Origin of the sequence: Yersinia thracica, from assembly GCF_902170565.1 — a bacterium.
GTDB lineage: Bacteria > Pseudomonadota > Gammaproteobacteria > Enterobacterales > Enterobacteriaceae > Yersinia > Yersinia thracica.
In genome coordinates, this window is sequence record NZ_CABHXX010000059.1 from 1 (window position 1) to 42,339 (window position 42,339).

Sequence of the window (42,339 nt, forward strand, 5' to 3'; positions counted from 1 at the left end):
CAGAAGTGAAACGCCGTAGCGCCGATGGTAGTGTGGGGTCTCCCCATGCGAGAGTAGGACACTGCCAGGCATCAAATTTAGCGTGCTGATATGGCTCAGTTGGTAGAGCGCACCCTTGGTAAGGGTGAGGTCCCCAGTTCGACTCTGGGTATCAGCACCAATTACATGGGTTAAAGTTCGGTAGTTGTAGAAAAGAATTTACCTGGCGGCAATAGCGCGGTGGTCCCACCTGACCCCATGCCGAACTCAGAAGTGAAACGCCGTAGCGCCGATGGTAGTGTGGGGTCTCCCCATGCGAGAGTAGGACACTGCCAGGTATCAAATCAAGTAAAGACCCCATGCCAAAAGCGTGGGGTTTTTGCTTTTCTGCTATCCAGTTAATATCTATATTTCTATCTTTTGACTGAGAGTCAGTAGCTTATACTCGGCAGTGTTTTATCATCTTAATATCAGTTACTTTCCTATAATTCATTAAAAATCATATTGATAGTTATTGCCGATCCTTTCGTTGATACAGAGGTTTTTTGCGTTTCTGTCATATATAAAATGAGTATTGGTTGTTTGCTACACTCTATATGTTGAAATTTCAGCAATGAAACATTTTCAGGTTGTCGCAGATTGCTCGACTTTTTATCAATAAACCGCTATCTTCAGGCATCTGGAAGTCTAAACGTATAAACGGATATTGAGGATATAGGCATGCCAATTCGGGTTCCTGATGAATTACCCGCAGTGAGTTTCTTACGCAATGAGAATGTTTTTGTCATGACCTCATCGCGCGCAAAAACTCAGGAAATTCGTCCCCTGAAGGTATTGGTGTTGAATCTAATGCCTAAAAAAATTGAGACGGAAAATCAATTCCTGCGTTTGCTCTCTAACTCGCCATTGCAGGTCGATATTCAATTGCTGCGTATTGATAGCCGTGAGTCAAAAAACACGCCAGCCGAGCATCTAAACAACTTCTATTGCGACTTTGAAGACATTCAAGAGCAAAATTTTGATGGGTTGATTGTGACCGGGGCTCCATTGGGGTTGGTCGATTTCTGTGATGTTGCTTATTGGCCGCAAATTGAGCGTATTATTGCGTGGGCAAAAGATCATGTGACCTCGACTTTATTTGTGTGTTGGGCGGTACAGGCGGCGTTAAATATCTTATATGGTATCCCTAAAATGACTCGTGAGACCAAGCTCTCAGGCATTTACCAACATCAAACAGATAAACCCCAGGCGCTACTTACACGCGGCTTTGACGAGACATTCCTGGCCCCTCATTCCCGTTATGCAGATTTCCCCGTTGAGGTGCTCCAGCAATACACTGATTTAGATATTCTGGTCTCATCAGAAGAAGCGGGTGCCTATCTATTTGCCAGCAAAGATAAGCGGGTTGCTTTCGTAACCGGCCATCCTGAGTATGATGTCGATACCTTGGCAGGTGAATATCAACGTGATCTGGCCGCGGGCCTTAATCCTCAAGTTCCCTTCAATTATTTCCCCAATGACGATGCTTCATTATCCCCAAAAGCATCTTGGCGTAGCCACGGGCACCTGTTGTTTGCTAACTGGTTGAACTACTACGTTTACCAAATCACACCATTTGATTTGCGTCATATGAATCCTACTCTCGACTAATTTTTCCCTTCTCTAAATGTAAATAAAGGCGGCTGAATCGAGGCCGCCTTTGTATTTATTGTTTTAATAAACGCCATTAACCCCATCTAAACTGGTCTGATCTCTTTGTGAAACAATAGGTTACCGTGTAATAAATGCAGGAATGGAATCTAGTTCCTATCTATATAGAATTTATCATAATGTTAACTGCATGATAATTAAAGATTAAAAAAATATTTTAAATAAAAATGGAAATCGTTTTTGATTTTCACAATTAATTGATTATTCTTAGTCCTGTCGGGATGAAAAGTAACCATAAAATCTAGCCTTCAATTTCCGGTTGGAATGCATCATCCGATACAAATCCAAGAATGACGCTGTATTAGCGTTGATGTGAAAGTTGTGAGATTGGGAAGGGGAAGGGAAATGACACAACAGTTAGTCGGCACGGAGTTAGTTTTCACACAGCATTTTAATGCGGCGGAACGTCAGGTTTTGCCGGATGAAGCTATCGAATTCTTAACAGAATTGGTGGTGAAATTCGCTCAGCCACGTAATGAACTCCTTGCAGTACGGGCATCCTGGCAGAAAGGTATTGATCAAGGCAAGTTACCAGACTTCATTTCGGAAACTAATTCCATTCGTGATAATGACTGGAAAATTCAAGGAATTCCTACCGACCTACGTGATCGTCGCGTTGAGATTACCGGGCCAGTTGAGCGCAAAATGGTGATTAATGCCCTCAATGCCAATGTGAAAGTTTTTATGGCCGATTTTGAAGATTCACTGGCACCAAGCTGGGACAAAGTGATTGATGGCCAAATTAACTTACACGATGCGGTCAAGGGGACGATTTCCTATGCAAATGAATCCGGTAAAATTTATCAGCTCAAACCCAACCCAGCGGTATTGATTGCGCGAGTTCGCGGCCTGCATTTGCCAGAAAAACATGTGAAATATCAGGGTGAAGATATTCCTGGCGGCCTGTTCGATTTCGCGTTGTATTTCTACCATAACTATAAGCAACTCCTTGCCAATGGCAGCGGACCTTACTTTTATTTACCGAAAATGCAGTCCTATCAAGAAGCTGCGTGGTGGAGTGATGTTTTCACCTTTACCGAGCAGCGTTTCGACTTACCGCAAGGCACCATTAAAGCCACGGTATTAATTGAGACATTACCTGCCGTGTTTCAGATGGATGAGATCCTCTACCACCTGCGCCATCACATTGTTGGCCTCAATTGTGGCCGCTGGGACTATATCTTCAGCTATATCAAAACACTGAAAAACCACGGCGACCGTGTGTTGCCAGATCGCCAATCAGTCACCATGACTCAGCCTTTCCTCAGCGCGTATTCCCGTTTACTGATCAAAACCTGTCATAAGCGCGGAGCTTTAGCGATGGGCGGCATGGCAGCATTTATTCCGAATAAAGACCCAGTAAAGAATGCGTTAGTGTTGAATAAAGTGCGTGCTGACAAAGAGTTAGAAGCCAGCAATGGTCATGACGGTACTTGGGTAGCGCACCCAGGTTTGGCTGATACCGTGATGGAAGTTTTCAACAAAGTATTAGGGTCACGGCCAAATCAATTAGAGGTTAATCGCGAGCAGGATAAACCGATCACCGCCGCTGAGTTGCTGGAGCCTTGTAGTGGTGAACGCACGGAAGAAGGGATGCGCGCCAATATCCGGGTGGCGGTGCAATACATTGAAGCATGGATATCGGGCAATGGTTGTGTGCCGATTTATGGCCTAATGGAAGATGCCGCAACGGCTGAGATTTCCCGTACTTCTATCTGGCAATGGATACATCACCAGAAAAGCCTGAGTAATGGTCAGACGGTGACGAAAGAGCTGTTCCGAAACATGTTGAGTGAAGAAATGCAGGTAGTGAAGCTTGAACTTGGCGCAGAGCGCTTTGATGGCGGGCGGTTTGAAGAAGCTGCGCGTCTGATGGAGCGAATTACAACACAAGACGAGCTGATCGACTTCCTGACCCTGCCTGGCTACGCGCTGTTGGCATAACCCTACAAAATTGAATAATAAGGAATATCGCTATGACTACCTCTCGTGCTCAACAAATTCAGCAATTGGAACAGGAATGGAAATCACCGCGCTGGCAGGGCATTATTCGCCCATATAGTGCCGAAGAGGTGATTAAATTACGCGGTTCAGTTAATCCCGAGTGCACATTGGCGCAGCACGGTGCGAAAAGATTGTGGGAATTGTTGCACGGTAAATCGCGTAAAGATTATATCAACTGTTTGGGCGCGTTGACCGGGGGTCAGGCGTTGCAGCAAGCGAAAGCCGGGGTCGAGGCTATTTATCTGTCGGGCTGGCAAGTTGCGGCTGATGCTAACACGGCATCAAGCATGTATCCGGACCAATCACTGTACCCGGTGGACTCAGTGCCGGCGGTAGTTAAACGTATCAATAACAGCTTCCGCCGCGCAGATCAGATTCAGTGGTCGAATAATATTGAGCCGGGCAGCAAAGGTTATACCGACTATTTCCTGCCGATTGTGGCTGATGCTGAGGCCGGTTTTGGCGGTGTGTTGAATGCGTTTGAACTGATGAAAGCCATGATTGAGGCGGGTGCCGCTGGCGTGCATTTCGAAGACCAACTGGCGGCGGTGAAGAAATGTGGTCATATGGGGGGGAAAGTTTTAGTGCCGACACAAGAAGCAATTCAAAAGTTGGTCGCCGCCCGTCTGGCCGCTGACGTGCTGGGAGTGCCAACTCTGCTTATTGCCCGTACTGATGCCGATGCCGCTGATTTGCTGACCTCTGATTGTGACCCGCATGATAGCGAGTTCATTAGCGGCGATCGCACCGCTGAGGGCTTCTTCCGCACCCATGCCGGTATTGAACAAGCCATCAGCCGCGGTCTGGCCTATGCCCCTTATGCCGATTTGGTATGGTGTGAAACTTCAACACCCGATTTGGCGCTGGCTAAACGTTTCGCTGATGCGATTCATGCACAATTCCCCGGTAAATTATTAGCTTACAACTGTTCGCCGTCATTTAACTGGAAAAAGAATCTGACTGACCAGCAGATTGCCAGCTTCCAAAATGACCTGTCTGCCATGGGTTACAAATACCAATTTATTACCCTCGCGGGCATCCACAGTATGTGGTTCAACATGTTCGACCTGGCCCATGCTTATGCGCAGGGCGAGGGCATGAAGCATTATGTTGAGAAAGTTCAGCAGCCAGAATTCGCAGCTGTCGAGCGCGGCTATACGTTTGCATCTCATCAGCAAGAAGTGGGCACCGGCTACTTTGATAAAGTCACCAATATCATTCAGGGCGGCGAATCTTCCGTGACGGCATTAACCGGCTCGACGGAAGAACAGCAATTTTAATTCGCTGTTTGAATAAAAGTGTTTTTTATCATGAGCCTGCATATGCAGGCTCTGTTCCGTAGGGCTGGGGGGTTATCATGGCGGTAAAACTGGAACACTTAATCGCTCAGACAATTTTGCAGGGGTTCGATGCGCAATATGGCCGCTTTCTGGAGGTCACCGCTGGCGCTCAGCATCGTTTTGAACAAGCAGAGTGGCATGCCGTACAGCAGGCGATGAAGAAGCGTATTCACCTCTATGACCACCATGTCGGTCTGGTGGTCGAGCAATTAAAACATATTACTGACCAGCGCTGCTTTGATGTGGATTTTCTGACTCGAGTCAAAGAGATTTACACTGAGTTGCTGCCGGATTATCCGCGCTTCGAAATCGCCGAAAGTTTTTTTAATTCAGTCTATTGCCGGTTGTTTAAACACCGAGATTTAACACCAGATAAATTGTTTGTGTTCAGCTCACAACCGGAGCAGCGCTTTCGTGAAATTCCCCGCCCATTAGCGCGTGATTTTGCCCCTCAGGGCAATCTAAGCGGCATGTTGCAGATGATGCTCAATGATTTGCCACTGCGCTTGCCTTGGGAAGATCTGCCGCGCGATATTGGCTATATTGTGGCGGCGCTGCGGAAAAACTTTACCGATGAGCAACTCGCGTGTGCCCGCTTTCAAATTGCCAATGAACTGTTTTATCGCAATAAAGCCGCCTGGTTGGTGGGGAAACTGCGGTTAGCGGATGAAATCTACCCATTCCTGTTGCCTATCCATCACAATGAATCCGGCGCGCTATTTATTGATACCTGCCTAACCAGCAAGGCCGAGGCCAGTATCGTGTTCGGCTTCGCCCGCTCTTATTTTATGGTGTATGCGCCATTGCCCGCGGCGATGGTGGAATGGTTGCGGGAAATATTACCGGGTAAATCGACCGCCGAATTGTATATGGCGATTGGCTGTCAAAAGCATGGTAAAACAGAAAGTTACCGTGAATATCTCACCTTTGTTCATCAATCTGACGAGCAATTTATTATCGCCCCAGGGGTCAAAGGCATGGTGATGTTGGTGTTTACCTTGCCGTCATTTGATCGGGTGTTTAAGGTCATTAAAGATGAGTTTGCGCCGCAAAAAGAAGTCAGTCAGGCGCGAGTTTTAGAATGCTATCAATTGGTTAAAGAGCATGACCGGGTAGGGCGCATGGCGGATACCCAAGAGTACGAGAATTTCGTGATTGATAAGCACCGCATCAGCGCTGAATTATTGGCAGAATTACAGCGAGAAGTACCTGAAAAATTAGAAAATTTAGGAGATCAAATCATTATTAAGCATCTGTATATGGAGCGGCGTATGACGCCATTGAATCTCTATATGGAGCAGGCAAATGATCAGCAATTGAAAGATGCCATAGAAGAATACGGCAATGCTATCAAGCAACTGGCGGCGGCGAATATTTTTCCCGGCGACATGCTGTTTAAGAACTTCGGCGTAACCCGGCATGGGCGCGTAGTGTTCTACGATTATGATGAGATTTGCTATATGACGGAGGTGAATTTCCGCGATATTCCGCCACCGCGCTATCCGGAAGATGAGATGGCCAGCGAGCCGTGGTATAGCGTGTCACCCAATGATGTCTTCCCAGAAGAATTTCGCCATTTCTTGTGCAGTGACCGGAAAGTGCGGCACTTTTTTGAGGAAACGCACAGCGATTTGTTCCACGCCAGCTATTGGCGAGGGTTGCAGCAGCGTATTAAAGACGGGCATGTGGAGGATGTTTTTGCCTATCGACGCAAACAACGATTCTCCCAGCGGGTGATATCTTAACGGCGACTGCGCGTTGTCATTTTAGGATTGGGCAGTGCTCAAAATCCTCACGTACTTCGTGTACGCTCCGGTTTTTCCGCGCTGGTCGTAGCGGCTTATGCCGCCGGAGTGCCCCTGGGCGCGGTAAACCCTTCGATCATTATGCTTAATCTACGGTGTCTTTACGATCTGCTTGTTCTCACCGAACGACAAAGTTTTAACTAATTAACCTCGATTCCCGCCGCCGTAGGATTGGGTTATCTCTTTAGCAGCATGAATGACCAGCGCGCCAAGTTCTGTGACGCGATCGTCGGTAATGCGCGATACTGGGCCGGAGATGGAAATTGCGGCAAAGGCTTCGTGGTGTTCGTCGAACAGGCAGGCGGCGATACAGCGCAGGCCAAGTGCATGTTCTTCATCGTCAAATGAATAACCCTGCTTGCGGATCAGGGCCAGATTCTCTTTCAGACTGGCTGGGCTGGTGCGGGTGTGTTGAGTATAGGCATGCAGCCCTTTTTTATGTAAAAGCTGCACCAGTTGCTCATCTGGTAGTGTGGAGAGAAAAGCTTTACCCGCCCCAGAAGCATGCATCGGCAGCTTACCGCCAATCGGCGCTGACATACGCATCAGTGCAGTACATTGCACTTGGTCGATAATAATGGCTTGATAGTCACTGTGATCCAGTACCGCCAAATTCACGGTTTCACCGGATTCATCCATTAAACGGCGCAGCATCGGGTGAACCATCGCCAGCAAATTGCGGCTTTGCAAAAAGCTGCTGCCAACAATAAAGGCATGTGCGCCCATGGTCCAAAGGCCCAAATCACCCACTTGACGGACAAAACCTTGCTGTTGCATGGTGGTTAACAGGCGATGAGTGGTTGAGTTGGGTAAACCTGCCTGTTGGGCTAAATCTGTTAGCGCGACACTTCCTTGCGATTCGGAAATATATTCCAGTAATTTAAGTCCTCGAGTCAATGATTGAACCTGACCTGTCGCCGCAGGGGTAGTTTGCGCGGCTGCCTTGGGTTTCTTTCCCCGCTTGATCGGAATCGGTAGCGCCATAAATCAGTCTCTCATCTATTATTATGGAATTCATTTTCGTTTTTCAATTATGCATGCAAACAGTAAAAAATGCTCATCCGATGAGTGTGGTTTTCTACCTGAAAAAGTCTCAACTGTGGCTGGACTCATTACATTGATAACTTGTGCTAGGATGACAGATGAATTTTTCAGCATGTCTGATACAAATAAACAACCAAAATACGTCAGATAATGGCAAGGCAACAGGGTAAAGAGGCGACAGTGGTGGATACAGTTACGAATAATAAGGTTAAGGAATTACACCAGCAATTAGCACAGCGGATTTTAGTGCTGGATGGTGGTATGGGGACCATGATCCAGAGTTATCGGCTGGAAGAGGAGGATTACCGGGGCGCGCGTTTTGCTGATTGGCCCAGTGATCTGAAAGGAAACAATGACTTATTGGTGCTTTCCAAGCCCGAAGTCATAATTGCTATTCACAATGCCTATCTTGAAGCCGGCGCTGATATTCTCGAAACTAATACCTTTAACTCCACCACCATCGCCATGGCGGATTATCAGATGGAGTCACTGTCAGCTGAAATTAACTATGAAGCTGCGCGTCTGGCCCGAATCTGCGCGGATGAATGGACTGCCCGCACACCCGAAAAACCACGTTATGTCGCCGGGGTGCTAGGGCCGACCAACCGCACCGCCTCTATCTCGCCTAAAGTGAATGACCCTGCATTCCGTAATGTCAGTTTTGATCAGTTGGTTGCAGCTTATCGCGAGTCAACCCGCGCCCTGATTGAGGGCGGTGCTGACCTGATTATGATTGAAACGGTCTTCGATACCCTGAATGCCAAAGCGGCCACTTTTGCGGTTGAATCTGAATTTGAAGCTATGGGTGTGCTGTTGCCGGTGATGATTTCCGGCACCATTACCGATGCTTCGGGCCGTACTTTATCCGGTCAAACCACTGAAGCTTTTTATAATTCTCTGCGCCACGTGAAGCCGCTTTCTTTTGGCCTAAACTGTGCTTTGGGGCCAGATGAGTTACGTCAATATGTCGCGGAGTTATCGCGTATCTCTGAATATTATGTCAGTGCGCACCCGAATGCGGGTTTGCCAAATGCCTTTGGTGAATATGATCTGGAAGCCAAAGAGATGGCCGAGCAGATTGGCGAGTGGGCGCGGGCAGGATTTTTGAATATTGTCGGCGGATGCTGTGGGACGACACCGCGACATATCGCCGCGATGGTCAAAGCTGTCGCTGGCGTTGCACCGCGGCAGTTGCCGGATATCCCGGTCGCGTGCCGTTTAGCGGGGCTGGAACCGCTGACGATTGATGCTAACTCGCTGTTTGTTAACGTCGGCGAGCGGACTAACGTTACTGGCTCGGCCCGCTTCAAGCGGTTGATAAAAGAAGAAAAATATGATGAAGCACTGGATGTCGCCCGTCAGCAGGTTGACAGTGGCGCACAAATCATCGACATCAACATGGATGAGGGCATGCTGGATGCCGAAGCCGCTATGGTGCGCTTCCTTAATCTGATTGCGGGTGAACCTGATATTGCTCGGGTGCCGATTATGATTGACTCCTCAAAGTGGGATGTCATCGAAAAAGGTCTGAAATGTATTCAGGGCAAAGGGATTGTTAACTCTATTTCAATGAAAGAGGGTGTTGAAGCCTTTATCCATCACGCCAAATTAGTGCGCCGCTATGGTGCAGCGATGGTGGTGATGGCGTTCGATGAAACCGGGCAGGCAGATACCCGTGCACGTAAAATCGAAATTTGTCGCCGAGCTTATAAAATTCTGACTGAAACTGTCGGTTTCCCGCCGGAAGATATTATTTTCGACCCAAATATTTTTGCGGTCGCTACCGGGATTGAAGAACATAACAACTATGCGGTCGACTTTATTGAAGCTTGTGCCGATATCAAAGCCGAACTGCCGCACGCCATGATTTCAGGCGGTGTTTCCAACGTTTCTTTCTCTTTCCGCGGCAATGATCCGGTGCGTGAAGCTATTCACGCGGTATTCCTTTATTACGCCATTCGTAATGGCATGGATATGGGTATCGTCAATGCCGGGCAGTTAGCTCTCTATGACGACCTGTCGGATGAGCTGCGTGATGCGGTTGAGGATGTCATTCTCAATCGTCGCAGCGACAGCACTGAGCGCTTGTTGGATTTGGCGGAAAAATACCGCAGCAGTAAAAGTGGTGAAGTCGCCATTCAGCAAGCCGAGTGGCGCGGTTGGGCGGTGGGGAAACGGCTGGAATATTCACTGGTTAAAGGGATTACTGAATTTATCGAGTTGGATACGGAAGAAGCCCGCCAGCAGGCTGACCGGCCAATTGAGGTTATTGAAGGGCCGCTGATGGCGGGGATGAATGTGGTGGGCGACTTGTTCGGCGAGGGGAAAATGTTCTTGCCGCAGGTGGTTAAATCCGCGCGAGTGATGAAACAAGCGGTCGCCTATCTCGAGCCTTATATTGAAGCCAGCAAACAGAAAGGCACCACCAACGGCAAGATCCTGTTGGCGACGGTCAAAGGCGATGTGCATGACATCGGCAAAAACATTGTTGGCGTGGTATTGCAGTGTAATAACTATGAAATCATTGACTTAGGCGTGATGGTGCCGACTGAAAAAATTCTGCGTACCGCGCGGGAAGAAAAGGTCGATATTATTGGTTTGTCTGGTCTGATTACGCCGTCATTGGATGAGATGGTTAACGTCGCCAAAGAGATGGAGCGCCAGGGCTTTACTTTGCCGTTACTGATTGGGGGCGCGACCACCTCTAAAGCGCATACCGCGGTTAAAATCGAGCAAAATTACAGCGGCTCCACCACCTATGTTTCTAACGCCTCCCGCAGTGTCGGGGTGGTTTCAGCGCTGCTATCTGATACGCAACGCGATGATTTTGTAGCAAAAACCCGCAAAGAATATGAAACTGTGCGTATTCAGCATGCGCGTAAGAAACCGCGGACACCACCGGTCAGCTTGCAGACCGCACGCGCGAATCAAACTGTCATTAATTGGGCGAATTATACTCCGCCAGTGGCACACAAATTGGGGGTTCAGGCGGTGGAAGCCAGCGTTGAAACCCTGCGCAATTATATCGACTGGACGCCATTCTTTATGACCTGGGCGCTGGCGGGTAAGTATCCGCGCATTCTGGAAGATGAAGTGGTTGGGGAAGAAGCTAAGCGCTTGTTCGCGGATGCCAATGAGATGTTGGATAAGTTGTCAGCCGAAGATTTGCTGCATCCCAAAGGGGTCGTCGGCCTGTTCCCCGCCAACAGTGTTGGCGATGATATCGAAATTTACGCTGATGAGCGGCGTGATGAGGTGCTGGTGGTCAGCCACCATTTACGTCAACAAACCGAGAAAACCGACTTCCCGAACTATTGTCTGGCGGATTACATTGCACCTAAATCCAGTGGTAAAGCGGATTATTACGGCGCTTTTGCGGTCACCGGTGGGCTGGAAGAGGATGCGCTGGCCGAGGCTTATGATGCTCAGCATGATGATTACAACAAAATCATGATTAAGGCGCTGTCTGACCGGCTGGCCGAGGCTTTTGCAGAATATCTGCATGAGCGGGTGCGTAAGGTGTATTGGGGCTTTGCACCCAATGAAAATCTGAGTAATGAAGAGTTAGTGCGGGAAAATTATCAAGGAATTCGTCCGGCACCGGGATATCCGGCCTGCCCGGAACATACAGAAAAAGGCCAAATCTGGCAGCTATTGGATGTAGAAACTCACACCGGGATGAAACTGACCGAATCTTACGCCATGTGGCCGGGAGCATCAGTGTCAGGTTGGTATTTCAGTCATCCGGACAGCAAATATTTTGCTGTTGCGCAGATTCAGCGGGATCAGGTTGAAGATTACGCTGCCCGTAAGGGAATGCCAGTTGCTGAAGTTGAGCGCTGGTTAGCGCCTAATTTGGGCTACGATGCCGACTGATACCTAACTTAATGATTCGGAAAAATAAAAAGGAGGTTGCCATTGTGGCAATCTCCTTTTTTATTAAACTGATAAATTATCGTGACTGATTTACCTGAGTGATTACGCGAGAGTTAGTCTCGTGTAATTCCAGCTACGGCATCTTTCTGTTCTGCTCCACCATGAGCGCCAATAAGGGGTGTTTTCCCCTTTTTGATATCTTTGAGTCCGGCACCAATGCTACCGACTACAGATGAAGCCGCATGTACTCTGGCTCCGCCTTCGATATGTTTGCCCTTGATATCTTGCATTTCAATGCCATTAGTTTGTAGAGCGACATCTTGGGCTTGGTTGGATAGCTTGCCGCCAATTAGCTCTGTTTTGCCGCTAACATTCAGATTTACGCTGTTTTTACCACTGATGGCAGACTGCTGTTCGACAGCTTTATTGTTGACGACGTTAACATCAATCTCCGCACTGCCCTTGATGTGGTTAGGTTTCTCATCCAGGACTTTACTTTTGGTTTTGTTACCAACCAACTTAGCGCCTTTTTGCCACCATTTATCTTTTTTTTCTTCTTCATTCTTTGATTCGGTCAATGTCAGTTTATTGCCCTCTTTGGTGTAACTCAGAGTGGAAACATTGTCCTCTTTCTTGGCGGTAAATCGGTCTGAGATTTTGTCATATTGGTTTTTGATTTTGTCGAACAGTTTGGTGGAGTGTGTGTCTAGCTCTTCCTTGATTTTATTGGAACCAACCGGGCTGTAATTTGCTATTTGACTGTTCAGACTATCTCGAGTTCCTTTACTGACACCTGCGGTCAGGCTAGTGCTCACCTCGTGTAATTCATCTTCCCGGCTTTCAACTTTCAGGTTGCCACCAATAGTGCCATTAATATTATCGGCTTGGATGATTGCACCCGCCAGAGTGGTGTCTTTCGCACTGGTGAGAATGACATCGGTGCTATTTAGCTGGGTATTTTGCTGTGTTACCGAGTTTAGGTTGTTTACCTCAACATCCAGTTTGGCCTCGAACCCATTACTTTTCTCGCTGCTTTGTTGAGCAACCACCCCTTTATCATCTTTTTTAAAGCTACTACTTTGGTTGGCCTTAGCCTCGATCCCAAAGTTCCAGTTATTTTTATGCTCTTTGTCTTGCACAGATTCCAGTTCGATACCGCCATTTTTTGCATCCAAAATGGTTTTTTCGCTGGAGATGTTGGCATTTTGCATATGGATGGCTTGCTTATCATCGCTGCCTGCTTTCACCGTCAATGTCCCATTGCTGTTAATCACACTGCCCTGATGCAGAGTAGCAGATTCGTCGGTGTGCGCCACTTTAACGCCAGCTCCGGCTTTGATCCCTTTGCTGTTTTTATCAGTGCCTTTGCTGTTACTGATACCGGCATTGGCGCTGGCAGACCAGGTCATATCCTGTGTTTTCCCTTGAGATTCTGCGGCTTGCATATCGACTTTGCCGCCAGCTGCCAGCAGAATATCACCCGTAGCTTTTTCTTTGCTGCCGAACGATGTGCCGGTCAGTGTCAGATCTTTTCCTGCATTCAGCTCAATCCCCTGTTGGCCCTGAAGATTGCTGACTTGAGCAATCGACGTGTTGCTTTCGCCTTTACTGTGCCCGCCACCTAAGCCAGCGCCAAACTCTTTACTTTTAGCATTGGTGCCGAGATTCAGTTTGGCATTAGCATCAAGGTTATTATGGTTTTCGCTGGTCAGATTGGTTGCTTGATCAAAACGAATATCTCCGCCCGCATTGACCGAAATTTTGCCATCCCCTGCATTCATATTGGTGCCTTGATAAATAGCATCTTCTTTAACATTGATATTGATGCCATTTGCTGCGTTCATGCTACCAACTTGCGCGATTTCACCTTTAACTTGCTGAGTATGATTTTTCCCCTCGCCTTTGCCATCAACGGTAATGTCTTTGCCGGTAGTGGTATAAATGCGGATATCTCCCCCGCCAGAGACTTCTTTAGTGTGCTGTTCAACATTATTCACCGCGGCTTCAGAGGTGTGGCTGGTGGCATTCAGAGTGATGCTACCTTTATCTGCCTCATATTTTGTTCCCTGATCTTTGACTTCACCGCTGGCATTAATATTGATATTGCCGCCTTTTATTGATGTTTCGGTAGCTTGGCTGCTATTGAGGCTGGTTTCTTTGGTACCTCCTGTAGCATGGAGGTCGAGCCCGATGTTAGGCGCGCCTATCTCGTGTGCGGCATCAAGCATGCCAACCAGGTCAAGATCATGGGTTTTATCGAGCACGTCTTCAATCGGGCGGGTGACCTCGCTATAGTCAATATTGGCCCCATAACCGACATCAACTGTCGTGGTATTGGTGAGGGTTTTTTCGCTGTTTTCAGCGGCGAGATTATTCACATTGTTGGCGTCAACGTTATATGAACCCTCGACCTGATGGCTGCTTCCTTGGTTAGTGACATCTTTGGTAGCATTGATATTCAGATCACCGACGACCTGTGAACCAGAGACCACAGCGGTTGATTTATCTATGGTAACTTGCGTGTCTTCATAACTGACATTGGCCCCGCTGCCGGCTTTATCCATCCCGCCGTCGTAATGAACATCAACCCCGACAGTCTCTTTTTCTTTATTGCTGGTGAGGGTATCTTGTGCCGCCACAAATGAGACATTTTCACCTTTAATATCGGCATCACCTTGGGTGGCAGTCAGGTTTGAGCCGGTAAATGTGACGTCTTTCTCAGCATCCAGTTTAATTGTGCCACCTTCAAGGGTCGCGCCATGGTGCTTAATGCTCTCTGTTTTTTCACTTTCACGGGTATGTTCCAGTTTCAGCCCAGCCTGATATTGATCATTACCGTCATCACTGGTAAAACCACCAATAGTTAATTTGGTTTTTTGTTCATCAATTTTTTGTTGTTCGACGGCAGCTTGAACATTAATATCCCCCAGTGTTTCAATGCCCAATTCACCGGCGCTTTTTACCAAACTGCCAATGACATCGACATTATCTTTGCTGATGATTTTAAGATTAGCGTCTGAAACTAATTCACTGCCGGTAATTTTTTCATCACTATTATTGGCTTTGTGTGAGCTGCCGGTAATATTAAAGGCGACCCCGGTGCGCTCATCAATTTTAGTGATAGTAATACTGACGGCATTGTCGATTTTAATACCGCCCTCGGCCGATTGAACATAACCATCTTTAGCGGCTTTGACTTTACTGCCGGTAATGGAAACACCTTTATTACCAACAACCAGAATATTGCCATCAGCAGTTATTTCTGAGCTGTGGCTGGTTTCCGCATTCTTCTTGTTATTATTATGGTCGATGCCCCCCAGACCTAAGTTTTGTTCATTCCTGCCCTTAGTCGTTTTCTGATTTTTGGTCTTTTGTACATCAATCTTAACTTCATTGGCATTGATTAATAAATCACCGCCAGCAGAAGCCTGAACTCCGTTGGCGCTAATGTCCCCTTCTGCGGCCAAGCCCATATTTCCACCCGCTTGTAATGTGGTTTTATTCAGTGCTTGCGTGGTCGTATTGTTATCCCAAGTTACATCTTTATTTGAATTAACATAATGGTGTCCCTTTTCTTGTGTTGATTCTTGATCAACTACAGCCACAAGGTTTAAGTCTTTTTTCGCTTTGATGGAAAGGTTATTACCTGCTTTAATAGAAGTACCGGATAGCTTTATATCCCCTTTAGTTGACTGAAGTGAGACATTATTTTCCGCAATGATGGTGGTTCCAACGGTTGTTTGTTGTTCATTTTTATTATCTTTGGATTTACTCCACTCACTGAGCCACCATCCGCCGCCTTCTGAATAACCATCGGTCTGTGTATTCGTGAGTGTTTCTGTATCCAGTTTAATATCACCGCCTTGCATCACCACATTCTTACCATCAACAATGGCAGCATCGAGATGGCTTTTCTGCTTGGCAATAATAGAAATGTTTGAGCCTTTGATTTTGGTGCGCTTGAGCGTTTGTGTCGTCGAACCATCAGAAGTGGATTCAACAATATCGCCTGAGGTGAAAATATCACCCGCGTTGATGGTGATATTTTCACCACGTAAATCGGCGGGACTAGGGTTGTAATCCAGTTCTGGGTCAGAATCAATATCAAGGTTCAATTTTCCAGATGTTGAAATATCCACTGATTTATGGGTAGTAAAACTACCTGACATATTTATTCCATTGCCCTCTGCGGTATTAACAATACGAATTCTGCTTGCTACCATGCTGCCAAACATTTTACTGTCGTAGGCAGTTCCTGAGTAGTCGGCTGATTTTAGTATTGTACCGTCGGCACTCACTTTATTTTGACCTAATATGATGTTGATATCCTGCGTGGAAACTATATTTCCCAAAATATTGATGCGTGGCGTAATTAAATCTAACGTCCCACCAGATGCAGTATAACCCTCGCCTATTTCTAATAGGTTGGTATTATTTCGGGTATCAAAACCTTGCAGATTGCCTTGTTCCACTAACGGATTACCAACCACCAATGAGTTCCGATTAGTATTAATAAAACCGCAACTGTTACAGGTAATACCATTGGGGTTAGCCAAAATATAATCAGCTGTCATCCCAAACACTTCTTGTTTTCCCAATAATAAGGATGGGTTACGGCTAATCACTTCATTCAAAATAATGCTGGCGGCTTGACCATTTAAATTTTGGTTAGCGCTCAATTGCCCCGCCAGTTGTGATTGACCCGCACTGAGGGAGTTATTAAACACTGCACCTGCTTTGTTAACGTTGAATTCATCAAACTGGTTATGTGATAAACCGGATGCCGAGGGCTTTACGATATCGACCACCGAAACACCATTGACTGAATTAACCTCTGGGCGGTGAGCAGAATCGCCCGCACCGACGATACCTGCGGCATAACAGGTGGCTACTGATACTGAAATAATAGCGACTGCCGCCGCCAGCTTTCCTGCCGGGGAGAGCTTGAACTTATTTTGTTTCATTTTTACTTCTCCATTTTCTCATATTGCTTGGTGTTGATAAAAATTGGTTTTCACTGGCAGCGGTTAATTAAAAGGAATAAGAAAAGCGCGCTAGAATTTGAACCGGATCTTTATTTTCTGATTTACCGGACAGTAAATGACCACGACTGGCTTCAATATCCAGTTTGATATCGCGGTAGCTAACATTGATGCCAGCACTCAAGCCCATCGCGCTGTTCCAGCCTTGCAATGGTTGCTGAATACGGCCCACATCAGCCCCTAATCGTGGTGTTATAGTGGTGTTGCCGAGAGAGAAATTGCGAGATAGGGTATTTTGTAAATACCAGCCGTTATCTGCAGATAAGCTATTACGGCTAAAGCCGCGAACAGCATTGCTGTCGGTGATACTCAACCATTCAACGCCGGGTAAACGGTCGCGGGTATATTGGCCATAGAACTGATTGCTAAACAGATAAAAGTCATCGAACAATTTGAAATATTGGTTGGAGGTGAGGGTGGCTTTGGCTTTAGTAAATTGGCTATCTTGATAACTCGCTGTCAGGTTCTGATCGGCACCCAACCACGATAATCCCTGTTCAATACTGAGATTTGCATTGAATATGCCTGTGGGCAGGATATGCAAATGGTTAATACCTAATTCAAATACCGTCAGAGTTGGGCTACTGACTGTTATTTTCTGGTCATCGAAGTAGTTTTTGGCTTGTTTATAGGTCAGTTGGGCACTTAAGCCATCAATCTGGTCATTGTCGCGATAGAAAACATAATCAGTGCGTAAACCATGCTGTTGGGTTTTACCTTGGAGTTCGATGGTATTAAATTGTAATTTCACCGGATAAAGATATTCGGAGTAACTAGCAAAACCACTAAAGGTTAAAGCACCGTAAGGTACTGAATAAAAGAGTGAATAGGCACGGCTGTGGTTTTTCTGAGCGTTGTCGGTGGTGCTGGAAATATTTAAGCTGATGGAGTCTGATAATCCAAACGGATTATCGAAAGAAAATGCATTTCGGCTCAGCCATTTCCCCGTGTTTTCATTACCATAATTATCGAGTGAGCTTATCAGATGCCAGGGTTTTGACCGGGTATTACTCAGTTTTAGAATTGACCCGCCAGATTGGCTTCCCGGTAATATGTCGACAGTAATTTTGTTGGAGGGGAGGCGGTTGGCTTGGTCTAAATTTTGGTCGAGCTGTTTAATATTTAATGGGTGTCCCAATATATTGGGAAAAATAGTTTCGCCCTTTAATTCTGGATCATCACTTTCAATACTCTCAATAAAGCCCTCAGTGATATCCAGCCCCAGTTCACCCTCTTTGTCGGGGGGAATAAACTGGACCCGTGCCATAATATAGCCGTTGCTAAGATAAAGTTGAGTGAGCTCTCGGGCCAGCAGATTGACATGCTCGCTATTAATACATTGTTCGGGTATTACGCTTAATGACTCTAAATCTGCCGAGGTCAATAAGGTAATTCCCTGAATATAAACTCCACTGATAGGGAGGCATTGTGCGTTATCGTCTAATTCAGGGGCGTTATTTTGGGGAGCCTCTATCTCTGCTTCAGGCTGCTTAGCATAAGGCTGACGGCGTTCTTCTATTAATTGATTAACTTCATTGCTGTTATTTTGTAAGTTTTGGCGTGATTCATTGATCGGAGAGGGAATATCCATCCCCGGAGTTGTATTAGCGTAGGTGCCTGTGCTCAATAAAAAAAATAATGCGGTGCGTTTTTTGATCATGATATCTGCAGGGGAGATCACTGACGGAATAGGTTCAGTTCCTCCATCCTTGAGTCAAATTTACGGGCAGCACTATTACCGTCCCTGGTAAGTAAAAACGGCAGGGTGATTTGGGAATTAAGCTATATTCAGGGAAAAGAGAAATATAATGTTTTTTTGATATTTGATGGCAGATAAATAATGAATTTTATAATTATTTAATCTCTATTCAGGTCAATACAGGATGTTATTGGTTAAATTTAAATGGGAAATAGTGTGGCAAGATAAAATGGAAGGAATACATGCCCGTTGTTAGCGGGCATGGTGAATAGGCTAAATTACTCTTTGTCTTTATTTACCGGCTTGCCTGACCAATAACCCGCCAGCAGTGAACCCGATAGGTTATGCCAAACAGAGAACAATGCGCCAGGCAGTGCGGCCAGTGGTGAGAAGTAAATTTTACCCAGAGTGGCGGCCAGCCCTGAGTTTTGCATGCCGACTTCAATCGCCAATGTGCGGCAGGTTGACTCATCAAAGCCAAACAGTTTCCCGCCCCAATAGCCACTTAACAGACCAATTCCGTTATGCAGAATAACCGCAATAATGACCACGAAACCGACCGAGGCAATGTGGCTTTGGCTACCAGCAACCACGCCGCTGATGATGGCGACGATACAGACCATCGACATCGCCGGTAGGTAAGGTTCGATGCGTTTCACGGTTTTGGTAAAGGTGTGATGGACAATTAAGCCCGCAGTAATCGGGATAACCACAATTTGCAGGATACTTTTCAGCATCCCAATCACATCGACACTGATGGTGGCATCAACATATAAACGCGTCAGCAGTGGGGTGGCGAACACCCCCACCAGGGTCGAAACCGCAGAGATAGTCACAGAGAGCGCAACGTCACCTTTCGCTAAATAAATCATGACATTAGATGCTGTTCCGCTGGCAACACTGCCCACCAGAACCATACCGGCAGATAAATCCGGTGGCATACGGAACAGCATGGCCAGAATCCAGGCGGTGAGCGGCATAATCAGATAATGCAGGAAAGTTGCCGCCGCAACCGGTGCTGGGCGTGATAACACCCGCTTGAAGTCATCCAACCGCAGAGTGACCCCCATAGCAAACATAATCAGCATCAGCAGTGGGCCAACATAAGGGCCAATGCCAATAAATGTTGTGGGGCGGAAATAGGCCGCGATTGAGAGCAGTAATGCCCAGAGAGGGAACAGCCGGGTGATTTTTACTAACATGAGGCGAGAGTCCTTAATCGTCAGTGTTAGAGATAAGAAAACCGGACGAAAGCGCCCGGTCAAACTGCTGGCAAAGTCAAATGAAAGGGGAAATGTGCCGTCGGAGTGCCCCGAGGTGCGCCTTTCACTGACTCAATGGTTATTCAAACAGATTATGATGCAGCGTTTGTACCACTTTTTCTGCATCATTACCCGGCACCAGGAAGCACAGGTTGTGGCTGCTAGCTCCGTAGCAAATCATGCGGATATTGAATGGGTCTAGCACGCCGAATACTTCTTTGCCCACACCGCAAGCTTGCGACAAGTTATTACCGATAATTGCCACCAATGCCAGGTTTTCTTCCACTTCAACCCGGCACAAAGAAGAGAGTTCGGTCAGTAGCGAGCTAGTCAGCAAGCTGTCACCGATTGATGTCGAACCTGTGGTATCCAGTGTTAGCGCCACACTGACTTCAGAGGTGGTTATCAAATCAACTGAGATATTGTGACGCGCCAAAATGTTAAAAACTTCCGCCAGAAAACCGCGTGCGTGCAGCATATTCAGGCTATGCAGGGTCAGCAGGGTTTGTTTGCGGCGTAGTGCCAAGGCCCTGAATAATGGAGGATTATAAGTTTCATTGCACACCAGCGTGCCGCCAGCCTCAGGATCTTTGCTTGACCCGACAAACACCGGAATATCACTGCGCACCGCCGGTAATAAGGTGGCGGGATGCAGCACTTTGGCACCGAAAGTCGCCATTTCAGCCGCTTCTTCAAAGGCGATTTTATCAATGCGTTTTGCGCCCGGAACCACCCGTGGGTCGGTGGTATAAATCCCCGGAACATCCGTCCAGATATCAATCCGACTAACATTCAGCGCTTCACCCAGCAGTGCGGCGGTGTAATCACTGCCACCCCGGCCAAGCGTCGTGGTGCGGCCTTTACTTTCACTGCCGATAAAACCTTGCGTTACGATAATGGCGTGCTCGATACGCGGTGCTAACTGGGTCTGAGCCAGTTCAGACAATGCTTGGGTGTCCGGCTCGGCTCGGCCAAAACGGTCGTTGGTGCGCATGATTTTGCGTACATCAAACCATTCCACCTCGACCTGACGTTGGCGTAACAGTTCGACAAATAGCAGGGTCGACATCAATTCGCCGTGGCTGACCAGTTCATCGGTCAGTGCCGCCGAAGTTGCCAGACTAGCTGCTTCTGACAGCATGGCAATGTTCTCCAACATGCGGTCAATTTCTTCACGGATAACGGCGGGGTCAGAAAGTTTAGCGAGAATACTGTATTGAATACGGCGGATTTCGTCTACATGAAGGGCACGTGTTTCCTGTTCGCAACCATCGGCCAATGCAACCAACAAATTGGTAATCCCGGCTGAAGCCGACAAAATCACCAAACGAACATCCGGGTTCGATAAAACTACGTCAGCGCTGCGGCTCATGGCATCAAAATCAGCCACGCTAGTCCCGCCAAATTTGGCGACGACAATGGAGGTCGGTTTGCTGCGAGTCTGTTGGGGGTCAGTCTGTTGTTGTGAAGCCTGTCGTTGTGAAGCGGAAATCATCTAAAAAACCTCGTGTCAGATGCCATCTCGGGTAGTCGGCTGTATTTTTCTCTGTACAAGGAAATAACGGGTTATCCACTTTCTGTCAATGAAATGGCTATGAGGTATTTTCATATTTAATAATGTGCTCCCTCATATCACTAAATTGATTGGATACTGGCCCGAATGTGAGCGGCTGCTATGATTGAAAGTCTTAAGATTATGATTAAAAGTCTTAAGATGGGCTGCCATATTGAGAAAACAGGGAGCAGATCAAAAGTTGTTTCGAGAGATATTACCTATCGCAAGAAAAGAGATCTCAATCACAGGGTAACAGGATACAATCAGGGTATTCGTTTCATTAATCCTTAAGCCTAGAAGAGCGCCGCTATGAAAAATATTAATCCTAGTCAAACCGCTGCCTGGAAAGCGTTACAGCAACACTTTGAACAGATGAAAGACGTCACCATCAGCAGTCTGTTTGCCAAGGACGACCAGCGTTTTAACAAGTTTTCAGCGACTTTTGACGATCAAATGCTGGTGGATTTCTCCAAAAACCGCATTACCAGTGAAACCATGGAAAAACTGCAAGCGCTGGCCAAAGAAACTGATCTGGCGGGCGCAATTAAGTCTATGTTTTCCGGTGAGAAAATTAACCGCACGGAAGATCGCGCGGTACTGCATGTTGCTTTGCGTAACCGCAGCAATACGCCCATCGTGGTCGATGGCAAAGATGTGATGCCAGAAGTGAATGCGGTACTGGCAAAAATGAAACAGTTCTGTGACCGCGTCATTGGTGGTGACTGGAAAGGCTATACCGGCAAAGCAATTACCGATGTAGTGAATATCGGTATCGGTGGTTCTGACCTCGGCCCTTACATGGTGACCGAAGCGCTGCGTCCATACAAAAATCACCTGAATATGCATTTTGTTTCTAACGTTGATGGCACTCATATTGCTGAAACCTTGAAACCGCTGAACCCAGAAACCACGCTGTTCCTGGTGGCGTCAAAAACTTTCACTACCCAAGAAACCATGACCAACGCACATAGCGCCCGTGACTGGTTCTTGTCCACCGCCAGTGATGAGAAGCATGTTGCGAAACACTTTGCCGCATTATCGACCAACGCCAAAGCCGTAGGCGAGTTTGGTATTGATACTGACAATATGTTTGAATTCTGGGATTGGGTCGGTGGCCGTTATTCCCTGTGGTCCGCTATCGGCTTGTCTATCGCGCTGTCCGTGGGCTTTGAGCATTTTGAAGAGCTGCTCAGTGGCGCACACGCCATGGATAAACACTTTAAAGAAACTCCGGCCGAGCAGAATCTGCCGATTCTGTTGGCATTGATTGGCATCTGGTATAACAATTTCTTTGGTGCAGAAACCGAAGCTATCCTGCCTTATGACCAATATATGCACCGTTTCCCGGCTTACTTCCAGCAGGGCAATATGGAATCCAACGGTAAATATGTTGACCGTAATGGCAACCCGGTTGATTACCAGACTGGCCCGATTATCTGGGGCGAACCCGGCACCAATGGCCAACATGCGTTTTACCAGTTGATTCATCAGGGCACTAAATTGGTTCCTTGTGACTTTATCGCACCGGCTATCAGTCATAACCCACTGAGTGATCACCACGCGAAGTTGCTGTCTAACTTCTTCGCCCAAACTGAAGCGCTGGCTTTCGGCAAAACCTTGGATGAAGTTGAAGCTGAATTTGCCGCTGCGGGCAAAACACCTGAGCAAGTGGCTCATGTTGCGCCATTCAAAGTGTTCGAAGGCAACCGCCCAACCAACTCCATTTTGCTACGTGAAATCACGCCGTTTAGCTTGGGGGCCTTGATTGCGCTGTATGAGCATAAAATCTTCACGCAAGGGATTATCCTGAACATTTATACCTTTGACCAATGGGGTGTAGAGCTGGGTAAACAACTGGCGAACCGCATTTTGCCAGAACTGGCTGATGATAAAAATGTGACCAGCCACGACAGTTCTACCAATGCGTTGATTAACCGTTTCAAGAACTGGCGTTAAGCTAACGGGCTAAGCTCCTTGATCCGCGCTTATTAGCCCCTTACTGATGTAAGGGGCTTTTTTTCGGCCCGGATTATTTCACCTACTTTCAATAGGATTATTTATGGCCAAAAATTCGCGTTCACAGTGGATAGCCAAGAATCTACAGCGTTTACTGAATGTGGGGTTAATTGCATTGGCCGCTATTTTGGTGGTCTTTCTGATAAAAGAAACCTTCCATCTTGGGAAGGTATTGTTCGTCAATAATCAGGATGCGTCTTCTTACATGCTGATTGAAGGGATTGTGATTTACTTCCTGTACTTCGAATTTATTGCGTTGATTGTTAAGTACTTTGAGTCCGGTTATCACTTTCCATTGCGCTATTTTATCTATATCGGGATCACCGCGATTATCCGGCTGATCATTGTCGATCATGAAAATCCGATTGATACGCTGATTTATGCCGGTTCCATATTGCTGCTGGTGGTGACGTTGTATTTAGCCAATACCGATCGGCTAAAACGCGAATAAAAATGGCGGCCATGACGGCCGCCCTAAAGACACAGAACCAGAGAATTAAAGTACAGCAATTGAAGCAGCGGCATAAACGTACGAAAAATTTTAACCTTTCACGCCACCCGCCGTGAGACCACCGACCAGCCAGCGCTGTGCCAGCAGGAAGACGGCGGTGATCGGAATGGCCGATAGCACGGCGGCAGCGGCAAAATCGCCCCACAGATAGTTTTGCGGATTCAGATACTGCTGCATACCCACCGCCAGGGTGTAACTGTTCACGTCCCGCAATAACAATGAAGCGACCGGAACTTCAGTAATGGCGGCAATAAATGACAGAATAAAGACCACGGCTAAAATCGGCACAGACAGCGGCAATAGCACCAGTCTGAAAGCTTGCCATGGTGTCGCGCCGTCCAGGGCTGCGGCTTCTTCCAGTGAGTTATCAATGGTTTCGAAATAGCCTTTGATGGTCCAGACATGCAGGGCGATCCCGCCCATATAAGCAAAAATCACCCCGCCATGCGTATTTAACCCGATAAATGGCAGATATTGCCCGAGGCGGTCAAACAAAGCATATAGCGCGACCAAAGACAGTACCGCCGGGAACATTTGGAAGATTAACATCCCTTTCAACAGGCTGCTTTTGCCGCGAAAACGCATGCGGGCAAAGGCATAAGCACAGGTGGTGGAGAGGGTAACAATCCCAATGGCGGTAATAACCGCAATCTTGATGGAATTCCATAGCCACAGCATCACTGGGAATGGCGGCGGCGTCACACTGCCATCGGCGTGTGTCACACTCATACCCAGCGCCAGCTTCCAGTGTTCCCAAGAAATCTGATCGGGAATCAAGCTGCCGGTGGCGAAGTTGCCGGGCCGCAGCGAGATGGTAATGACCATCAGCAGCGGGAACATAATCAGCGCGATAAAGCACAGCATCAGAAAATGGGTGCCTAATAGACGCAAACGCTGGGATTTAGGTTGAACCATGGCCATCTGCCTCTCCTCCTTAATCAAAATTCATTTTGCTGGCTTTCAAATTCAGTATCGCAAGCGCGCCTACCAAGATGAAAATCAGTGTTGCAATTGCCGCCGCCAAACCAAAGTCTTGCCCGCCGCCGCCTTCAAAGGCAATACGGTAGGTGTAGCTGACCAGTAAGTCGGTATACCCCGCAGGAGTGGTGGTGCCAATCATGTCTGGGCCACCATTGGTCAATAACTGAATCAGCACGAAGTTGTTAAAGTTAAAGGCAAAACTGGCAATCATCAACGGCGTCAGTGGCTTAATCAGCAAAGGTAAAGTGATGCGGAAGAAGTTCTGGAATGGGCCTGCGCCATCCATTGCCGATGCCTCATATAAATCATCAGGAATGGCTTTCAACAACCCCATGCACAGAATCATCATGTAAGGGTAACCGAGCCAGGTATTGACGATCAGTATCATGCTCTTGGCGGTAATAGGGTCGCTAAACCAGGCCGGTTTGATACCAAACAAATGGTTGAGCATCAGGTTGATTTCACCGAAACTTTGGTTAAATAACCCTTTGAAAATCAATATGGAAATAAACGCGGGCACGGCATAGGGCAGGATAAGTAACACCCGATAAACGGCTTTGCCTTTCAGGGAATCCCATTGCACTACACAGGCCAGCACCATACCCACCGTCACTGTCAGCACGACTGTCAGCAATGAGAAAATAATGGTCCAGATAAATATTGAGATGAAAGGCTTCTGAATGCCTTCGTCATGCAGCACCCGTAGGAAGTTTTTCCAGCCAATAGTGACGGTAAAACCGGGGCTGAGTTTTTCATTCTCCCACTGCCCGTCAGCATTGATAGCCTGATAGAAACCGACATCAATATTTGGCCGGTAGATCACGCCAGTCTGCTGATTAATCAATTCCTTACCGTCAGCGCCGAGCTTATAGAGCGGGCTGGTGCCGGCAAATTGGCGCAGTGAGCTCATGCGCAGTTCACCGCCACCCGGTAAGATTGCCACCAATCCACTGAGCGCCTGACGATTTTGGGTAATGATACGCAAGGAAGCTTGTTCGGCAGTTTGCTTTGTGCTGGTTGGCACCACATTTATTTTTTGCTCGCCTGTGGCACTCAGGCTGAAAGGTTCAGAAACCAAGAGGGTATTGTCATCCGGGTTAGTGAGCTGTAACCGCCATTGGTCATTGCTTGGATATAGACCAAAAGTATAGGTTTTACCTGTCTGAAATTGCCGGTCCATCAACACGGATTGGGCGCGTTCAAAAGTTAACTGGTTGGTACTGCTGTAGTTAGTAAAAGCGATGGCGATAGTGCAAATCAATGGAAACAGAACAAACAGCCCCATCCCCGCCACGCCGGGGTAAACATAGCGCCAGGCATAAGCACGGCGATTGGCGAAAACATACAGCCCCAGACTCACCAGAATCAGTGTCACAATGGCAAAAAGATATTCACCTTGAGCATACATCAACACAATTAAATAGCAGGTGAACAAGCTTAAGGTGCCAATAATCAGCCACTTAAACACATCACTTTGCCACCAGGCGGTTTTCTTTTTACGGCTTTCAAACTCGGTGTGGGATAACTGCATAATGTTCCCTTAAGCTCATTCTATTAGCGACTTCTACGACTGAAAACTGTGTCAGGGCGCGGCGAACCGCGCCCCTTTTGCAGGTGAAACTATTATTTGACGATACGTGCCGCTGCATCGTTCAGCGCAGCTTCTACAGTTTGACGCCCACTAATGGCGTTCAACACCGCGCTGCGGGTTGCATACCAGAAGGCCGCCATTTGCGGAATATTTGGCATGATTTCGCCTTTAGTGGCGTTATCCATGGTGGCTGCAATCCGCGGATCTTTTGCCAGTTGTTCTTGGTATGAAATCAATGCAACAGCGCCCAGAGGTTTGTCTTTATTGACTTCAGCCAAGCCTTGGTCAGTTATCAGATAGTTTTCCAGGAATTCAGTCGCCAGTTCTTTATTCGGGCTGGCGGCGTTAATACCGGCAGTCAGAACACCCACGAACGGCTTGGAAGGCTGGCCGTGGAAAGTTGGCAGCAAGGTCACGCCGTAGTTGATTTTGCTCTTATCAATGTTGGACCATGCCCACGGGCCATTGATGGTCATCGCGGTTTCGCCTTTGTTAAAGGCCGCTTCTGCGATGGAGTAATCTGTATCGGCATTGATGTGTTTGTTCTTCACTAAATCAACAATAAATTGCAGACCCGCTTTCGCACCGGCATTATTCACACCGACGTTTTTGACGTCATAGACACCGTTTTCAGATTTGAAAGCGTAACCGCCGTCAGCGGCGATAAGTGGCCAGGTGAAGTAGGGTTCTTGTAGGTTCCACATGATGGCGCTCTTGCCATTGGCGCGCAGTGCGGTATCCAATACTGGAATTTCTTCCCAAGTCTTCGGTGCTTCTTTAACCAGATCTTTGTTGTAAATCAGCGACAGTGCTTCGACCGCCACCGGGTAACCAATCAGTTTGCCATTAAAGCGAACGGCATCCCAGGTGAACGGGAACAGTTTGTCCTGGAAAGCTTTAGACGGGTGCAGTTCGGCCAATAAGCCCGATTGCGCGTAGCCGCCAAAGCGGTCATGTGCCCAGAAGATAATGTCCGGGCCATCGCCAGTGGCAGCCACTTGTGGGAATTTTTCTTCTAGTTTATCTGGGTGCTCGATAGTGACTTTGATGCCGGTATCTTTCTCAAATTTCTTACCGACTTCTGCCAGCCCGTTATAGCCTTTATCGCCATTGATCCAGATAACCAGCTTACCTTCTTCAATTTTGGCAAAAGCAGAGGAAGAGAGCACCAGCGTGGTTAGCGCTGAAAGGGCCAAAACACGTGCGGTCTTACCAATGCCGGATTTTGTGAAGCTGCGAGTCATAATCCAATCCTTTTATCCAATTTTGTGGGTACCGACTTTCTTGTGAGTCATTACATACATTTATTTATTACAGAGACTAATACATTACGCTGACATATTGAGTCACAACTGGATACACCATCATCCTCCCCCTCTCTACGCCCCCCGACGAGTTATTGTGACCCACTTAACACTGCTGCCTATTCTGTGGTGTCAGACACAATAATGTAGGTCGAAATTTGCGTGGCTGATCACGTATTTGTATTTGTGATGGAACTTCTGCTCCTTAGGGGCGTTCTTTCATCCTCCCATCTCCTCCCCCATGAAAAACCTTGTTACGGATGATTACCAAATAGTGTGGCTCCCGCATTATCGGCAACATCGAAAAGCGGCACCGTCATTGAAACAACATCGGTACCCTTGAAACTCAGCATCTTTGCCATGCGTTCACCAACAAAACGTGGTTGTTCGGTTAATTATTACTCAGCCAGAAAGGGACGTTGCAGCGTTAAGCAACGTGCGGCCCTATACTCAGGCCGCGACGTCGTCCGGGGCAACCTTGTGCAAGCATGGCGGTACGGCGCGCTGCAAGAGAGTCATCAGGGGCTGGGAGTAATCGATGGGTCATGCCGGAATTTGCTTCCGCCATTTTTCTTCAGTCAGGTTCATATGAAAAGTTGTTTGCGTAAGCAAAGGAGTAACAGATGGCTAATGTAACGCTGAGCGGCGTTTATAAAGCCTTTGGTGAGGCTGTGATTTCCAAAGACATCAATCTGGAAATTGATGACGGTGAGTTTGTGGTATTTGTTGGGCCATCCGGCTGTGGGAAATCAACACTGTTGCGGATGATTGCCGGGCTTGAGGACATTACCTCGGGTGAGTTGTTGATTGGTGGTAAGCGGATGAATGAAGTGCCGCCGTCTGAGCGCGGTATCGGCATGGTGTTCCAGTCATATGCGCTTTATCCCCATTTGTCTGTGGCAGAGAACATGTCTTTCGGCTTGAAATTGGCCGGTGCGAAGAAAGCAGAAATTAACCAGCGAGTGAATCAGGTCGCTGAAGTGCTGCAACTGGCTCACTTGTTGGAACGGCGGCCTAAGGCTTTATCAGGCGGTCAGCGCCAGCGGGTGGCGATTGGCCGGACTTTGGTCGCAGAGCCGGATGTTTTCCTGCTCGACGAACCGCTTTCCAACCTGGATGCGGCACTGCGGGTTCAGATGCGCATCGAGATATCGCGCCTGCATAAGCGCCTGCAACGCACCATGATTTACGTCACCCACGATCAGGTCGAAGCCATGACCTTGGCCGATAAAATTGTGGTGTTGGATGCGGGCAATGTGGCGCAAGTCGGTAAGCCACTTGAGCTGTACCACTACCCAGCTAATCGTTTTGTTGCGGGCTTTATCGGCTCGCCAAAAATGAATTTTTTACCGGTGAAAGTGACTGCCGTTGAACCTCGTCAGGTGCAGATTGAACTGCCCAATCCAAATGGTCAGTTAGTGTGGCTGCCGGTTGAAGGCGACCGGGTTCAGGTCGGCGCAAATATGTCTTTGGGTATTCGCCCGGAACATCTGCTGCCAAGCAGTGCCTCTGAAGTCACGCTGGAAGGCGAGATTCAGGTGGTGGAGCAACTGGGTAATGAGACACAAATTCACATCCAAATCCCTGCAATACGTCAAAACCTGGTCTACCGCCAGAACGACGTGGTGCTGGTAGAAGAAGGTGCAACATTCGCCATCGGTCTGCCGCCATATCGCTGTCATCTGTTCCGTGAAGATGGCTCTGCGTGTAAGCGGCTGTACCAAGAACTGGGCGTTTAGTTACCGCGACGTCAGGTGACGGCAAATGTTAAGCACGCATGCCGACAGGCAAATATAACAGGAGATTACTGATGATTACTCTGCGCAAGTTACCGATAGCACTGGCTGTTGCCGCTGGTGTCCTTTCCACTCAAGCTATGGCTGTTGATTTCCACGGGTATGCGCGTTCCGGTATCGGTTGGACGGGAAGTGGCGGTGAACAACAATGTTTCAAAGCAACTGGTGCTCAAAGTAAATACCGTCTGGGTAACGAATGTGAAACTTATGCGGAAATTAAATTAGGCCAAGAGCTGTGGAAAGAAGGCGATAAGAGCTTCTACTTAGATACCAACGTAGCCTATTCCGTTTCGCAACAGAATGACTGGGAATCCACCGAACCGGCATTCCGTGAAGCCAACGTGCAGGGTAAAAATCTGATCGACGCATTACCTGGCTCCACCATGTGGGCCGGTAAACGCTTCTACCAACGTCATGACGTCCATATGATTGACTTCTACTACTGGGATATCTCTGGCCCAGGTGCAGGTTTAGAGGCTATTGATCTGGGCTTCGGTAAATTATCTGTGGCAGCAACTCGTAACTCAGAAGCGGGCGGTTCAAGCGCCTGGATTGATAATGCACGTAAAGATGCCGACCACACGGCCAACGATGTGTATGACATCCGTTTAGCGGGTATAGAAACTAACCCAGGCGGTACTTTGGAGTTTGGTGTGGATTATGGTCGCGCTAATACTCAGAAAGATTACGCGTTAGCAAAAGATGCCTCTAAAGATGGTGTGATGCTCACTGTTGAGCATACCCAAAGCATGATGGGCGGCTTTAACAAGTTTGTGGTGCAGTACGCAACAGATGCCATGACATCAGCACAATCAGGTCACTCTGAAGGGGCAAACGTTAATAACAACGGCCACAGACTGCGGGTTATCGACCACGGTGCCATTAATCTGGCTGAGAAGTGGGACATGATGTATGTCGGCCTGTATCAGGATACTGATTGGGACAACAACAACGGCACCACTTGGTACAGCGTGGGTGTGCGCCCAATGTACAAATGGACGCCAATCATGAGTACCTTGTTGGAAGCAGGCTATGACAATGTTAAGTCACAAAAAACTGGCGAGCGTAACGGCCAGTACAAACTGACTCTGGCACAACAATGGCAGGCTGGCGATAGCATCTGGTCACGTCCGGCGATTCGCGTCTTCGCAACTTATGCTAACTGGGATGAGAAGTGGGGCTATAACGATGTTCGTGGTAGCGCGGACAATGGTTTAGCGCAAAACGGCACTATTGGTACCAACAGCCGCGGCAAAAATAATGAAGTCACCTTCGGTGCTCAATTCGAAGCCTGGTGGTAACAGCAGTGATGCAGCCGTCCTTTGGGGCGGCTGTACTATTTTGATGAGGCGGGCTACGGCCCGCCTCTAACCAGATAACGCGATATACCCTAAATAATTCGCTGACTTTACCGACCTTGCCTGGCACAGTTAGCGCCGACGCTCAATGTATGAGGGTACAATAATGAAAAAGAATCTGCTGACACTCTGTCTGGCATTGGCTCTGGGGGTCACCGCACCTCTGGCAGTGCATGCGGAGCAAACCATTTCTCCGGCGAATGTTTCCATCGCGCCAACGATCAGTACCGCAACATTACAACAGTTACCTTGGCAGCCTTTGGTGCCACCGGCGACGCAAGATATCAAACTCACTACTGCCAGCCCGCAAATCTCTCAGGGGAATGTGGAAGGGGCGGTGGCTGCTTTTGCTTTACCTGCCGATCGTGGATCGATGGAGATTACGCTCAGCAGCTTAGTGACTGATAATCAACTATTTTCCCCGAGCGTATTAGTGTTAGACGAGCAAATGCGCCCAGCGGCTTATTACCCGTCCAGCTATTTCACTTATGAAAAAGCGGGCATCATGACCAGTGATCGCCTGCAAGGGGTAATGAAACTGACTCCAGCATTGGGTCAAAAACAAATCTATCTGCTGGTTTACACCACCCGTGATGACTTGGCTAAAACCACCAAGCTTCTGGACCCGGCTAAAGCTTATGCGATGGGCGTGGGTAATGCGGTGCCGGATATTCCAGACCCGATTGCTAAACATGCTCCGACTGGTAATTTAAGAATTAAAGCGACCGCTGAGCAAGGTTTGGGCAACGTAATGATTGGCTTTATTCAATCAGCGCCAGCTTCAGCTCCTGTCGTGGTGGGTAGCGCTGTGCAACCTGCGCCAGCCGCAGCGCCTGCACCGACAAAACCCGCAGAGCCAATGCTGAGCGAGACTGAAAACTACTTCAACCAGGCGATTAAAGACGCGGTGAAATCCGGTGATGTCGATAAGGCGCTGAAATTGTTGAACGAAGCGGAACATTTGGGCTCAACTTCAGCCCGAAAAACCTTTATTGGTAGTGTAAAAGGCAAGGGGTAAATCCCGGCACTGCCGAATATGGCTGGATGATTGGTGTGCCTTGGCACACCTTTTTTCGTTGGGTCTTATACTCGACTACTGCGCGCTGTATGCACTCAGTCTGACTTAGCTCGCGGCGCTTTGCTCAATGTGGGCAAACAAAAGATAAATAATAATCTACAAGTCCTGTCATTGAGCCGGTAGCAGTATCTTGGATTAGCTACCGGAGAGTCATAGTTAACGGCTCTTCTTGTTCAAGTATTCAATTAAAGGAACTAATTGATGTTTAAGAAAACTCAATTTTGCCTATGGATTGCAGTACTGCCTTGTTCAGCACCCTTTGCAGAAGAAAATCATTCCCTCGCCCCACACACGACCATCACCCAACATGCTGATTCCCTTGAACTCCCCGTCAAAGTGACAGCCAGAGATCATCTGTTATTGGAAAAAATGGCAGACAAACTACCCAATGTAAGTTCGACCTCTGGGCCGGTGTTTAGTCAGGCAATGCAATTAATTGATAATTCTCGAAAAATAGATCAGACAATTTGGGTTCAACAATTCTCTCAAATCAGTGATGCGCGGATGGGAAGAATTGTGGACCTTTACCTGCAACTCTATGACGCAGAAGAGGTTGAATTTGCGGAGAGTTTGGATGATTTACTGCATTTAAGAGCGGGGTTAACAGCGGAGCAAGGATACCAAAAAGCCCGGATAGCCAGTTTGGAACGGGAGGTACTTTTTAAGTTATTCCAAAAAGGCCTGACTCTATCTACGGAAGAAGAACTCACTCCGCTCGCCGCCCTGAGCCTTGTCTGGTGGCTGCATCAAGAGAGTCAGCCCACTCTGGCTGAATTATCTGCTTCAATTTATCGGGTTGAACATAAAGAAATCCGCATGCAGGCGGCAATACTTTATAACCATTCCCATTATGGCAATCGCTATGGTGACATCACGGGTATCTCCGCTAATGAATTAGCGGATTGGGGAATGGGCCAACTGGATGAACCAGGGCAGCCGATTTTTAGCGCCAGTAAGGCGTTAAGAGTCATTCATGAAGGAATGAATGCTTTACCCGCCATAGTGCAATCGGATGAGGCTTATCTCGCCAACGGATTTACCCCACAAAATGCGCAGGGGAGTTACCTGACAAGCCTATTACCAGAGATAATTTTAACCGGGTGTGGCCTGATTGGTTTTGATGCTTGTAGCCAGCAGGATTTGACTCAATTTCTTGCTCTCCAGCATCCGGTTGGCAGCTTGGCGTTTTCACTCCAAACAACCCTCAATATTTATTATCGATTGCAGGGGAAGGCACTTGATGAATTGGACGGCAAGAATACCGAACAGTTATATGACTTATTGATTGAGGAAGAAAAGCACTTGCGAAAAACTGGGGGTGCAGGCTACAACCCGACCATCATTTTCTTATCCCATTTCAGCCAATCTAATGAAATCAAGATGTTGACCTTAGGGCAAATCGCACGCGCCTTCAAGCGTATTGCCGAACCAATGAATGAGTCCGATTTACCTGAGGCCGTGCAGACTACCTTTAGCCTGGTAAAACTATTGGCAGGGAATATTATTGACGGGACTGCTATTGATTTAGAACAAGAAAGATTTTTGTCAGAGCTAAAATGGCTGGCTCAATTTCCTGAACTCAGTCAGCCCTTACATGCTTTGGCTCATTCCAGACAATATAAAACTGAGCAAGAAAAGCTAGAGCGGCAATTGGATTATCTTGATATGCGTTTGGCTTATCGCCATCCTCCTGCGGCTTTTGACGAAGAGCAGGCGATAAGAGATATCCTGCAAGAAAATGGCGTAAAGAACATTGATTTCCCTAGGAAATATACCTATCGTCGTGATCTCCAACATGGTTATCCACAGAAAGAATTTGGCTCACCTTTTGATGAATTTAAACGGCGTCGCAATGCCAGCAATCACTTTGTTGCCAAGATGTCTATGGTTGGCAATAACGGCAGGCTGATTAATGTGTTTGATACGCTGGATGCGAAAAAAGCCGAATATTATGCTCAGGTACGATCCCACCCAGCCATTTGGGCGCAGGCGATTGAGGTGTTAATCAATAGCGGAGAGCGACCAGAGGGCATTATGCTGTTATTTAAAATCGATGAGCTTGCCCAAGCCTATCAGCCAGAATCTGAGAATGCCCGCTTCTGGGGCAATGCCTGGACATCCTTGGAAAATCATTGGGTCTGTAAACTCCCGCTCCCGAATCCGATGTGCACCATCGCCCGAGTGGAAGGCCCGCGCTACCGCAATGAAAAGGAGAACATGGCGGCCGGTATGACGGCTATGGTGATGGAGGCAGGCCAGCTTAGGGGCATGGAAAGGGGCGTGAAGATGATAGAAAATTCCCCGCAAGCTGTTGATTCTACGCTATCCCCCAGTTTGTCAGTTGAGGGAGGGGAAGTTATCCCGAATGAAACCCCGACAGTCGCGCAGCATGAGGTTGAAATAAACCCACTCGAAGAAGCCCTTGAGCCGATGCGCCAGACGATACAAAACTTGCATGGAAAGCTAACCGAAGTGCAGCAGGTTCGACTTAAAGACCCCTCAGTACCCGGCGGAACACGTGAAGCTTGGGTCAGGCAGGGAGGCAGTGGCGCTTACTGGGAAGTTGATTTAGCCACCGGCCAAGACTTGGGGCTTGTTTTGAAAGAAGGCCCTGAATTTATCAAAACCGGTAGGTTGCTGGGAGGTGGGGGCGGTCAATCAAAGGGGGCTAGTCTTGAATTTAACCCTGAGATCAAATTAGGTAGAAAAATTGGCAGTGGAATGGTCGGAGAGGTCTATCTTGATGCCAATAACCCCGGCTTTGTTATAAAGAAACTCACCACTCACGATAGGGTACTTTTAACGGATGTGCATGTGAAAGAAGTTGAGTTTTTTAATCGTTACTATGGAGAAGGTGCAGCCGAGCTAATTAACTATAAAAATCAAAATTATATCAGAATGTACCGGGTGCAAGGAAAAACGCTGGCGGAAATCAACAGCAAAATTTACCCGCCAAACGCCAAGGAAAGATTTTTAAACATGCTGGCTGACCTCGGATATTACAATATCGTCCATGATGACTTGAATTTTAATAATATTATATATGATGAAAAAACCAACACTTTTTACCCGATCGATTTCGATAAAGCCTATGATGGATATTATTCACCCACAGATGAATTCAGCGGTTATCAAGGTTGGGGAATAAACATAAGGGTTAGATTTATCCTTGAGCATATTGAGGAATATACCAAAACTTAAATCTTGATTTGATTTTTATTGGTCGCAATAAAAAAGCAGCCAGATGTAGCGGGATACCCATTCTGCGTTACAATGGCTTCCTATTTAGCAACTGTTTTTTCCTCGGCAGGGAGCGGGCCGTATGTCTACCGGCGATGCATCAATTTTAAAACCTATCCAATGGTATGCCATTGAGCAGCCAAATATTCCTGCCGATGTCGCTGACTGGCTAATGGAGTTAGGGTCGATGACCCGGCGTTTTGAGCAACATTGTCAGCAAGTTCATGTCGAACCGCGACGGGAATGCTTTATTACCCGTGATGAATTAGGGGAAGAGGCTGAACACCTGCCTGCAAGTCAGCGCTATTGGCTGCGCGAGATTGTGTTGTGTGGTGATAATCAGCCGTGGCTACTGGGGCGTACTATCATCCCCGAAGAAACACTGTCTGGCCCTGATCGGGCGCTGGTGGATTTAGGCACATTACCTCTGGGGCGCTATTTATTTGGTGGTAATCATTTAACCCGAGATTATATTCAAGTAGGGCGGCAGAATGAGCTTTGGGCGCGCCGTTCATTACTGCGCCTGTCAGGTAAACCCCTGTTACTGACTGAAGTTTTTTTACCGGCTTCGCCGCTGTATTTGATTTAAGGGGTGGTGAGATTTTGGAGAGTGAGAAATTGAAGGGAAATCATGTTCAGAGCAAATGGCGGGCTTATTGCCGTTTGATGCGGATCGATAAACCCATTGGCTCATTATTACTGCTATGGCCGACACTGTGGGCATTATGGTTGGCAGGGAAAGGCATTCCCGACACCAAAATATTGATTGTTTTTGTCTTGGGTGTCTTTTTCATGCGCGCCGCCGGTTGTGTCGTCAATGATTATGCTGACCGCAATATTGATGGCTTTGTGAAACGCACCGCATCACGGCCATTACCCAGTGGCCTCATCAGTGAGAAAGAAAGCAAAATCCTGTTTATTATCTTGGTGTTGCTCTCATTTGGGCTGGTACTCACGCTCAATAGCATGACCATATGGCTGTCACTGGCGGCACTGGCATTAGCCTGGGTTTACCCTTTCATGAAGCGGGTGACACACTTGCCGCAGGTGGTGCTGGGCGCGGCTTTTGGCTGGTCAATCCCGATGGGGTTTGCTGCGGTGAGTGAAAGTTTACCACTGGTTTGCTGGTTGTTATTGTTAGCAAATATCTGCTGGACGGTGGCTTATGACACCCAATATGCCATGGTTGACCGTGACGACGACCTGAAGATTGGTGTTAAGTCGACCGCCATTTTATTTGGTCAGCATGACAAACTGATTATTGGTTTGCTGCAACTGGCGACATTAGTTTTAATGGTGGCGATTGGCTGGCTGATGCATTTGGGGGGCGCATTTTACTGGGCCATCCTGCTGGCTGGCGCATTGTTTGTCCACCAACAGAAGATGATTGCCGGGCGTGAACGTGACCCCTGTTTCCGCGCGTTTTTGAATAATAATTATGTGGGATTAGTGTTATTTTTAGGGATTTTGATTAGTTATTGGCCGTAAATACGCCTCTGGAAAACAGTCAAAAAAATGGCCAGATGATGAACCTGGCCATGGTTGTTTTTGCTTAGCGCGGTGAGGAATTAGTTATCTTCTTTATCCTCTGCCTCTGGCAGTAGGTTATTGGTTTCCGCCGGCATACTGACACTCTCAATCGTCAGCTTCACTTCCGGTGTCATCAATGCGCTCAGCATATTGTAAACTTCCAGCGTATGTTCCTGAATTGCATCACCGCTATCACTGATATAACCCTCTTCGCGCAATGTGCCCACCAGGGTGGAGAACACCGCTTTATCGAAGAATTCCGGTGCGTTAATCCCATGCAGAACAGACAAGCGCTGCGCCATAATGCGGCTCTCTTTCTCCAATGCACCCCGGTTAATACTTGGGTTGGCACTGAGTAACGAAAGGGTAATCGCATAACGTTGCAGGGTTTCGCGCACCCCGGCGGCCAGTAATTGCAGCGGGCGAATACGGGCCGGGTTCAACACCAATTCATTCCCTTTGTCACAAATTAACTGCTGGCGGGCCAGTTCATCAATCAGCGTGTCCAATGTCTGTGGCAATTGTTCTTTACTGTAATGCAGGAATAATTCAGCTTTCAGCATCGGGTAGATCATGCTGATTTGACGCAATAACTCGGCACGAGTAATACGCCGTTGATACATGACCATACTGGCAATGAGTGATGGCAATATCAGCAAATGCTGGATGTTATTGCGATAGTAGGTCATCAGCACGGCTTGTTCCCGTGGCAGGATGATAATGTCACCAATATTGTCTTTTTCCACCTCAAACTTATTCATATTCAAGGCGTGATTAAGTAACTCTTCCGGCGTCTTATCCGGCACGGTGACATCTTTGGCATAAGGCACATTGCGCATCAGTTGCAAATAGCACTCGAGTTGCTCGAGCAGTTGCTCGCGAGTTAGTGAGCGCTGACGTGAGGCTAACAATGCCGTCGAACACAAGTTCATGGCATTAGCTGCCGCCGCATTGTTAATCCGGACCATAATCTGGCCAGCCAAATCATTCACTGCCGGTGTCAGCCAGCTTGGGCGCTGTGCTTCGATGGGGTCGATAGCATCACGCCACTGTGGCACATTGGTGTTCAGATAGGTGGTCAACGGGATTGGCTCACCAAAGTTGACATAACCCTGGCCGAGATTACGCAGCTTGCGCAAGCCCCGCAGCATCTGCAACAGGCTCTCTTTCTCTTTGGTCGCGCCACGTAATTCTTTGGCGTAAGTCCCCACTTCCATCACATGTTCGTAGCCGATATAAATCGGCACCAAGGTGATTGGGCGCGAACCGCCACGCAACATGGCCTGTATCGTCATCGACAATGTGCCGGTTTTAGGCTCCAGCAGGCGGCCAGTCCGTGAGCGCCCACCTTCAACAAAGTATTCCACTGAATAACCACGGGTGAATAATTCGCCCAGATATTCACGAAACACAGTTGAATAGAGTTTATTGCCTTTAAAGGTGCGGCGAATAAAGAACGCGCCCAGACGGCGGAAAATCGGGCCAGCCGGCCAGAAATTCAAGTTAATACCGGCAGCAATATGCGGCGGCACCAGCCCTTGATGATAAAGCACGTAGGAGAGCAGCAGATAGTCCATATGGCTGCGATGGCAAGGCACATAGACGATTTCATGGCCATCTTGCGCCAGCTGCCGCACGCGCTCTGCATTGTGGACATTAATGCCCTGATACAAACGGTTCCACGTCCAGCTCAATACTCGGTCAGACAGACGCACGGCTTCATAAGAGAAGTCGGCGGCTATTTCTTCCATCAGCGTAATGGCGTTTTGTTGCGCTTTCTCGTGAGAGATTTTCTTAGTGCGCGCTTCATCGGCGACTGCTTTTTCAATTGCTTTGGAAGTTAACAGTTTTTTGAACAAATCCTGACGGGCCGGTAGGCTCGGGCCAACCGCAGCTAACCGCTGACGCGAGAAATGCATCCGAGCTACACGTGCCAATTTGTGGGCGATGGTTTTATCGGTACCATGCTCACTGGCCATTCGGCGCAGTGATACCGTGGTCGAAAAACGCACAAAGCTATCGCGGCCCAGCCACAATACTGCAAAGAATTTTTCCACGCCGTTTAATACGCGCAGATGTGGCGTACCATGGCCTTCACGCCCCGGAGAGCGGCCAAACATCACCGAGACCGGCAGCATTTGGATATCCAGCTCCGGATTATTGCGATGCAGATCCAGATAATCGTGGAATAGCTTGACCGATTCCTGTTTCGGGGCGTAATAGCGAAATACCCGCGGGCCGTTATCGATAAAGACATGGCTGGGAAGGCTCACGCCATCGATTTCCAATGGAATCAATGGGTCGGGCAGATCCTGCGCCTGACATTGCGCTCGCAAAGTCAGCAAATCAGCCTTAGAATTGTAAGGTAAAACGTACAGAATAGGACGAGACGGGTCTAACCCTAACTCAGTCACAGGATCTGCCGGAATAACCTTGCTTTTTACCAACAGTTTAAGTGGTAAATTCAACAACTTATAATATATTTTACGCCAACCTGACATAACTACATGAAGCCTCTTGTTAGCAATTCGTCGCAAGGATACCAGAAAGTGGTTTTGAGATCTGTGGTGATGAGACAACAGAAAACGGCAAAAATCATCATTAACTTAAGATAAAGGCAATAAAATATGGCGAACCAATCAACAGGATTAACCCGAATCTATAAAGCAGCGGGTTATTCTGTTAAAGGCTTAACCGCAGCTTGGAAAAATGAAGCCGCATTTCGTCAAGAAGTGGTGGCCGCCATATCCGCTATCATACTGGCCTTCTGGCTGGATGTAGATGCTATAGCACGGATTTTATTGATTGGCAGTGTTGTTTTAGTGATTATTATCGAAATCATTAATAGTGCCATAGAAGCCGTGGTGGACCGCATCGGCAGTGAATTTCACGAACTATCAGGCCGGGCTAAAGATATGGGCTCTGCCGCCGTGTCTCTGGCCATTTTATTGGCGCTATTTATATGGATAACCGTGCTTTGGCAACATGTTGGTTAATCAACGCTGTTGATGTAAACAGTGATTAATCCCTGTTTTTATTTACTCTTTGGTTCCCAACATCCGCTTACCTGTATATACTCACAGCAAGACTGTATAAACAAACAGGGGGCGGAATGAAAGCACTTACTACCAGACAGCAAGAGGTTTATGACCTGGTGCGCGATCACCTAGCGCAAACAGGTATGCCACCGACCCGTGCCGAAATAGCGCAGCGTCTGGGATTTCGCTCTCCTAACGCCGCTGAAGAGCATTTAAAAGCACTGGCTCGTAAGGGCGTTATTGAGATTGTCTCCGGCGCTTCCCGTGGTATCCGTCTATTGATGGAAGAAGAAGATGGTCTGCCACTGATTGGCCGGGTTGCCGCAGGTGAGCCGCTGTTAGCCCAACAACACATCGAAGGGCATTACAAAGTTGATCCTTCCATGTTTAAGCCGAGTGCAGATTTTTTGCTGCGGGTTAATGGGATGTCGATGAGAGATATCGGTATTCTGGATGGTGACTTGTTGGCGGTGCATAAAACTCAGGATGTGCGTAATGGGCAAGTGGTTGTTGCGCGAATTGATGATGAAGTGACGGTAAAACGTTTGAAAAAACAAGGTAATATCGTACAACTTCTCCCAGAAAACAGTGAGTTCCAGCCGATTGTGGTCGATCTGCGTGAGCAAAGCTTCACTATTGAAGGCTTGGCTGTTGGTGTCATCCGCAATGGCGACTGGATCTGATTTTAGTGCGCATATATACCCTTCGAGCAAGAAGGGTATATTACTCTTTTAACCTTTATAATATTTATCCTATTTAGTTTGAGAGCATTCCGATAATAAGCTATTACCTACTGTTTTAACTGAATATTACTGATGTTTATTTTTGGTTTATTGCCATAGTAACAGTGAATAATATTAATCAGACTTTAATTGTCAGTATCCTCTGCTATAGTTATTCATACGGTAAGCGAAACAATAATATTTAATTTAAATTATGACCGTGAGTGACTGATTTAAATAAAAGTTGTTTTTGAGAAAAGATATTTACCGTATTGAATCAAATAAACTGACTAATCCCAAGGTAACGGAGATATTATGAATAAAGATCAAGCCGACGGTAACTGGAAGCAGTTTAAAGGTAAAGTGAAAGAGAAATGGGGCAAGTTGACTGATGATGACCTGACCGTCATTGAAGGTAAGCGTGACCAGTTGGTGGGTAAAATCCAGGAGAAATACGGCTACCAGAAAGAGCAAGCCGAAAAAGAAGTTAAAGCCTGGGAAGACCACAGTAAATATCGCTGGTAACAGCGTTAAATGGACTTAAACTGATATTGATATAAATTTATCGGATCGCTCATTTTGCAGAGTACACATTATTAAATGACACTTTCTATTAGTAGCGTATTAATTTCTATTACATCGAATAGTTATCATTGTTTTAATAAGGGTGCTCTGCTACTCCTCTATTTATATCGATATGGGCACAAGGAAGTGTCTTATTTATATTTTATTATTTTTCACTTGGTTATATATTATGAACCACATTCATTATATTGGATTTAGGTGGTAAATTTTTTATAAGTAGGTTCCACTCAATACTGCCGCTTTTCTCGCGACAGTTTGATTATATCGCCAGAGGGTTATTTCTTTTTTGTCGCGATAGAATGGTCGTGGTCACAATGTTCATGGTTTTCACAGGCTTCAACTTCCCCACATTCCGCACATAAACCATGAGCTTCAACCACACTATGACGTAGGGTAAAACCCGACTGTTTTGCTAACAGCGCCAAGGCTTCTTCGATACCGACGGTGGTACGTTCTGTCACAATCTTGCAGCGATCGCAGATGAAAAGCGCAGAAGTATGAGTTGGTTCTTCAAAATGATGACACAACACATAGCTGTTCGCTGATTCTACGCGGTGAATAAACCCTTGTTCCAACAAGAAATCCAAAGCGCGATAAACCGTAGGTGGCTTTGCTTGCGGCTCAGAAATACGCAGCAGATCTAACAGGTCATAAGCGCTGATTGCACCGGGTTGCTGTGCCATTAATCGTAATACTTCAAGACGTTGCGGTGTCAGCCGGACGTTACGTTGTTGGCACAGGCTCTCCGCCTGGGCAAGCAGCTTTTCCTGATTGATAGGGTTCATGATCGTAGTCTCACAACGTAGTTATTGGTATATTCTACCATATTTGCTGAACTCGTCATATTGACAGGTGTTTGAATTTAGCAATGTTTCCTCTCACAGACCCGTATGTCGCTACCTTTACGTTTCATATAATAATAAGAATGTGCGTTATTGTGTTTAGGGCGGCGTTGTGTCGGCATTAAACTTGTTCTGAAATAAATACAATATAAATTATATTGTTGTCTGATTGATTTACAGGAATAGATGCTTTTGTATATAATCAATCTCAAATAATTTTATTTGTCATTAGAGATTTTTATGTCCCATGGTATGAGATATAGATCTGAGTTGGATGGGTTACGAGCCATAGCTGTTTTGGCTGTGATTTTTTATCATGCAAAATTATCACTTTCTGGTTATGAGCTATTCAAAGGCGGTTTTTTAGGCGTAGATATATTCTTTGTATTATCCGGTTTTTTGATCACATCAATTATATTTGATGATTTAAC

At 47.2% G+C, this 42,339-nt stretch carries 27 protein-coding genes, 1 tRNA gene, 1 rRNA gene and 1 pseudogene; 20 read left to right on the top strand and 10 right to left on the bottom strand.

The annotated features are described in order from the left end of the window. Nucleotides 1-84 precede the first annotated feature (84 nt). The 6 genes from FTA91_RS06765 (at nucleotide 85) to aceK (ending at nucleotide 6,778) form a co-directional block, all read left to right on the top strand. A tRNA-Thr gene (locus FTA91_RS06765) sits at nucleotides 85-160 on the top strand. 41 nt (nucleotides 161-201) lie between these two features. After that, nucleotides 202-317, top strand: a 5S ribosomal RNA gene (gene rrf / locus FTA91_RS06770). Nucleotides 318-699: 382 nt separating this feature from the next. Further along, a complete protein-coding gene (gene metA / locus FTA91_RS06775; RefSeq protein ID WP_145583099.1) occupies nucleotides 700-1,629 on the top strand; it encodes a homoserine O-acetyltransferase MetA in 930 nt (309 codons plus the stop codon). A 405-nt stretch (nucleotides 1,630-2,034) separates the two neighbouring features. Then, complete coding sequence (aceB, locus tag FTA91_RS06780) at nucleotides 2,035-3,633, top strand: malate synthase A (RefSeq protein WP_145583101.1); 1,599 nt, start codon at nucleotides 2,035-2,037, stop codon at nucleotides 3,631-3,633. Between the two features lie 32 nt (nucleotides 3,634-3,665). Then, nucleotides 3,666-4,973 carry an isocitrate lyase gene (gene aceA / locus FTA91_RS06785; protein WP_145534205.1) on the top strand — a complete coding sequence of 436 codons (1,308 nt, stop codon included), beginning with the start codon at nucleotides 3,666-3,668 and terminating at the stop codon, nucleotides 4,971-4,973. 77 nt (nucleotides 4,974-5,050) lie between these two features. Further along, a complete protein-coding gene (gene aceK, locus FTA91_RS06790; RefSeq protein WP_145534201.1) occupies nucleotides 5,051-6,778 on the top strand; it encodes a bifunctional isocitrate dehydrogenase kinase/phosphatase in 1,728 nt (575 codons plus the stop codon). A 204-nt stretch (nucleotides 6,779-6,982) separates the two neighbouring features. On the opposite strand, the gene iclR is transcribed toward aceK, so the two are convergent. Next, nucleotides 6,983-7,822 carry a glyoxylate bypass operon transcriptional repressor IclR gene (gene iclR, locus FTA91_RS06795; RefSeq protein ID WP_050115839.1) on the bottom strand — a complete coding sequence of 280 codons (840 nt, stop codon included), beginning with the start codon at nucleotides 7,820-7,822 and terminating at the stop codon, nucleotides 6,983-6,985. A 240-nt stretch (nucleotides 7,823-8,062) separates the two neighbouring features. Between iclR and metH the strand changes: the two genes are divergently transcribed. After that, nucleotides 8,063-11,758: a methionine synthase gene (gene metH, locus FTA91_RS06800; protein WP_050115840.1), complete on the top strand. Its 3,696-nt coding sequence runs from the start codon at nucleotides 8,063-8,065 to the stop codon at nucleotides 11,756-11,758. A 113-nt stretch (nucleotides 11,759-11,871) separates the two neighbouring features. Here metH and FTA91_RS06805 read toward each other — a convergent pair whose 3' ends face one another. From FTA91_RS06805 to lysC, 4 genes are all read right to left on the bottom strand, one after another. After that, nucleotides 11,872-16,722 carry a hemagglutinin repeat-containing protein gene (locus FTA91_RS06805; protein WP_145583103.1) on the bottom strand — a complete coding sequence of 1,617 codons (4,851 nt, stop codon included), beginning with the start codon at nucleotides 16,720-16,722 and terminating at the stop codon, nucleotides 11,872-11,874. A 67-nt stretch (nucleotides 16,723-16,789) separates the two neighbouring features. Beyond that, the gene (locus tag FTA91_RS06810; RefSeq protein ID WP_145583105.1) at nucleotides 16,790-18,460 is read right to left on the bottom strand and encodes a ShlB/FhaC/HecB family hemolysin secretion/activation protein; all 1,671 of its coding nucleotides are present in this window, start codon (nucleotides 18,458-18,460) and stop codon (nucleotides 16,790-16,792) included. Between the two features lie 317 nt (nucleotides 18,461-18,777). Next, complete coding sequence (gene panS, locus FTA91_RS06815) at nucleotides 18,778-19,701, bottom strand: ketopantoate/pantoate/pantothenate transporter PanS (protein WP_050115842.1); 924 nt, start codon at nucleotides 19,699-19,701, stop codon at nucleotides 18,778-18,780. A gap of 139 nt (nucleotides 19,702-19,840) precedes the next feature. Continuing rightward, nucleotides 19,841-21,256 carry a lysine-sensitive aspartokinase 3 gene (gene lysC / locus FTA91_RS06820; RefSeq protein ID WP_050115843.1) on the bottom strand — a complete coding sequence of 472 codons (1,416 nt, stop codon included), beginning with the start codon at nucleotides 21,254-21,256 and terminating at the stop codon, nucleotides 19,841-19,843. A 369-nt stretch (nucleotides 21,257-21,625) separates the two neighbouring features. Here lysC and pgi point away from each other — a divergent pair, with 369 nt between their 5' ends. Together pgi and psiE are read left to right on the top strand one after the other, a co-directional pair. Next, complete coding sequence (gene pgi, locus FTA91_RS06825; RefSeq protein WP_145583107.1) at nucleotides 21,626-23,272, top strand: glucose-6-phosphate isomerase; 1,647 nt, start codon at nucleotides 21,626-21,628, stop codon at nucleotides 23,270-23,272. A 103-nt stretch (nucleotides 23,273-23,375) separates the two neighbouring features. Then, nucleotides 23,376-23,783, top strand: a complete 408-nt coding sequence (gene psiE / locus FTA91_RS06830; RefSeq protein ID WP_050115845.1) for a phosphate-starvation-inducible protein PsiE — start codon at nucleotides 23,376-23,378, stop codon at nucleotides 23,781-23,783. Nucleotides 23,784-23,873: 90 nt separating this feature from the next. On the opposite strand, the gene malG is transcribed toward psiE, so the two are convergent. The 3 genes from malG to malE form a co-directional block, all read right to left on the bottom strand. Next, entirely contained in the window at nucleotides 23,874-24,764 is an 891-nt protein-coding gene (gene malG, locus FTA91_RS06835; protein ID WP_050115846.1) for a maltose ABC transporter permease MalG, read from the bottom strand. Between the two features lie 13 nt (nucleotides 24,765-24,777). Further along, nucleotides 24,778-26,355: a maltose ABC transporter permease MalF gene (gene malF, locus FTA91_RS06840; protein WP_050115847.1), complete on the bottom strand. Its 1,578-nt coding sequence runs from the start codon at nucleotides 26,353-26,355 to the stop codon at nucleotides 24,778-24,780. A gap of 92 nt (nucleotides 26,356-26,447) precedes the next feature. Then, entirely contained in the window at nucleotides 26,448-27,659 is a 1,212-nt protein-coding gene (gene malE, locus FTA91_RS06845; protein ID WP_145534187.1) for a maltose/maltodextrin ABC transporter substrate-binding protein MalE, read from the bottom strand. Between the two features lie 439 nt (nucleotides 27,660-28,098). On the opposite strand from malE, the pseudogene FTA91_RS20450 reads away from it, so the two are divergent. The 7 genes and pseudogenes from FTA91_RS20450 (at nucleotide 28,099) to ubiA (ending at nucleotide 36,679) form a co-directional block, all read left to right on the top strand. Beyond that, a pseudogene (locus FTA91_RS20450) lies at nucleotides 28,099-28,327 on the top strand (hypothetical protein). A 15-nt stretch (nucleotides 28,328-28,342) separates the two neighbouring features. Next, nucleotides 28,343-29,458 carry a maltose/maltodextrin ABC transporter ATP-binding protein MalK gene (gene malK / locus FTA91_RS06855; RefSeq protein WP_050115849.1) on the top strand — a complete coding sequence of 372 codons (1,116 nt, stop codon included), beginning with the start codon at nucleotides 28,343-28,345 and terminating at the stop codon, nucleotides 29,456-29,458. 71 nt (nucleotides 29,459-29,529) lie between these two features. Beyond that, nucleotides 29,530-30,816, top strand: a complete 1,287-nt coding sequence (locus FTA91_RS06860) for a maltoporin (protein ID WP_050115850.1) — start codon at nucleotides 29,530-29,532, stop codon at nucleotides 30,814-30,816. A 163-nt stretch (nucleotides 30,817-30,979) separates the two neighbouring features. Further along, nucleotides 30,980-31,891 carry a maltose operon protein MalM gene (gene malM / locus FTA91_RS06865; protein WP_174634991.1) on the top strand — a complete coding sequence of 304 codons (912 nt, stop codon included), beginning with the start codon at nucleotides 30,980-30,982 and terminating at the stop codon, nucleotides 31,889-31,891. Nucleotides 31,892-32,152: 261 nt separating this feature from the next. Further along, a complete protein-coding gene (locus FTA91_RS06870; RefSeq protein WP_080983620.1) occupies nucleotides 32,153-35,152 on the top strand; it encodes a serine/threonine protein kinase in 3,000 nt (999 codons plus the stop codon). 121 nt (nucleotides 35,153-35,273) lie between these two features. Continuing rightward, entirely contained in the window at nucleotides 35,274-35,780 is a 507-nt protein-coding gene (gene ubiC, locus FTA91_RS06875) for a chorismate lyase (protein ID WP_145583109.1), read from the top strand. Between the two features lie 29 nt (nucleotides 35,781-35,809). Then, on the top strand, nucleotides 35,810-36,679 hold the full coding sequence (gene ubiA / locus FTA91_RS06880; RefSeq protein ID WP_050115911.1) for a 4-hydroxybenzoate octaprenyltransferase: 870 nt from the start codon (nucleotides 35,810-35,812) through the stop codon (nucleotides 36,677-36,679). Nucleotides 36,680-36,759: 80 nt separating this feature from the next. Here ubiA and plsB read toward each other — a convergent pair whose 3' ends face one another. Continuing rightward, on the bottom strand, nucleotides 36,760-39,222 hold the full coding sequence (gene plsB, locus FTA91_RS06885; RefSeq protein ID WP_050115853.1) for a glycerol-3-phosphate 1-O-acyltransferase PlsB: 2,463 nt from the start codon (nucleotides 39,220-39,222) through the stop codon (nucleotides 36,760-36,762). Between the two features lie 126 nt (nucleotides 39,223-39,348). Here plsB and FTA91_RS06890 point away from each other — a divergent pair, with 126 nt between their 5' ends. The 3 genes from FTA91_RS06890 to FTA91_RS06900 all read left to right on the top strand — a co-directional run bounded on the left by FTA91_RS06890 (nucleotide 39,349) and on the right by FTA91_RS06900 (nucleotide 41,006). Next, nucleotides 39,349-39,717: a diacylglycerol kinase gene (locus FTA91_RS06890; RefSeq protein ID WP_050115855.1), complete on the top strand. Its 369-nt coding sequence runs from the start codon at nucleotides 39,349-39,351 to the stop codon at nucleotides 39,715-39,717. Nucleotides 39,718-39,833: 116 nt separating this feature from the next. Next, on the top strand, nucleotides 39,834-40,442 hold the full coding sequence (lexA, locus tag FTA91_RS06895) for a transcriptional repressor LexA (protein WP_004704739.1): 609 nt from the start codon (nucleotides 39,834-39,836) through the stop codon (nucleotides 40,440-40,442). A 354-nt stretch (nucleotides 40,443-40,796) separates the two neighbouring features. Beyond that, nucleotides 40,797-41,006, top strand: a complete 210-nt coding sequence (locus FTA91_RS06900; protein ID WP_004391853.1) for a CsbD family protein — start codon at nucleotides 40,797-40,799, stop codon at nucleotides 41,004-41,006. Nucleotides 41,007-41,341: 335 nt separating this feature from the next. Here the strand turns inward: FTA91_RS06900 and zur are convergent, their stop codons facing one another. Then, a complete protein-coding gene (zur, locus tag FTA91_RS06905) occupies nucleotides 41,342-41,851 on the bottom strand; it encodes a zinc uptake transcriptional repressor Zur (protein ID WP_050115857.1) in 510 nt (169 codons plus the stop codon). 297 nt (nucleotides 41,852-42,148) lie between these two features. On the opposite strand from zur, the gene FTA91_RS06910 reads away from it, so the two are divergent. Then, nucleotides 42,149-42,339: acyltransferase family protein (locus tag FTA91_RS06910; RefSeq protein ID WP_222423184.1), on the top strand; the 191-nt coding region annotated here is incomplete at its 3' end.

What these genes read in the sequence shown, in the direction of transcription:
- metA (WP_145583099.1), top strand. Translation starts at nt 700, where the DNA reads ATGCCAATTCGGGTTCCTGATGAATTACCCGCAGTGAGTTTCTTACGC.
- aceB (WP_145583101.1), top strand. Translation starts at nt 2,035, where the DNA reads ATGACACAACAGTTAGTCGGCACGGAGTTAGTTTTCACACAGCATTTT.
- aceA (WP_145534205.1), top strand. Translation starts at nt 3,666, where the DNA reads ATGACTACCTCTCGTGCTCAACAAATTCAGCAATTGGAACAGGAATGG.
- aceK (WP_145534201.1), top strand. Translation starts at nt 5,051, where the DNA reads ATGGCGGTAAAACTGGAACACTTAATCGCTCAGACAATTTTGCAGGGG.
- iclR (WP_050115839.1), bottom strand. Translation starts at nt 7,822, where the DNA reads ATGGCGCTACCGATTCCGATCAAGCGGGGAAAGAAACCCAAGGCAGCC.
- FTA91_RS06805 (WP_145583103.1), bottom strand. Translation starts at nt 16,722, where the DNA reads ATGAAACAAAATAAGTTCAAGCTCTCCCCGGCAGGAAAGCTGGCGGCG.
- FTA91_RS06810 (WP_145583105.1), bottom strand. Translation starts at nt 18,460, where the DNA reads ATGATCAAAAAACGCACCGCATTATTTTTTTTATTGAGCACAGGCACC.
- panS (WP_050115842.1), bottom strand. Translation starts at nt 19,701, where the DNA reads ATGTTAGTAAAAATCACCCGGCTGTTCCCTCTCTGGGCATTACTGCTC.
- lysC (WP_050115843.1), bottom strand. Translation starts at nt 21,256, where the DNA reads ATGATTTCCGCTTCACAACGACAGGCTTCACAACAACAGACTGACCCC.
- pgi (WP_145583107.1), top strand. Translation starts at nt 21,626, where the DNA reads ATGAAAAATATTAATCCTAGTCAAACCGCTGCCTGGAAAGCGTTACAG.
- psiE (WP_050115845.1), top strand. Translation starts at nt 23,376, where the DNA reads ATGGCCAAAAATTCGCGTTCACAGTGGATAGCCAAGAATCTACAGCGT.
- malG (WP_050115846.1), bottom strand. Translation starts at nt 24,764, where the DNA reads ATGGCCATGGTTCAACCTAAATCCCAGCGTTTGCGTCTATTAGGCACC.
- malF (WP_050115847.1), bottom strand. Translation starts at nt 26,355, where the DNA reads ATGCAGTTATCCCACACCGAGTTTGAAAGCCGTAAAAAGAAAACCGCC.
- malE (WP_145534187.1), bottom strand. Translation starts at nt 27,659, where the DNA reads ATGACTCGCAGCTTCACAAAATCCGGCATTGGTAAGACCGCACGTGTT.
- malK (WP_050115849.1), top strand. Translation starts at nt 28,343, where the DNA reads ATGGCTAATGTAACGCTGAGCGGCGTTTATAAAGCCTTTGGTGAGGCT.
- FTA91_RS06860 (WP_050115850.1), top strand. Translation starts at nt 29,530, where the DNA reads ATGATTACTCTGCGCAAGTTACCGATAGCACTGGCTGTTGCCGCTGGT.
- malM (WP_174634991.1), top strand. Translation starts at nt 30,980, where the DNA reads ATGAAAAAGAATCTGCTGACACTCTGTCTGGCATTGGCTCTGGGGGTC.
- FTA91_RS06870 (WP_080983620.1), top strand. Translation starts at nt 32,153, where the DNA reads ATGTTTAAGAAAACTCAATTTTGCCTATGGATTGCAGTACTGCCTTGT.
- ubiC (WP_145583109.1), top strand. Translation starts at nt 35,274, where the DNA reads ATGTCTACCGGCGATGCATCAATTTTAAAACCTATCCAATGGTATGCC.
- plsB (WP_050115853.1), bottom strand. Translation starts at nt 39,222, where the DNA reads ATGTCAGGTTGGCGTAAAATATATTATAAGTTGTTGAATTTACCACTT.
- FTA91_RS06890 (WP_050115855.1), top strand. Translation starts at nt 39,349, where the DNA reads ATGGCGAACCAATCAACAGGATTAACCCGAATCTATAAAGCAGCGGGT.
- lexA (WP_004704739.1), top strand. Translation starts at nt 39,834, where the DNA reads ATGAAAGCACTTACTACCAGACAGCAAGAGGTTTATGACCTGGTGCGC.
- FTA91_RS06900 (WP_004391853.1), top strand. Translation starts at nt 40,797, where the DNA reads ATGAATAAAGATCAAGCCGACGGTAACTGGAAGCAGTTTAAAGGTAAA.
- zur (WP_050115857.1), bottom strand. Translation starts at nt 41,851, where the DNA reads ATGAACCCTATCAATCAGGAAAAGCTGCTTGCCCAGGCGGAGAGCCTG.